Origin of the sequence: Streptomyces spinosisporus, from assembly GCF_022698145.1 — a bacterium.
In the GTDB taxonomy this organism is placed as follows: Bacteria; Actinomycetota; Actinomycetes; order Streptomycetales; family Streptomycetaceae; genus Streptomyces; species Streptomyces spinosisporus.
Map to the genome: position 1 here is coordinate 1 of NZ_JALDAX010000001.1, position 57,671 is coordinate 57,671.

Genomic DNA, 57,671 nt, shown 5'->3' on the forward strand with positions numbered 1-57,671 from the left:
CGCTGAAGGACAGTGGGGGCGTGGAGAAGGGGCGGGTGGGGCGGTGTTGAGGTGCGGTGCGGAGTGCGGGGATGGGGCGCGTGGAGAGGTGTTGAGGTGCCGTAGGGGGCGTGAGGAAGGGGGGAGTGGCTGAGTAGGTGCCGGGTGCTCCAGGGATCTTGAGGCGGCCCGTAACCCGTTCGCCCATGGGGGGTTGGTAGCGGTGGGGGGCCTGCTGTCCGTGCGCGGTCTCCTGAGTCCGTGTGGGCGGTGTGGGCGGTGTGGGTGGGAGGACGGGAAGCCGTGGCCGAGTCTGCTTGTGAGGGGAGTGCGTCGGAGGGAGCCCCCGGCGAATGCGCGACCGGTACGAGTAACCCCATCCGCGGGGCAGGTCAGGCTCCTATGCCGGCGCGCGTCGTGCAGGAGGGGATCCTGCGGCGTCAGGCGGCGCGCGAATCAGCGGCGCGCACCTATGCACGCGCCGCCCTACCGATCGTGCCCGTACGAGCCCGCGGGATGACCATCGAGGGCGCCGACGGCCGTCGCTACCTCGACTGCCAATCCGGTGCCGGAGCGCTGGCCCTCGGCCACAACCACCCCGTCGTACTGGAGGCGATCCGCAAGGTCCTGGACTCCGGCGCCCCCCTGCACGCCCTCGACCTGGCGACACCCGTCAAGGACGCTTTCATCACCGAGCTCTTCCGCACCCTCCCTCCGGGCCTCACCGATCACACGCGCGTGCAGTTCTGCGGCCCGGCAGAAGCCGACGCGGTGGAGGCGGCATGCAGGCTGGTACGGTCCGCGACCGGCCGCACCGGCATCCTGGCCTTCACCGGCGCCCACCACGGCACGACCACCGAAGCGCTGCCGGCATTCGATGCCTCCCGCGGTCCCGACGCCTCCCAGTCATCCGCCGCCAACGTCGCGCCGATCACCCGGCTGCCCTATCCGCAGGGTTACCGCTGCCCCGTCGGCGTCGGCGTCGGCGTCGGCGGTCGCCTGGGCGCCGAACTCGCCTCCCGTTGGGCCGAGTCCGCCCTCGACGCCCCCGGGCCGGATGTCGCACGTCCCGCCGGGATGATCCTCCAACCCGTCCAGGGCGAGGGCGGGGTGCTCCCTGCGCCCGACGCCTGGATGAGGCGTATGCGGGAGATCACCGCCGCCCGCTCCATCCCGCTCATCGTGCATGAGACCCAGACGGGCGTCGGACGCACGGGTGCCTTCTGGGCGGTGGAGCACAGCGGCATCACCCCCGACGTCATGGTGCTCTCAGGGGCCATCGGCGGCAGCCTCCCTCTCTCGCTACTGATCCACCGCGACGATCTCGACCTCGGGCAACCCGAGGCTCCCACTGGCGCGTTCCGCGGCAACCAACTCGCCATGGCCGCGGGCACGGCGACCCTGACCTACGTCCGCGAAAACCACCTCGCCGACCGGGCAGCCACCCTCGGAGCCCGCATGCTCGACCAACTCCGGTCGCTGAAACGGGATTTCCCGTGCGTGGGGGATGTGCGGGGGCGGGGACTGATGCTGGGCGTTGAGTTCGTGGAGGCGGACGCGGAAGCGGAGTTTGCGGAAGCGGAGTTTGTAGGGGCGGAGGTCGAGGCGGACGCGGAGGTGGATGGGGCAGCCAGGGTGAAGGGGGTGCCGGTCGAAGGCCGGGGCGGGGGGAGCACAGCCGACGTATCTCCGAGGGGCACAAGCGGCGGTACGGCCGACGAAGCCCTGGATCCGGCAGCGGGACCTCGACGACGTTGGACAGGCCGAGGCCAGACCTCGGCGAGCGCCCCCGCCGCCGCTCCACCGGCCGCTCCCGAACTCGCGGCCGCCGTCCAGCGCGAATGCCTGCGCCGCGGCTTGATCGTCGAACTCGGCGGACCCCACACCAGTGTCGTACGGCTGCTCCCACCGCTGACGATCAGCGACGAACAGGCAGCCGCCGTACTCGACCGTCTGGCCGACGCCGTACAAGCGGCAGCTGGCACCTGGACCCGCACCCGCACCCGCACCCGCACCAGCACCAGCGCTGGTGCATCCCGCGGACTTCGTCCGCCGCACGAAGCCGGCCCCTGGCAACGACGGCAGGAGGACCGCGCCGAGAGGGCCGGCCTGCCGGGCGGCTGACGCACGCGTACAGCGCTCGCCCAACTCGACAGTGAGGTCTGTGCGCAGCGGCTCCGGCCACGCGGGCTCGCCACCGTGCCCGACTCCGTACCTTCCTTGAGGACCCCCGTGAACACCACCCGCACCCCTGCATCTGGCACCCAGAACTCACCTTCCCTGGACGACCGGACGTCCAACGAGCCACGAGAGGGGCTGCCGGAGCAGGACGGGCTCTCCCCACAGGAACGCGTCCCCGAGCAGCGGCCCCCTGCAGCCGCCGAGCACTCCCACGCCACCGACCTCGATCTCCTCGCCCACCCCGACCCAGGCACCGCAGCCAACGCTGCGACCGTCGAGAACCTGCTGCGCTGCTGGGTACGGGAAGCCGGCGTCCCGGCCCCCGACGACGACACGCTCCGTATCCCCCTTCCTGCCAGCGCCACGGCTCTGCTCGTCCCGGTGCACCACTGGTCGCCGACGGGATGGCACCGCTTCGGACTCCCGCGCTTCGCCGACGCCCCCGAAAAGTCCCGACCGGCCGACGCGGTCACCATCGCAGCCCTCCTCGCCCGGGAAACGCCGAACACCGACACCGTGACCAGCACCGACACCGAGACCAGCACCGACACTGACACCGAGACCACTCCCGACCTGGTCTCCCGCGTCGCCGACTCCTTTCGCCGCACCGCCACCTTCATCCGTGAACGTCGCACGCATCTCTCCGAAGATCCCGATCTCTTCCTCTCCGCCGAGCAGGCGCTCGTGCTCGGACATCCCCTGCACCCCACACCGAAGAGCCGCGAAGGTCTCACCGACGCGCAAGCAGCCCTCTACTCACCGGAGTTGCGCGGCTCCTTCCCCCTGCACTGGCTTGCTGTGGCTCCCTCCCTACTCACCACCGACTCAGCTTGGACCGAACGAGGCCGCCTCGTCCCCGCACCACGGCTCACCGCCCGACTAGCCGAAACCCCACTGCCCCTCCCCGACGGCTACGCAGCCCTCCCCATGCACCCCTGGCAGTTGCGCGACATCCAGCAACGCCCAGAGACAGCGGCGCTGTTCGACGCAGGGCTCCTTCGAGCCCTCGGCGCGGCCGGCACGCCCTGGCACCCCACCTCCTCCGTACGCACCGTCCACCGAACCGGCGCTCCCGCCATGCTCAAGCTGTCGCTCGGCCTGCGAATCACCAACTCCCGCCGCGAGAACCTCCGCAAGGAACTCCATCGGGGCGTGGAGGTACACCGCCTGCTGCGCGGTGGGCTGGCTCGGCAGTGGCAGGCCGCGCACCCGGGGTTCGACATCGTGCGTGACCCGGCCTGGATCGCAGTCGACTCACCGGACGGCAACCCCGTGCCCGGCCTCGACGTGATGATCCGGCACAACCCCTTCAGCGTCTCGGACGACGTCTCCTGCCTCGCCGGGCTCGTCTCACCCCGACCGCAGGCCAAGCCAGGCGTCGCCCCGGTAGGCCCGGAGCTCCATCCGGAGGCTCAGCCGTGGATCCTGCAGTCACGGCTGGCCACGATCATCAACCGTCTCGCGGATCGCACGGGCCGGCCGCGTGGAGCCGTGGCCGCCGAGTGGTTCCTTCGCTACCTCGAGCAGGTCGTCCGCCCCGTGCTGTGGCTGGACGCGGAGGCGGGCATCGCCCTGGAGGCCCACCAGCAGAACACGCTTGTCCTGCTGGACACCGACGGCTGGCCGGTGGGAGGGCGCTACCGAGACAACCAGGGCTACTACTTCCGTGAGTCCCGGCGCACTGAACTCGACGCCCGGCTCCCCGGGATCGGTCAGCACAGCGACACCTTTGTCCCCGACGAGGTCACCGACGAGCGCTTCGTCTACTACCTCGCGATCAACAACGTGTTCGGCCTCATCGGTGCCTTCGGCTCCCAACGCCTCGCCGACGAAATCCTGTTGCTCGCTGCCTTCCGCCGCTTCCTCGACGGCGTCGCCTCAGGCCCCGCCCGACTGCGCACCTCGCTCCCGTCCCACCTGCTCGACTCACCCGTCCTGCGCTGCAAGGCCAATCTCCTGACCCGGCTGCACGGCCTGGACGAACTCGTCGGCCCGGTCGACACGCAGTCCGTCTACGTCACCATCGCCAATCCCCTCCTTGCCTGACCGACCTTGACCTGCACATCCCTCCCGTCCTGCCTTTCCTGCCCGTTGCGCCCGCAGATCCCCGACTCCAACAGATCCCTGACTCCATCAGGTCCCCGACCCCATCCGATCCCCAACTCCCTTTCGTCACCCACCTTTCGCCCTGAGGAACATGCCCCACCCCCACTTCTGAGAGGAGCGTCGCCGTGCCTCCCACCGACGCCACCGCCCATCCCGCCCCTACCGCTCACTCAGCGGCCGCCACCGGGCCCGACACGGGCGCTGATACGCACCCCAGCACGGCCGAGAGCAGTACCGGCGAAGGCACGGACAGCGAAGGCACGGACAGCGAAGACACACTGGACCTGCGTCTTCCCGACGAACTACTCGCGCTCTTCGCAGCAGAGACCGACACCGGCACGGCACCGAGCCGACGTATGGACATGACGTCGCCCGCTTCCATCTCCGCCGTCGGCGATGACCTCCTCGACCATGTCGCCAACTGGGGCCCGGTGGTCACCCCCGCGGGGGTGTTCCAGCTCGTCCCCGTGCACGTCGACCGCGACCTGCCCTTGATCAGCCGCTGGATGAACGACCCTGCCGTCGCGGAGTTCTGGGAACTGGCCGGACCCCAGGCCGTGACCGAGAGCCACCTGCGGACTCAGCTCTCCGGGGACGGGCGCAGCGTTCCGTGCCTCGGGGTGCTGGAAGGCGCACCGATGAGCTACTGGGAGATCTACCGGGCGGACCTCGACCCCTTGGCCCGCCACGTCCCTCTTCGACCTCATGACACCGGCATCCACCTCCTCATCGGCGAGGTCGCCGATCGTGGCCGAAAGCTCGGCAGCGCACTACTCAGAGCTGTCGCCGACCTCGCACTCGACAAGCGGCCTTCCTGTGCACGCGTCATCGCGGAACCGGACCTTCGCAACACCCCCTCCGTCGCTGCCTTTATGAGCGCCGGCTTCCGGTTCGCCGCCGAGGCCGACCTGCCCGCCAAGCGAGCCGCCCTCATGGTCCGGGACCGGTCCCTGCGCCATGTGATGTGACGCCATGCGGCGACATCATCACTCTTGGTACACCGCTCGCACCGATCCGGTTCCCATCGACAACAAACCCGTTTCCAACGCACTCACCACGCCCCCGCCCACGACCTCGTACCGTGGCCCAGCCAGCAGCCAGCAGCCAGCAGCCAGCAGCCAGCAGCCAGCAGCCAGCAGCCAGCCCTGCCGCCCCGTAGATCCACCCACGCGCCCCGTAGATCCACCCACCCCACACCCCAGGAGCCCCCGGCCTTGATCCCACCCTTCGCTCCCGCCTTGATCGCCCCTTTGTCAGTGCCGGGTCGTAGGGTGGTCGAGCTATGACGAAGCCCTCACTCCCCGAACTCCTGCACGCTGCCGTAACAGCCGTCGGCGGCACGGAGCGCCCCGGCCAGGTGACCATGGCCGAAGCCGTCGCGGAGGCGATCGACGACGGCTCCCATCTGCTCATCCAGGCCGGCACTGGCACCGGAAAGTCGCTGGGGTACCTCGTGCCCGCGCTGGCGCACGGTGAGCGCGTCGTCGTGGCGACGGCCACCCTCGCTCTGCAGCGCCAGCTGGTCGAGCGGGACCTGCCGCGTACGGTTGACGCCCTGCACCCTTTGCTGCGCCGGCGCCCGGAGTTCGCGATGCTGAAGGGCAGGTCGAACTACCTCTGTCTGCATCGCCTGCACGAGGGCGTCCCGCAGGACGAGGAGGAGGGGCTTTTCGACCAGTTCGAGGCGGCCGCGCCCACCAGCAAGCTGGGCCAGGACCTGCTGCGGCTGCGTGACTGGTCGGACGAGACCGAGACCGGTGACCGGGACAACCTCACGCCAGGCGTGTCCGACCGCGCCTGGGCGCAGGTGTCGGTCTCGTCCCGGGAGTGCCTGGGTGCCACGAAATGCGCGTACGGCGCGGAGTGCTTCGCCGAGATGGCACGTGAGCGAGCCAAGCTCGCCGATGTCGTCGTCACCAACCACGCGCTGCTTGCGATCGACGCCATCGAGGGCGCCCCGGTCCTCCCGCAGCACGAGGTGCTGATCGTCGACGAGGCACACGAACTGGTCTCCCGTGTCACCGGAGTCGCCACGGGCGAGCTCACGCCCGGCCAGGTCAACCGCGCGGTGCGCCGCGCGGCGAAACTCGTCAACGAGAAGGCGGCCGACCAGCTTCAGACCGCCGCCGAGGGCTTCGAGCGGCTGATGGAGCTGGCCCTTCCGGGTCGCCTGGAGGAGATCCCGGAAGACCTCGGATACGCACTCATGGCGCTGCGTGACGCCTGTCGCACGGTGATCTCCGGGATCGGCGCGACCCGCGACAAGTCCGTCCAGGACGAGGACGCGGTCCGCAAGCAGGCACTGGCGTCGGTGGAGTCGGTGCACGACGTGGCGGAGCGCGTCACCAACGGCTCCGAGTGGGACGTGGTCTGGTACGAGCGCCACGACCGCTTCGGCGCCTCCCTGCGCGTCGCCCCCATGTCCGTGTCGGGACTCCTCAGGGAGAAGCTCTTCGCGGACCGCTCCGTGGTCCTGACCTCCGCGACACTGAAGCTCGGCGGCGACTTCAACGGCGTCGGCGCCTCCCTCGGGCTCGCCCCGGAGGGCACGGAGGGTGAGGACCTCCCGCAGTGGAAGGGCGTCGACGTCGGCTCGCCCTTCGACTACCCGAGACAGGGCATCCTCTATGTCGCCAAGCATCTGTCGCGCCCCGCGCGGGACGGCGACCGCGCCGACATGATGGACGAGCTGACGGAGCTGATCCAGGCCGCAGGCGGCCGTACGCTCGGCCTCTTCTCCTCGATGCGAGGCGCCCAGCTCGCCGCCGAGGAACTGCGCTCCCGGATCCCGGAGTTCCCGATCCTCCTCCAAGGCGAGGAGACCCTCGGAGAGCTGATCAAGAACTTCGCCGCCGACCCGAAGACCTGTCTCTTCGGCACCCTGTCGCTCTGGCAGGGCGTCGATGTGCCCGGCCCCAGCTGCCAGCTGGTCGTCATGGACAAGATCCCGTTCCCGCGCCCGGACGATCCGCTGATGAGCGCACGCCAGAAGGCAGTGGAGGACGCGGGCGGCAACGGCTTCATGGCGGTCGCCGCCACACATGCCGCGCTGCTGATGGCCCAGGGCGCCGGCCGCCTCGTCAGGGCGTCCGGAGACCGTGGCGTCGTCGCCGTACTGGACCAGCGTTTGGCCACAGCGCGGTACGGCAGCTATCTCAAGGCGTCACTGCCGGACTTCTGGTACACCACGGACCGTAATCAGGTCCGGAGGTCGCTGGCGGCAATCGACGCAGCGGCGACACAGGCAGAAGCTGGATGACCTGGGGTTAGCCTGACGCGGCGCCGCGTCAGGCTAACCCCAGGTCCATATCCGTCAGTCACCGGGGTCCGGACAGCACAGGGCCCCGGAACCGGCGCAGGGGTCCCGGGGCCCGGTCACGGGGCGACTTCCGCGCAAGCCGCCCGCCGCAGCCGTCATACGCGGCGCAGCACTGCCACCACCTTGCCGAGGATGGTCGCGTCGTCGCCGGGGATCGGCTCGTACGCAGCATTGTGCGGGAGGAGCCAGACGTGGCCGTCCTCGCGCTTGAAGCGCTTGACGGTGGCCTCGCCGTCCAGCATGGCCGCGACGATGTCGCCGTTCTCGGCGACGGGCTGGCGGCGGACGGTGACCCAGTCGCCGTCGCAGATGGCGGCCTCGATCATCGAGTCACCGACGACCTTCAGCACGAACAGTTCGCCGTCACCGACCAGCTGGCGGGGGAGAGGGAAGACGTCCTCGACCGACTCCTCGGCGAGGATCGGGCCACCGGCGGCGATACGGCCGACCAGGGGGACGTACGACGCGGCGGGCTTGCCGGCGGTGTCGGTGGGCTGCACCGAGGCGCTCTGGTCGGAGCCGCGGACCTCGTAGGCGCGCGGCCGGTGCGGATCGCGCCGCAGGAACCCCTTGCGCTCCAGTGCCATCAGCTGGTGTGCGACCGAGGAGGTGCTCGACAGGCCCACCGCCTGACCGATCTCCCGCATCGACGGCGGGTAGCCCCTCCGCTGCACGGAGTCCCTGATGACCTCGATCACTCGGCGCTGCCGGTCGGTGAGCCCGGAGCTGTCCGCCCGGATGCCTGGAGGTCGGCCAGGCAGGGAGCGCTTGTGCCCCTCTGGGTTCACGGCTTCGTTCATGGCATGCACCGGCTCGAGTCGGCCCTGGGAGCGGTCCTGGGCAGTGATGGTGGCACTGTCTGCGGTGGTGGTCACGTCGGCCCCTCTCGATGGTCTCCCTGCTGGACAACGGTAGTTGCTTTCGAAAGGTTGCGCCAAACACACGTTCGAGTGAAAAACCGCGGATACCCTGTCCTGATCATGTGTCTGGGTGTATAGCTAACGCGGCACCTGGCGGACAAAGAGGCCCATTGTCGTACTCTTCACCACCGGGGTGCTGACCTCGTGGGTTCCTGCCCCAGTCTGCCATCCGGCATTCCGTCAACAGTGGAGAGACTCTCATCTCTGCGGGAGCCCCACGTCGCCTCCCTGTGGCGCTTACGGTATCTCCGCATGTGCCGTAACGGTACGCCCGTGCACATCCGGATCCGGAGAGTCGCCGCGGACACGTGGCACATGCCAATACGGGCGCGACACGCGCGCGTAGCGTGAATGTATGGGCCAATCCCCACATCTAGTGGTTGGATTTCAACAGCAGCCCAGAAGTTGTGGTCCCCCGGGTCTTCAGGCTCCAGGAGATCGCCTATGCTTGGGGCTGCTTCGAGGGGCCCGTGAGGCCCAACGAGGCTATTGAGTCTGCTGTGAGGAGGGTTGGAAGCCATGCACTGCCCCTTCTGCAGGCACCCCGACAGCCGTGTCGTCGACAGTCGTACGACCGACGACGGCACGTCGATCCGCAGGCGCCGCCAGTGTCCGGACTGCTCCCGTCGTTTCACGACCGTGGAGACGTGCTCGCTCATGGTGGTCAAGCGGTCCGGGGTCACCGAACCTTTCAGCCGTACCAAGGTCATCAATGGCGTGCGCAAGGCATGCCAGGGGCGGCCTGTCACAGAGGACGCACTCGCCCAGCTCGGCCAGCGGGTCGAAGAGGCGGTGCGGGCCACGGGGAGCGCCGAGCTGACCACCCACGACGTGGGGCTGGCCATACTCGGCCCGTTGCAGGAGCTCGACCTTGTCGCGTATCTGCGATTCGCCTCTGTCTACCGGGCGTTCGACTCGCTCGAGGACTTCGAGACGGCCATCGTGGAACTGAGGGAGGGGACGCGACCCGCCGCCGCGGACAACGACGACCGCGAAGACGCCGTCGCGGGGAGCCGGCAAGACAACTGCGGGAGCGCGAGGACCGTGGAGGTCCCCGAGCCCGCCCACGCCGCCGACTGACGACGGGCCGGAACCGGAGAAGATCCGGAACCGGCCGCCGGGCGGCGATCGAAGACCTGTTGCGGAGGGCAGCGCGAGTTGCCCGCAACACCAGACACAACACCGTGCCACGGGAACATCGGGGCACTTCAGGGCGTTTTAGCCCGTACAGGGAGGCGGCATGACAGAGACGGCGAGCGGTCCGGCACGGAGTTCCCGCGCCAAGGGCAGCAAGGCGACCAAGGGACTGCGTGTCGAGCGCATCCACACCACCCCCGGCGTGCATCCGTACGACGAGGTGGCTTGGGAGAGCCGTGACGTCGTCATGACCAACTGGCGTGACGGCTCGGTCAACTTCGAGCAGCGTGGCGTCGAGTTCCCCGACTTCTGGGCGGTGAACGCGGTCAACATCGTCACCAGCAAGTACTTCCGCGGTGCTGTCGGCACCCCACAGCGCGAGACCAGCCTCAAGCAGCTGATCGACCGCATCGTGAAGACGTACCGCAAGGCCGGCGAGGACAACAAGTACTTCGCCTCGCCCGCCGACGCCGAGATCTTCGAGCACGAGCTGGCGTACGCCCTCCTGCACCAGATCTTCAGCTTCAACAGCCCCGTCTGGTTCAACGTCGGCACGAAGCAGCCCCAGCAGGTCTCGGCCTGCTTCATCCTGTCCGTCGACGACTCCATGGAGTCGATCCTCGACTGGTACAAGGAAGAGGGCATGATCTTCAAGGGCGGCTCCGGCGCCGGCCTGAACCTCTCGCGCATCCGCTCCTCCAAGGAGCTGCTCTCCTCCGGAGGCAACGCTTCCGGCCCGGTCTCCTTCATGCGCGGCGCCGACGCCTCCGCCGGCACCATCAAGTCCGGTGGTGCCACCCGCCGTGCCGCCAAGATGGTCATCCTCGACGTCGACCACCCCGACATCGAGGGCTTCATCGAGACCAAGGTGAAGGAAGAGGAGAAGATCCGTGCCCTTCGCGACGCGGGTTTCGACATGGACCTGGGCGGCGAGGACATCACGTCCGTCCAGTACCAGAACGCCAACAACTCGGTCCGTGTGAACGACGAGTTCATGAAGGCGGTCGAGCAGGGCGGCAAGTTCGCCCTCCGCGCGCGGATGACCGGCGACGTCATCGAGGAGGTCGACGCCAAGGGCCTGTTCCGCAAGATGGCCGAGGCCGCCTGGGCCTGCGCCGACCCGGGCATCCAGTACGACAACGTCATCAACCACTGGCACACCTGCCCGGAGTCCGGCCGGATCAACGGCTCGAACCCCTGCAGCGAGTACATGCACCTGGACAACACGTCCTGCAACCTCGCCTCGCTGAACCTCATGAAGTTCCTCAAGGACGACGGCAAGGGCAACCAGTCCTTCGAGGCCGAGCGCTTCGCCAAGGTCGTCGAGCTCGTGATCACCGCGATGGACATCTCCATCTGCTTCGCGGACTTCCCGACCCAGAAGATCGGCGAGAACACGCGCGCGTTCCGCCAGCTCGGCATCGGCTACGCCAACCTCGGCGCCCTGCTGATGGCGACCGGCCACGCTTACGACTCGGACGGCGGCCGCGCCCTCGCCGGTGCCATCACCTCCCTGATGACCGGCACGGCGTACAGGCGCTCCTCCGAACTCGCCGCGGTCGTCGGCCCGTACGACGGGTACGCGCGCAATGCGAGCGCCCACAACCGCGTCATGAAGCAGCACGCCGACGCCAACACCGCGGCCACCCGCATGGACGACCTCGACACCCCGGTGTGGGCCGCCGCCACGGAGGCCTGGCAGGACGTGCTGCGTCTCGGCGAGAAGAACGGTTTCCGTAACTCCCAGGCGTCCGTCCTCGCCCCGACCGGCACCATCGGTCTGGCGATGTCCTGCGACACCACCGGCGTCGAGCCCGACCTCGCCCTGGTCAAGTTCAAGAAGCTGGTCGGCGGCGGCTCCATGCAGATCGTCAACGGCACGGTCCCGCAGGCGCTGCGCCGCCTGGGCTACCAGGAGGAGCAGATCGAGGCGATCGTCGCCCACATCGCCGACAACGGCAATGTGATCGACGCCCCCGGCCTCAAGCACGAGCACTACGAGGTCTTCGACTGCGCCATGGGTGAGCGCGCCATCTCCCCGATGGGCCACGTCCGTATGATGGCCGCGATCCAGCCGTGGATCTCCGGCGCCATCTCCAAGACGGTCAACATGCCGGAGTCGGCGTCCGTCGAGGAGGTCGAGGAGATCTACTTCGAGGCCTGGAAGCTGGGCATCAAGGCGCTCGCGATCTACCGCGACAACTGCAAGGTCGGCCAGCCCCTCTCCGCCAAGACCAAGGAGAAGGAGAAGGCCGCCGAGATCACGGAGAAGACCGAGGCGGCCATCCGCGAGACGGTCGAGAAGGTCATCGAGTACCGCCCGGTCCGCAAGCGCCTCCCGAAGGGCCGCCCCGGGATCACGACGTCCTTCACGGTCGGCGGCGCCGAGGGCTACATGACGGCCAACTCCTACCCGGACGACGGTCTCGGCGAGGTCTTCCTGAAGATGTCGAAGCAGGGCTCGACCCTCGCGGGCATGATGGACGCCTTCTCCATCGCCGTGTCCGTCGGCCTCCAGTACGGCGTGCCGCTGGAGACGTACGTCTCGAAGTTCACCAACATGCGCTTCGAGCCGGCCGGCATGACCGACGACCCGGACGTGCGGATGGCGCAGTCGATCGTCGACTACATCTTCCGCCGCCTGGCGCTGGACTTCCTGCCCTTCGAGACGCGCTCCGCGCTCGGCATCCACTCCGCCGACGAGCGCCAGCGTCACCTGGAGACCGGTTCGTACGAGCCGGCCGACGACGAGGTCGACGTCGAGGGACTGGCCCAGTCGGCTCCGCGCGCCCAGGAGTTGAAGGCGGTCGCCACGCCGCGTGCCGAGGTCGAGGCGGGCAAGCCCGCTCCGCAGCAGGCCCACACCAGCGCCGAGCTGGTGGAGATGCAGCTGGGCATCCAGGCCGACGCTCCGCTGTGCTTCTCCTGCGGTACGAAGATGCAGCGGGCCGGTTCCTGCTACATCTGCGAGGGCTGCGGCTCGACGAGCGGCTGCAGCTGATACCGGGCGGGGTCCGTCCCGCCTGACAGGCAGTCCCTGAAGAGGAGGGGGCGCCGACCACATGGTCGGCGCCCCCTCCTCGGCGTACGGCGGGCGTCAGGGCTGCTGAGCGCGTCCCATGACCCTGGTGAACGTGGCGGGGTCGTCGTGGAAGCCGTGAACGCCAGCGCGGAACTGCCAGCCACCAGTGTCGTCGCGCACGAACTCCCCGAGGGTGGCCGCCGTGGCCCCGAGAACCGTGCCGAAGTCGTCCTCGGCCAGGACGTTGTATCCCTCACGGATCCGCATACCCGGGTTGAGCACCCCGACGAAGGTCCGCTCAGCCGAGCGCTGCTGGATGACGACACCGACCACCACGCGCGCGTACCGGTTGTCCAGCCGGTCGAGTTCGAGGGTCATGACCTCGTCCCAGCCGAAGCCCTTGCCGTCCTTGCTGTCCCGGTTGAGGTAGATCGTGCCGTCGGGTGCACGGCTGTCGAAGTGCACCACATAGGCGGGCTCTCCGTGCGGATCGTTCGCCAGGTAGGTGGCGGCCACGATGTCCAGATCGGTGGGCGGCTGCCCCGGCGGACTCGGATCCCATTTCAGTGCGACTTCGGCCTTGCGGATCGTCTTGTTGACGCCGTTCACCAAACTTCCCTTTCCCCGTTCCCCGTACGCTGTCTCCGCCCCCGAACTGCCGGGCGGACAAGGCCGGTTGTCCATCCTGCCACGCGCGCGTGCCCGTGTGCCGTCGCACGGTAGGCCGGAGAGTGACCGACGCCACGCTCCGTGGCCTTACCATGGCGCGGTGCTGGTCAAGTGGATTCGCTGCACCGTGGTGGACCGCCGCGGCTTCGAGCGGGGGCAGCGAAAGTGGGCGGGGCTTCTGGGGGAGCCGGGGTTTCGGGGGCAGGGCGGTGGTTGGAGCAGGGGACGCGAGGGCGTGGCCCACATCTTCGCCTTCTGGGAAAGCCGTGCCTTCTACGACTCCTTCATGGCCCGTTCCCACGACCGGCTGGCAGCCGCCCAGGTGGGCACCTTCAAAGACGCCCAGGTCAAGCTGTTCGACTACCGCTTCGACGTGAAGACCGGTTTTGAACCACGCTTCACGGACGCCGACCTGGTGCGCGTCGCCCACTGCCGGGTCCACGAGGACCGCGCGGAACACTTCACGCTGATGCAGGAGAAGGTGTGGAACCCCGCCATGGCCGGCTCGCCGGGCATGATCCGCGGGCTGTTCGGCGAGGCCCCGGGACACGAGTTCATGGTGCTGTCGATGTGGCACTCCGCCGCCGAACACGGAAAGTACCGTGCCGAACGCGTGGAGCGACTCGCACTGCGGGCCCAGACCGAGGCGGACGTCGCGGCCCTCACGGGCGACATCGTCGACCTGGAACCCACCTGGACGGTCTGAGAACCGGGCGTTGCCGTGTGCCCCGGTGTGACCTGTGGTGCAGGAAATGTGTGACCTACGCCGTATGGAGCCCGTACGAGTGCTCGATCGGCCGTCACCCGATCTAGGGTTTTGGCATGGCAAGACCACGGCGCATCGTCCTTGTCCGGCACGGAGAGTCAACGGGCAATGTTGATGACACCGTGTACGAGCGTGAGCCCGACCATGCACTCGCGCTGACCGAGCGCGGCTGGCAGCAGGCGGAGGAGACCGGCAAGCGGTTGCGCGAGGTGTTCGGCAGCGAACCCGTCAGCGTGTACGTCTCCCCGTACCGCCGTACGCACGAGACGCTGCGCGCATTCCACCTGGACCCCGATCGCATACGGATCCGCGAGGAACCGCGGCTGCGCGAACAGGACTGGGGAAACTGGCAGGACCGCGACGACGTGCGCCTGCAGAAGGCCTACCGGGACGCGTACGGCCACTTCTTCTACCGCTTCGCCCAGGGGGAGTCCGGTGCCGACGTGTACGACCGGGTCGGCGGCTTCCTGGAGAGCCTGTTCCGCAGCTTCGAGGCCCCCGACCACCCGCCGAACGTACTGCTGGTGACGCATGGCCTGGCCATGCGCCTGTTCTGCATGCGCTGGTTCCACTGGACGGTCGCCGAATTCGAGTCGCTGTCCAACCCGGGGAACGCGGAGATGCGGATGCTCGTTCTCGGGGAGGACGACAAGTACACGCTGGACCGGCCATTCGAACGCTGGCGGGATCCGGAGCCGTACGGGATCACCGGATAGAGTGGCGGAGCGATGACCCCTGACTCCTCTCCCGACGACCGCCTGGGCCGCGCCCTGGCCAGCCTGCGCGGACTCGCGGTGGGGGACGCGCTGGGCTCGCAGTTCTTCGTTCCGGCGAACCTCCCGCTGCTGAAGCACCGCGAGGTGCCGTCCGGGCCCTGGCAGTGGACCGACGACACGGAGATGGCCTGCTCGGTGGTCGCCGTCCTCGCCGCCCACCACCGCATCGACCAGGACGCCCTGGCCCGTTCCTTCGCCGAGCACCACGACTTCGACCGGGGGTACGGCCCCGCCGTGAACCGTCTGCTGCGGCTCGTGCGGGAGGGCGGGGACTGGCGCGAGCTGGCATCGGCGCTCTTCAACGGACAGGGCTCGTGGGGCAACGGCGCGGCGATGCGGATCGCCCCGCTGGGGGCGTGGTACGCGGACGACCCGGAGCAGGCGACCCATCAGGCGGAGATCTCCGCCTATCCCACGCATCAGCACCGCGAGGCCGTCGTCGGCTCCATGGCGGTCGCCGCGGCCGCCGCACTGGCAGCGGCTCCGGGTGGCCCGCCCAGTCCTGAGGCACTCCTGGAGGACGTGGTCGCACTCATTCCGAAGAGCGCCGTCGGCGCGGGGCTACGGCGTGCACGGGACATGCTCGACTACGGCGACGCCGGCACCGTCGCGGCCGTGCTGGGCTGCGGTCGGCGTACGTCCGCGCACGACACCGTTCCCTTTGCGCTCTGGTCGGCCGCGCGGGCCCTCGGTGACTACGAGCGGGCGTTCTGGACGACCGCTCAGGTAGGCGGTGATGTGGACACGACCTGCGCCATCGTGGGCGGCGTGCTCGGTGCGACGAAGGCGGGAGGACCGCCGGCCGCGTGGCTGGAGCGGACCGAGGATCTGCCGGACTGGATGCGTGCGTCCGCCTGACGCCGGGCTGGGCTCGGCCGCCTCGGGCTTGCGCTGCGGAGAGGCCGACTCGAAAAACTCTCTGTGTCCAACGGGAACTCTGCGTGACTGCCCGACCGTTGTCCTGGCATCGACCGTGTGACTCACGCGTCGGTGCGTGCAGGTGTCACGGGAGAGTTTCCGGGGGTGGGTATGCAGTTCGAGGTGATGTGGGCAGCGTTGCTGGTTCTGGCTGCCCTGTGCCTTCAGGCGGGTGTGCGGATGGCCGGACCGGCGTCCTCGCCGTCGGTCCCCAGGACCCGGTCCGGCCATCCGCGGTGTGACGCGGGCGCGTCGGCCGGATCAGCCGACCGGCACACCCGTCGCGCCGGAGAGAGCCTCCAGATCGCTTTTGCGGACCCTGATCACGAACCACGCGGTGCCGAGTGCGAGTACGGCCATGGCCGCGGCGGCGACGAAGCCCATGGAGATGCCGTGGGCGAGCACCTCGTGCCCCCATGTGTCGGGCAGCTGGTGCGTCTTGGCGAACTCCGCCTTCTGCTCCGCCGAACCGTTGGCGAGGAACTTCGGCAGCTGCTTCTCCGCCTCGTCCTTGCTGGCCGACCCGAAGACCGTGGTCAGGATGGACAGGCCGAGCGATCCGCCCACCTGCTGCGTGGCATTGAGCAGGCCGGAGGCGGCACCCGCCTCATGCTGCGCGACACCGGAGACCGCCGTGACCGTCAGCGTCACGAAGTTCAGACCCATGCCGAAGCCGAACACCAGCATCGGGCCGAGCACCCCGCCGACGTACGTGCTGTCGGAACTGATGAGGGTCTGCCAGGCGAGACCGATCAGCGCGAGAGCCGAGCCGGTCAGCATGAACGGCTTGGGCCCGAGCACCGGCAGGAACCGCTGCGACAGACCCGCGCCGACCGCGATCACGACCGTCACCGGCAGGAATGCGAGGCCGGCCTGGATCGGGCTGTACCCCAGCACGTTCTGCACGAAGAGCACGATGTAGAAGAACATGCCGAACATGGCCGCGGCCAGGCTGAGCATGATCACGTACGTGCCCGAGCGGTTGCGGTCGGCGAACATCCGCAGCGGGGTGATCGGTTCCTTGGCCCGGGACTCGATGAGCGCGAAGGACACCAGCAGAACCACCGCGGCACCGAAGGAGCCGAGGGCCAGGCCGTCGCGCCAGCCCTCGTCCGCGGCGCGGATGAAGCCGTAGACGAGAGTCGCCATGCCCGCGGTCGAGGTCACCGCGCCCGCGATGTCGAAGCGCCCGGAGTGGCGTTCGGACTCGCTGATGTACATCGGCGCGAGCACGGCGATCAGCACACCGATCGGCACGTTGACGAAGAGCACCCAGCGCCAGTCCAGCCACTCGGTGAGCATGCCGCCCGCGAGCAGACCTATCGCACCGCCACCCGCGGAGACTGCGGCGAAGACCCCGAACGCCCGGTTCCGTTCCGGGCCTTCGGGGAATGTCGTGGTGATGAGTGCCAGGGAAGTGGGCGACGCGATCGCGCCACCCATGCCCTGCAGGACCCGCGCCGCGAGCAGCTGCCACGGTTCCTGCGCGAGACCGCCGAGCAGGGAGGCGAGCGTGAACAGAAGGATGCCGGTCATGAAGACGCGGCGGCGGCCGAGGATGTCACCGGCCCGGCCGCCCAGAAGCAGCAGGCCGCCGAAGGTGAGCGTGTAGGCGCTGACGACCCAGGTGAGGTCGGTGGTGCTGAAATCCAGCGCATTCTGAATGTGCGGGAGCGCGATGTTCACAATCGTCGCGTCGAGTACGACCATGAGTTGGCAGGCCGCGATGACTGCGAGCGCGATGCCGGGATGCCCTTCCCGGCGCGCCGCTCCTGGCTTCTGGTCCTTGATCAATTGAGAGGTTGTCACTATGGGTCCCCCACAAGTACGTTAGTGAACGCTCGCGTTCACTGTCTCGCCAACCGTAGTGAGTCCCCGATAGAGAACGCAAGCGTTCACTTAAATTGGTGCCGCGCGGCGAATCCCCCGATGCAGCCGCGAGGCGCCTCCGCACCCCCTGAAACCCCCGCTCCTCATGCCAGCTGGAGACGCTCAGATGGTTACCTCGCGCTGGACGGCCGCCCCCGCTCAGGCGGCCTCCCTCCGTCGGCGCGGCGTCGTGCTCGAACGCGCGATCCTCGAAGCCGCCCTGGAACAGCTCAGTACAGTCGGCTGGGCCGGCCTCACCATGGAGGGTGTCGCCGCCGGGGCCCAGACCGGCAAGGCCGCGGTGTACCGCCGCTGGCCGTCAAAGGAAGATCTGGTGGCGGACGCGCTGCAGGCCGGACTGCCGCGCTTCGAGCAGGCTCCCGACACGGGCAGCGTCCGTGAGGATCTGCTCGCCCTGTGCCGGGCCGCTCGGGACGCGATGTTCTCCCGCCCCGGTTCCGCGGTCCGCGCAGTGATTCACGAATGCGACTCGCTCCAGGCGGAGCGCTTCCACGCCGTGATCTTCGACGGGATCGTGGAGCCCATGATCAAGCTCGTGCGTGAGGTCATCACCCGTGGCATAGAGCGGAACGAGGTCCGTGCCGACGCGGCGAGCAGCTACGTCTTCGACGCCATCCCGGCCATCATGATGTACCGCAACAAGATGCACGGGAGTGAATGGGACGACCCCGATCTCGAAGCAATGATCGACCAGTTGATGATTCCGCTGCTGCGGCCGCACGTCGGCTGAGCGCGGTCGCGCGGGCCGGCGTCCGAGTCGGGGAGACGGGGGTGTCGGCGGGTGATCGACGGGGCGTAGGCTTGGAGCGCCATGCCGTACGTACCGCCTACTCACACCGTCGAGCGCTCCCTCCGCGCCACGACCGGAGCGAAGATCATTGCCGGTGTCGACGAGGTCGGGCGCGGCGCCTGGGCCGGGCCCGTCACCGTCTGCGCGGCGGTCACCGGACTGCGTCGTCCTCCCGAAGGTCTCACCGACTCCAAGCTGCTCACCATCAAGCGGCGCACAGAGCTTGCCGTGGTGCTGCGGAAGTGGGTGACCTCGTACGCGTTGGGTCATGCCTCTCCGGAGGAGATCGACGACCTGGGCATGACCGCAGCTCTGCGCCTGGCTGCGGTGCGCGCCCTGGAGGCTCTGCCGGTCCGTCCGGACGCGGTCATCCTCGACGGCAAGCACAACTATCTCGGCACGCCCTGGCAGGTCCGTACGGTGATCAAGGGCGACCAGTCATGCGTGGCCGTCGCGGCGGCCTCGGTGATCGCCAAGGTTCAGCGCGACAAAATGATGGCCGAGCTGGGCGTCGACCATGCAGACTTCGGTTTTGCGGACAACGCCGGGTATCCGTCACCCGTGCACAAGGCCGCACTGGCGGAGCGGGGCCCCACCCCGTACCACCGGTTGTCGTGGGCGTATCTTGATGCGCTGCCCCAGTGGCGGCATCTCAAGAAGGCCCGCAGTTGGGCGGACGGAAGCGTTCCGGAGATCGAGGGTCAGCTCGGCTTCGATTTCTGACGATTCCGCTCGCACTCATGTGCCACCCGCCGACGCGAGCCGCACCAACGTTTGATAAAAATCAGCTCATGCCTCTCATTCCCGAGGAGCCTCAGATTCACGAGAGTGCCCAGGGTCCCCGCGCCACGCCGGCCAGCGGCCGTACCGCGCCGACCCCTCGTCCTGTACCCGGCCCGCGCCCCGCGGCTCCGCCGCGTCCCGGCCGTCCCGGTCCGCACCGGCCCTCGCCGCCGGTGCAACGAACGTCGCCGGCCACGGCGAAGCCCGGACCCTCGGTCCCGGCTGCTCCGGCCACCCCGCAGATCCAGCTGATCCCTGCTCCCGAGAGCGGCGCGCTCGACGCCGCCGAGGAAGCCGTGGATCTGCTGCTGGACTCGGGGCGTGCCCCCGGCGACGTCCTGGTGATCACCACCGGCGAACAGCACCCGTGGGCCGCCCACGAGCTGTCCTTCGGTGAAACCTCCTACTGGGCGCAGCACGACGCGGGCGACGACGTCTTCTACGCGGACGCCGCTGCCGCCGGTCGCGCTGCCACCCGCCCCGTTGTCGTGGTCGCGGTCAACGGCGGTTCCGACACGGTCGCCACCGCGCTGCCTCTGGCCCTCTCCCGGGCCGGCACCCTGCTGATCGTCTGCGGTGACCCGCAGCAGATCAACTCGGTTCTGGGCGCGGGCGTCTGAGCCCTTTCCGTCGCACGAGTCGGGACGCCTGCGGGGCTTGAAGGCAGGCGCTCGACAGCCGCTGCGGTGCCGCCGGTACGGAGGACGTTCCGTCATGCGCGGACGAGGCTGGGAGCCCCTTGGACGTGTGCATCCCTGAGCGATTGCGCGGGGTTGCTCGCAGTACCGGCCGCCCCGACCTCGCAGGCGACTTGTCTCTTCCGGCGTCGACAGCGGCGGCTGCGAGGAAGGCGTGCCGGGCGGGCCGGTGGTCCTCTCAGCGGGCCGCCGCGCGGCGCAGCACCTCCGAGGCCGCACCGCCGGTCCGCGGCAGCGGAGGCGGTGCCTCGGACGTGCCGAAGGGCTCCCGTGCCGAACCCGCGTGAGGACGGCGTCCGGCGCGGCCCTCACCGAGGACCTGCCAGCCGTCCCGGGTCAGCGTGATGTACGCCCCGCAGCGCAGTCCGTGCAGCGTGCACGCGTCACGCAGGCCCCACATCCACGCGCCGTCCTCCTCGGTCCAACGGGCGTCACCGTCACGGCAGTAGAGCAGCACGGCGGTGCGCACCGGTGTGCGGCGGCGCAGGTCGTGCGGGATGACCCGACGCAGCTGCGCGAGCAGCGCATTGCGGAACATCCAGCCGTCCGCCGGCGCCGGGCGACGCGTGAACGAAGCACTCGCGCAAAGCCGTTCGTCGGGATCGAGGACGGCCACGACCGCGGTGGTCGGCCTGGGGTGGTGACGGGCGTGGAGTCCGCTGACGACCTCTCGGGGGTTGCGCAGCAGGGGGATACCGGCGGCGGCCCACTCCGAGGGTTCGAGCATGCGGGCGAGAGGGTTGGCGGATGCGGCGGACAGGTCGGCTGGCGCCGACGTGGACGCCGCCGAGGACGGAGCGAATCCGAAGGTCACGGTCCTCCCTTCGGCTACGCGCCCACACTGGGGGCGGGGTCTTGTTCGGGGGAGCGCACACCGCAGCAGGACCCTGCCGGACCACGGTCGAGCCGTGCGCGGGGAACGGACTTCAATTCTTCCTGGCGAACTGGGATGCGGCAACGAGCAATTGGGGCCGCTGACCGCTATCTGGCGGTGTGTGATTTATATCCCTACCCAGTGGGCTGCGCCACGACGCGTGTGGCCACCGTTCACCTGGAGTTCGTACACCGTTCGGCTGGGGCGGTCCAGCGGGGTGAGGCCGCCGCTGTGCCGTCAGGTGGTGCGTCGACCGGTCGCCGCCTGATCGTCACGTCGGTTGGAGTGGCTGATTGTCAGTGGCGTCGGGTTGCATGGGGGAATGAACGAAGTGGAGCTCCGCGCCGAAGCCGATGCCGTCCTCGCTCAGCTGGTCGGGGATCCGGGAGGCTCGGCGCGGCTGAGGGAGGACCAGTGGCAGGCGGTGGCGGCCCTGGTGAAGGAGCGCCGTCGCGCCCTGGTGGTGCAGCGCACCGGCTGGGGCAAGTCGGCCGTGTACTTCGTGGCGACCGCCCTGCTGCGCCGACGCGGAGCAGGCCCGACGGTGATCGTCTCGCCACTGCTGGCCCTGATGCGCAACCAGGTCGAGGCCGCGGAGCGGGCAGGCATCCGCGCGCGGACCATCAACTCGGCCAACCCGGAGGAGTGGAATGCCATCCACGAGGAGGTGGAGCGCGGAGAGACCGACGTGCTCCTCGTCAGTCCGGAGCGCCTCAATTCCGTGGATTTCCGGGACCAGTTGCTGCCCAAGCTGGCGGTCACGACCGGTCTGCTGGTGGTGGACGAGGCGCACTGCATCTCCGACTGGGGACATGACTTCCGGCCGGACTACCGCCGGCTGAGGGCGATGCTCGCCGACCTCGCCCCCGGAGTGCCGGTGCTGGCCACCACCGCGACCGCCAACGCGCGCGTGACCGCGGATGTGGCCGAGCAACTGGGCACCGGCTCCGGCGAGGCCCTGGTGCTGCGCGGCCCGCTGGACCGGGAGAGCCTGCGGCTCGGAGTGGTCCGGCTGCCGGACGCCGCCCATCGGCTGGCCTGGCTCGCCGAGCACCTGGACGAGCTGCCGGGTTCCGGAATCATCTACACGCTGACGGTGGCCGCCGCCGAGGAGGCGAGCGCCTATCTGCGTGGCCGCGGCTTCCCGGTCGCCTCCTACACCGGTCGCACGGAGAACGCCGACCGGCTGCAGGCCGAGGACGACCTCCTCGCCAACCGGGTCAAGGCGCTCGTGGCGACCTCGGCGCTGGGCATGGGCTTCGACAAGCCGGACCTCGGTTTCGTACTCCACCTCGGCTCGCCGTCCTCGCCGATCGCGTACTACCAACAGGTGGGTCGTGCGGGCCGCGGCGTCGAGCATGCCGACGTGCTGCTGCTGCCGGGCAAGGAGGACGAGGCCATCTGGCGCTACTTCGCCGATACGGCCTTCCCGCCCGAGGCACAGGTACGCCAGACGCTCTCGGCCCTCGCCGACGCGGGACGGCCGCTCTCCGTGCCCGCCCTGGAGGCGATGGTGGATCTGCGGCGCAGCCGCCTGGAGACCATGCTGAAGGTGCTGGACGTCGACGGTGCGGTCAAGCGCGTGAAGGGCGGCTGGACCGCTACGGGCGCCGAGTGGGTGTACGACGCCGAGCGCTACGCCTGGGTGGCACGACAGCGGTCGGCCGAGCAGCAGGCCATGCGTGACTACGTCGGCGCGTCCGGCTGCCGGATGGAGTTCCTGCGCCGGCAACTGGACGACGAGGGCGCGAGCCCGTGCGGCCGTTGCGACAACTGCGCGGGAGCATGGGCGGATTCTTCGGTTTCCACCACGTCGCTGAGCTCGGCGACGAAGGAACTGGACCGCCCCGGGGTGGAGGTCGAGCCCCGCAGGATGTGGCCGACGGGTATGCCCGCCCTGGGCGTCGAACTCAAGGGCCGTATCCCCGCGGGCGAACAGTGCTCCACTGGGCGCGCCCTGGGACGGCTCTCCGACATCGGCTGGGGGAACAGGCTGCGCCCCCTGCTGGCCGAGAACGCGCCCGACGGTCCGGTACCCGCCGATGTCCTCCAGGCGGCGGTGGCGGTTCTCGCCGACTGGGCGCGCTCTCCCGGGGGTTGGGCGCCGGACGTGCCGGACGCCGCACCCCGGCCGGTGGGAGTCGTCGCCGTGCCGTCCCTGACCCGACCGCAACTGGTGAGTTCGCTGGCCCAGGGCATCGCGACCGTGGGCCGCCTGCCGCTGCTCGGCGCCCTGACCTACACGGGATCGGACGGGGCGCATGCGGCACCCCGCAGCAATTCCGCCCAGCGCCTTCGGGCGTTGTCCGGCGCCTTCTCCGTGTCCGAGGAGTTGGCCGGTGCGCTCTCTGCGACGCCCGGGCCGGTTCTGCTCGTGGACGACTACACCGACTCCGGCTGGACCCTGGCCGTGGCCGCCCGGCTCCTTCGCCGGGCGGGCAGCGGCCAGGTTCTTCCGCTGGTGCTTGCCGCGACGGGGTGAGTTTGCGCGTGGCTGGGGCGATGACCTGGCGGTGACGGAGCGGGAGTCCACGTCGGCACCCGATTGACGTGTCCCTGGCCGGACTTATCCACAGGGCAAAGCGGAGTTTCGTGATCCGCGAGATCGTCTGCGTATGACGAATCACGGCGAAAGCACTGGATCTCCCGAAAACGGCAAGGCGGCGGGGCGTGACGGTCACGGGACCGATGGCGAGCGCTCGGCCTTCCCGGATGAATTCGCGCGCCCGGTCCGCCCGGGCGGTGTCGACTGCACTGCGTACGACAGCCACGGTGCCGACCATCAGGTGACGCTGCGCAGTCCGGCCGAACTGGCCGACGCGCTGCCGTATCTGCTCGGTTACCGCCCCGAGGACAGCATCGTGCTGGTCGCGCTGCACGACAGGGACGGACGCGGCCGGTTCGGTGGCCGAGCCCGGCTCGGCATTCCCGCGGGGCCGGACGACTGGGCGTCTGTGGCGGGGCAGTTGGCCCACGGACTGGTCACGGGCAGCGAGCGCAGAGGAGCCCGGCCCGAGCAGATGGTCGCGTATCTGTGCCAGGAGCCGGAGAAGGGCGAGTCGGGGCGGCAGGTCATGGAGCGGTTGCGCCCGTTGGCCCAGAAGCTGCGCATCGAGTGCGGTCTCCTCGACGTGCCGGTGATCGAGGCGCTGTGCATCTCGGACGGCCGCTTCTGGTCGTACTGCTGCAGCAACGAGGCGTGTTGCCCGCCGGAGGGCCTGCCCATGGGGCTGCCGGGCACCTCCGTGCTCGCCGCCGCTGCCACCTACGCCGGCCTGCAGGTCCGCGGCACCCTGCGCGAGCTGCGGGCCCGGTTGCAGCCCTGGGAGACCGCTGCAGCCCTGGAGCAGGAGAGCGCCCTGGACGCGGCGAGTGCGGCCCTGGTGCCCAGGATCCTCGAAGACGCCAGTCGCGTGGGCGTGGCCGAGGAGACACTGGAACTGGCTTCGCTGATCATGCGACGGCTGGCGGAGGCACCGCCGGTGTCCGGCCCGCTCGCGGCGGACCGCCGCGACGACGAACTGCTGGCCCATGACGAGGCCGCGACCTTGATTCTCGGCCTCCAGGACCGCGTGACCCGGGACCGCGCGGCCGAATGGATGGAGGGCGAGGAGGCGGCGTCCGCCCTCCGGCTGTGGCGTGCCCTTGCTCGCAGGTGCGTCGGGCCGTACCGCGAACACGCGGCGGCGCCGCTGACCCTGGCCGGTTGGGTCGCGTGGTCCACGGGCGACGACCTCGAGGCCCGCGAAGCCCTCGCCATGGCACTGGGCTCGGACCCCGACTACCTGTTCGCCCGTCTGTTGCACCAGGCCTGCAACGAGGGCCTGGACCCGGAGGCGATCCGCCGCTGTCTGCGAGCGGAGCGACAGGACCGTGGGCCGGCGGAAGTCCGACAGTTGGCCGGGGAAGAGGGAGCCGCGGAGCCGGTGCTGAACCCGGTGCCGGACTCGGTACCGACTCCGGTGCAGAACCCGGTTCAGAACGAGGCGAAGGAGCCGATGCCAGGCTCGCCCGCCCGCTCACGACGCCGCCCCCGCCAGGGCAGCACGCTTCGCAGCAACTCCCGCTCGGCGAAAGCAGAGGCGAGGGACAGTGGTCCGGGCGTGCCGCGTCAACGAAGGTCGCCCTCCAACGGCACTCGCCCCGGCCCCGCACGTACGGGGCACGGACGTCCGCGGACGTCCGGGAAGAGCCCGGCGAGCCGCCGCGACAGCCGGCCCGGGAGCCTGCATCCCGGAAGCGACGGAATCGGTGGCGAGACGTGAGGGCGTTCGGGGAGAGCGACAACCGGCGCGGCCGGACCGAGAGCGGTCATGGAGCGATCCGCGTCCAGCAATATGCGGCAGTCCAGGCAGTCCCCAGGCAGTCCATGGCAGTCCGTGGCAACGAGAAGTCGCCGGAGCCATCCGTGTGGCCGCCATTCGGTCGGGTCTGCATGGCGAGGGCGTGACCCGGGGGACCCCGGGTCCGTTCACCTGAGTGGCGGAACGCCTGGATGGTCGGGTCGCCACTCACCCCACGACAGTCCGAAACCCCCGCCTGGCGCCGCACACGCCCGAGGCGCATCGAGCGCGAAGAAGCCACTGCATGCACCAGCCGACTCCGCCCTCCGCCGCCGACGACCGTTTCGCGCCGCCTCCCGAGCAGGGTGCGGGTCCGCCGACACCCTCACACCGTTCCGGCCGGCCCGAGCCCTGGCTCGCGACCGACGCCCCGGGTGCGTTCTCGGCCACTCGCCAGGAGTGGTCTTCGATTTCCCCAGCAGGTCGACCCCGGGGTGCGCCGAACCCGGCCGACCAGAACTGCTCCACCCGTAGTCCGACCGAATACGGCCTCACCGCCGCTCGACCGCTTCAGGAGGGATGCTGTGTGACCGATCCACCAGAGCCGGGGCACCTTCCGATCGGTACGCCCGAGCCGCCGCAGCGCAACGCCGTCGAGGTGTCCGAGCCGGGGCGCCGTGCAGTCGACCCAGCCGTGCCCAGCCCTTCAGCCATGCCAAGCCCCCCGGTCGTGCCGAACCCACCTGTGCTACGCCCACTGCACCCGGACCACCCACCGATCCGGCCGACCAACTCAGTCCAGCACTCGGCGCCATCGCCAGGCCGATCCCCCTCACAACCGCCCCTCCCAGGCCAGGCCCCGACGCCGCCAACAACCCCGCCGCCAACCAAGAGGCCTACGGCATCCACCCCGCCCAAACCCACCTCCACCCCCACCCCGCCCCCACACCCCCGACGTCCCATCGAACTGCCACCCACTCACACCGCGCTGATCTGCGTCGGGCTCCCGGGACTCGCCATCTCGACGGAGCAAGGGCAGATGACCGGCCAGGGGCTGGAGGGCTTCTACCGCGCGGGCAGGCGGCTGCTCTCCCGTTGCCGGGTCCGCGTCTCCGGGCGCGAACCGCTGGCGGTGCAGGCTCGGATGACCGCGGCCGACCGGGCCCGGTTCGTGGGGACGTTGCGTGCCTCCCCGCACTCCGGTCCGGACCCGGACATCGTCGTCGAGCGCATTCGCCAGGCGGACGGCACGGAGCGCATCACGTTGCACAGCACGGCCCTTCGCCCCCTGCGCGTGCCGGTCGAGGTCGCGCTCGGTACGGACCTGGCCGAGCTGGGTGCCATCGCGTCCGGCGCGGCTCCGCCCGAACTGGCCGCCAGCGTCGGCGACTCGGGCCTGCGCTGGTCCGGTCCCACCGGGGGCTCCACGGTCACGGCGGATCCGCCGCCCGCGGATGCGCTGGCCTCCGCGGGGCTGCTGCGCTGGGAGTTCGAGTTGCCGCCGGGCGGCAGCAGAAGCGTGGAGCTGAGAGTACGGCCGGAGGGAGCGGGGCCCGTGCGGGCTGTGGGGCGTGCGGCCGCGAGCCCTCTCGCTCCTGCTCAGGCGTCCGGGGACGACCCCAGGGTCCAGCAGTTGCTGCTGACGAGCGTCGAGGACCTGAACGCACTCCTGCTTCGCGATCCGGCGCATCCATCGGACCTGCATCTCGCGGCCGGAGCCCCCTGGCGCTGTGGTCCGGCCCCGGCCGACGCACTCGCCGCGGCGCGGATGACGTTGCCCCTCGGCACCCGGCTCGCCGCGGGAACGCTGCGCACTCTCGCCCGCACCCAACTCCCGGGCACAGGGCCGCAGTCCGGCATGATCCCCGGGCCACGACGGGATGCGGGCACACACCTGCCGCCGGGCTGCACCGGTACCGAAGCCACCCTGCACTTCCCGGTTCTTCTCGCGGAAGCCCGCCGCTGGGGGCTTCCCGATACCGAGACGGAGGAGATGCTGCCGGCGGCCGAGCGCTGTCTGACCTGGCTGCGGACGATCGTCGGCGACGGCACGTACCTGTGCGATCCGCACCCCGGTGGTCCCGTCCGCTGCGAGACGCAGGCCCACGCCCACCGTGCGGCCCTCCTGGGCGCGGACCTGCTCGACGCCTGCGGCAGACCGGGCGGCACCGAGTTGCGGCAATGGGCTCAGGCACTGCGGACGGCCTTTCGGGAGGCCTTCTGGATCGACGACCTCGGCGGCGGCCGACCGGCAGCCGCCCGTGCCGCCGACGGTACCCCGGTCCCGCACCTGGGCGCGGGCGCCGCCCACCTCCTCGACACCGGACTGCTCGGCGGGGGTGAACTGGCTCCCGGCCTGCTCGACAAGGTGCAGACCGAACAGCTCGCGCGGTTGCTCGGCGGCCCGGCCATGGACTCCGGCTGGGGGCTGCGCGGGCTGGCTGCGAAGGAAGCCGGATACAACCCGTTCGGTCACCGCACCGGTGCCGTGCGGGTCCACGAGACCGCGATCGCCGTAGCCGGTCTCGCCGCGGCAGGCTACGAGAAGGAGGCGAGTGCACTGCTGAGAGGGGCACTGTCGGCCGCCGAAGCCTTCGACTACCGACTGCCCGAGATGTACGCGGGGGAGCAGCGCACCGACGGCAGTGCCCCTCTCCCGCACCCGGCGGCGTGCCGCCCCGCCGCCACCGCGGCTGCCGCCGGCGTCCTCCTGCCGGTCGCGCTCGCGGGAATCCGCCCCGACGCCCCTGCGGGGACGGTCACACTGCGTCCCGTGCAGTGCGCTCCTGTCGGGGAGATCGTGCTGACGGGACTCCGGATCGCCGGTGCCCCCTTCTCCGTACGGGTCAGCCGGCTCGGCCTTGCGATGGTCGAGGAGGCCGCCGACGGGCTGCAACTGGGGGTCTGACCCTGGACGGCGCACCACCGCACAACGACCCGGAACGCATGGTGAGGCGCATATCGGACCGAAGTGGATCAGCCATCGAAGCGACCGACGAAGGGAGTGTTTATCGTCAAGCAGACGACTATGATCGCCGCATGCCCTACGACCCGTCAGCCTTTCCGCCCTTCGCCGTCACCGTGGACCTGGTCGTGCTGACCGTGCGCCGCCATGCCCTGTGCGCGCTGGCGGTACGCAGGGGTGAACCGCCGTTCCAGGGGCGCTGGGCCCTCCCCGGCGGCTTCGTACGGGCCGACGAGGACCTGGCGCAGGCAGCCGCGCGGGAGCTGGCCGAGGAGACCGGGCTGCGAGCCCATGATCCGTCCGTCCCCGCGCAGGACAACGGCGCACACCTGGAGCAGCTCGCCACCTACGGCGACCCCAAGCGAGACCCGCGCATGCGTGTCGTCAGCGTCGCCCACCTGGCGCTCGCGCCCGACCTGCCCGCACCACGGGCGGGCGGTGACGCCAGCAACGCGCGCTGGGCGCCCGTGGAGGAGCTGCTGCAGCAGACCGGCTACGGCCGTGACGGCGAGCCGGTGGCACCGCTGGCCTTCGACCACGCGCAGATCGTGTCCGACGGCGTGGAACGCGCGCGATCCAAGATCGAGTACTCCTCCCTCGCCACGGCGTTCTGTCCTACCGAGTTCACGGTCGGCGAGTTGCGCCGGGTCTATGAGGCGGTGTGGGGGGTGGCCCTCGATCCGCGCAACTTCCATCGCAAGGTGACGGGTACGCCGGGGTTCCTCGTCCCCACCGGCGGAACCACCACACGTCAGGGCGGACGCCCGGCCCAGTTGTTCCGGGCGGGCGGCGCCACGCTGCTCAACCCCCCGATGCTGCGCCCCGAAGTGTGACGGCAGAGCCCGAACTCCGGGCAACGGCCATGCGCAGAGCGGCGCACAGGTGCGAACCGGCTCGTCACTGCCTGCGGAAAGGGCGCGCGATCCCCAATAAACCGGACATAGCACGCTATCTTGCTGCGGGTGATCCAGGTCTTCGGGTTGACCAGCATTCCCCGTAACGGGTTTCCGTGTGCCGTCGACGATGTCTCCTTCGACGCACACTCAGGCCGCCTCACCACGCTTCTCGGTACGCCGGGAGCGGGCAAGACGACGGCCCTCAGACTCATGCTCGAACTCCAACAGGGCCGCGGCATCACCCACTTCAGGGGGCGGCCCCTGCACCGCATCGCGCACCCGTCGCGTGAGGTCGGCGTGCTTCTGGGCGACGTACCGGGACATCCGGCCCGCACGGTCCGCGGCCATCTTCGTCTGCTGTGTGCCGCCGCGGGAGTGAGCACCCGCCGCGCCGACGAGGTCATGGAGGCCGTGGGTCTCGCCGGACTGCGCGACGAACGCCTCGGCACGCTCTCACGAGGCATGGACCGCCGTCTCGGCCTGGCCTGCGCGCTGCTGCCCGACCCGCACTCCCTCGTCCTCGACGACCCGGCCGACGGACTCTCCGCCCGCGAGACCCGCTGGCTGTACGGCATGCTGCGCGCGCACGCGGCCCGGGGTGGCACGGTGCTGCTCACCACCGCCGACCCCAAGGAGGCCGCGCGCGGCGCCGACCGGGTCGTGACCCTCGAACAGGGCAGAGTCGTCGCCGACCAGGACGCCGCGGACTTCGCACGCACCCGGCTCCGCCCCCGCGTCGCCGTCCGCAGTCCGCACGCCCCCCGTCTGGCCGCCCTGCTCACCAAGGAGGCCCGGAACGCACAGCGCTCCGTCGAGGTCGTACGCGATGGCGGCAACCGCCTTTCCGTATACGGCAGTAGCTGCGCCGACGTCGGCGAGACCGCCTTCCGGCACGGCATCCTCGTACACCAACTCGCAGACGAGGTTGGGGACATGGGGCCCGGAGCGACGGACGCTCCCGTCAAGGAGACCGCAACCGACACCGATCGACCGACGCGGGACCGGCTTAACCCGCCCAGCCAGCCCAGCCAGCACAACCGGCCCAACCAGCCCGACGCGTCGGACGCCGTACGCGATGGCATGGCCGCGCAGCACGTCACGATCCCGGTCGACGCGCCTCATCACGCGGGCACGGAACCGCCGTCAGCGCCTCTTGACGGCGCCTCCCACGAAGCGCACCCGGATGCGCACCGCCCTGCGCACTCCCTTGCGAACCCCGAACCGCCCTCCCCGGCCCGGGCCGACGACCTGTCGTCCCCCCTCCCCCCACCCATCTCCGTACGCTCCGCCCCCAGCCCCCTTCGCCCTCTCCGCTACGAAATCCGTCGTGCCGCCGGTATCAGCACAGGGTTCCTCACCGGCGCTGCGGTGCTCGTCGTGTCCGCCCTCGCCGCCCTCTTCCTGGCCCGGAGCGGGCACACTCCGCAGGAGCGGCTGCTCGTCGCGTGGCCGCAGGAACTGCCGCTGCCGCCCGCCGCGCTCGGAGCGGGGCTGCTCGGCGCGCTGGCCTTCGGCGACGAGTTCCGCCACCCCGCGCTGGCGGCGGATCGCGGCACAGTCCCCCGTCGGCTGGGGCTGCTCGTCGCGAAACTCCTCGTCGCCACCGCGACCGCGCTGATGCTGGCCTTCCTCACGGTCGGCTGCGACGCCGAGATGCTCTACATCGTCTACGGACGGGAGCTCACGCAAGTTCCCGCGGACTGGCTCTCGCTGAGCGCGAGTTGGTTCGGGCTGGTCGTCGGATGCGCGTGGGCAGGAGTGCTCGCAGCCGGCGTCTTCCGGTCGACCACCGCAGGACTTGCGGCGGTGGTGGCGGTGCCGGTCGTCGTTGTTCCCCTCGTACAAAAGGCCTTGGCGGGTTCGTCCGTGCGTACGGCAGCCGGTTTTCCGTTGCGGCTGCGGGAGGTGCTTCTGTCGCAGTGGCCCTTCGGTGGTGAGCGCTATCTGTCCGCTGTCGCGCGCGTGATCGCCCAACCCGTGGGCGGCGCCCTGACGTTGTCGCTCACGGCGCTGCTCTGCGCATATCTGCTCACCACGCTGCGCAGCAGGTTCCGATGACGACCGTCCGCACACTTTCGCCCTGCCCTGTGCGCAACTCCCAGGGGTAAGCCCATTTCTTTCCGATAAGGCGTCAATTGCGACGGGGTGAGCGATCACCCTTTCGTGTGCTTTTCACCAAAGCCCTCAAGGGAGTTGAGGAGGGCGCCGACAAAGGTTCCGTGAGTACCCTTGCGCACACCATGATGACCGCCGCCCGCTCCGCAGACTCCGGTCTGGCCGGCCCGGGCGAACTCGACCGCTACCCCTACGCGGAGACCCACGTGTCCGACCGCGTAGGAGCCCCCGCCTGGGAGGGCGCGGATCCCGAGCTGAGCCGCGTGGGCCGGCGTGCCGCAGGCAGTCGCGGACGCGGGCTCCACGGCCAACTCGTCCAGCAGCTGGGTCAGATGATCGTCTCCGGCGATCTGGGCGCCGACCGTCCGCTGGTTCCCGAGGAGATCGGCCAGCGTTTCGAGGTCTCACGCACCGTCGTCCGTGAGTCGCTCCGCGTCCTGGAGGCCAAGGGCCTGGTGAGCGCGCGCCCGAACGTCGGCACGCGCGTGCGCCCCGTCAGCGACTGGAATCTCCTCGATCCGGACATCATCGAATGGCGCGCGTTCGGTCCGCAGCGCGACGACCAGCGCCGTGAGCTGAGCGAACTGCGCTGGACCATCGAACCGCTCGCCGCCCGCCTCGCCGCGGGGCACGGACGCGAGGACGTCCAGCAGCGGCTCGGCGATATGGTGGAGATCATGGGGCACGCCATGGGGCAGGGCGACGCCATCACCTTCTCCCGCGCCGACAGCGAGTTCCACTCCCTGCTCATTCAGGTCGCGGGCAACCGGATGCTGGAGCACCTCTCCGGGATCGTCTCGGCCGCCCTGCAGGTCTCCGGCGGCCCGGTCACCGGCTGTGACCGGCCGAACGAGGCGTCCCTGGGCCACCACGGCCGGATCGTCGACGCCCTCGCCACCGGAGACGGCGTGGCGGCCGAGTCCGCCATGCGCCAACTGCTCACCGCCCACCCCGAGGTGGAGCGCGTGGTGCCCGCGCCGCGCGAACACTGACCACACCCGCGGGCGGCGCGGCCGGGAGGTGCCTCCCTCCTCCTGGGCATCGCTCGGCCGCCGAACCGCCTCCGTCGGACCCCGCAGGATCCCGGAGATCCTGCGGGGTCCGACGGCGTGACGGTCCGTGTGCATGACGGGCTGCGCGGAAGGCGGGCCGTGTGCGTGCGGATGGCGGGCCGTGTGCGTGACGGGCTGTGTGACACTGAAAACGGACCGCGAGATCCTGAAAGTGCCACGGTCTGAGTCGCAGGCAACCTCGTCTGCCCGTTTCTGTCCGTTTTTGGACGCTTACGGGCTGTGACTCGGGCCACGTAGATTGGGCGTAACACTCGTGGAAACAGCGCGATGACCTAAGAGGTGACAGCCGAGGAGGGAATACGGACGCCGCTTGCGGCGCTGTGCATCTTCCCGGCCCCCGCCCGCGCCGTCGGCCCAATCCCCAAGCCGGCGGTCGGCTCCTGTCCGCAGTGGACGGGGCCGGAAGCCGTTTTCCAACGTTCCGAGAGGTTGTTCGTGTCGGCCAGCACATCCCGTACGCTCCCGCCGGAGATCGCCGAGTCCGTCTCTGTCATGGCTCTCATTGAGCGGGGAAAGGCTGAGGGGCAGATCGCCGGCGACGATGTGCGTCGGGCCTTCGAAGCTGACCAGATTCCGGCCACTCAGTGGAAGAACGTACTGCGCAGCCTCAACCAGATCCTCGAGGAAGAGGGTGTGACGCTGATGGTCAGTGCCGCGGAGCCCAAGCGCACCCGAAAGAGCGTCGCAGCGAAGAGTCCGGCCAAGCGCACCGCCACCAAGACGGTCGCGGCGAAGACGGCGACGGCCAGGAAGGCCACCGCCACCGCCGCCCCGGAGGCACCGCCCGTCGCCGACACGCCGGTCGAGGACGACGCCCCGAAGGCCGCTGCGAAGAAGGCGGTCGCCGCGAAGAAGCCGGCGGCTGCGAAGAAGACGGTCGCCAAGAAGGCGGCGGCCAAGAAGACCAGCGCGAAGAAGGACGACGCCGAGGCCGTCGAGGAAGAGACGGTCGAGGAGACCCCCAAGGGCGACGAGCCCGAGGGTGCCGAGAGCGCCGGCTTTGTGCTTTCCGACGAGGACGAGGACGACGCGCCGGCCCAGCAGGTCGCCGCGGCGGGCGCCACCGCCGACCCGGTCAAGGACTACCTCAAGCAGATCGGCAAGGTCCCCCTGCTCAACGCCGAGCAGGAGGTCGAGCTCGCCAAGCGCATCGAGGCGGGCCTGTTCGCCGAGGACAAGCTCGCGAACGCCGACAAGCTCGCCCCGAAGCTCAAGCGCGAGCTGGAGATCATCGCGGAGGACGGCCGCCGCGCCAAGAACCACCTCCTGGAGGCCAACCTCCGTCTGGTGGTCTCCCTGGCCAAGCGCTACACCGGCCGCGGCATGCTCTTCCTGGACCTCATCCAGGAGGGCAACCTCGGTCTGATCCGCGCGGTCGAGAAGTTCGACTACACCAAGGGCTACAAGTTCTCCACGTACGCCACCTGGTGGATCCGTCAGGCGATCACCCGCGCCATGGCCGACCAGGCCCGCACCATCCGTATCCCGGTGCACATGGTCGAGGTCATCAACAAGCTCGCGCGCGTGCAGCGCCAGATGCTCCAGGACCTGGGCCGCGAGCCCACCCCGGAGGAGCTGGCCAAGGAACTCGACATGACCCCCGAGAAGGTCATCGAGGTCCAGAAGTACGGCCGCGAGCCCATCTCCCTGCACACCCCGCTGGGCGAGGACGGCGACAGCGAGTTCGGTGACCTCATCGAGGACTCCGAGGCCGTCGTGCCCGCCGACGCCGTCAGCTTCACGCTCCTGCAGGAGCAGCTGCACTCCGTGCTCGACACCCTGTCGGAGCGCGAGGCCGGCGTCGTGTCCATGCGCTTCGGTCTCACCGACGGTCAGCCGAAGACCCTCGACGAGATCGGCAAGGTCTACGGCGTCACGCGCGAGCGCATCCGCCAGATCGAGTCCAAGACCATGTCGAAGCTCCGCCACCCGTCGAGGTCGCAGGTGCTGCGGGATTACCTCGACTAGGTCGGTTTTTCGGCAGCGCCCCTGACCCTGGGATTTACGGGTCAGGGGCGCTGTGCTGTGCGCGCCGCCGGTGCATCAACGCCTGACTCGGGGGTGACGGGCCGTCCCCGGCGCCCGGTCGGAAGGTCGTCATCAGCGCGTCGAACCATCAGCCGTCAGTTCTCAATGCCCTTGAACTCCCGGCGGATCCGCGTGAGTTGCTTGGCCTCCGTGGACAGCAGGTCGTAGTCGACCTGCAGTCCGATCCCTTCGGCGGCGTGGACGTCGAGGAGGGCCGCTGATGAGAGCAACGGTCCGGTTCAGCGAGCCGTGACTCGCCTGTGTGCCCTCACACGCATGGCGCACCCGCCTCAGCTGGATGTACCGCCGGGCTGCGGGCGGGCCCGCAGCCCGGCGCTCACGCCGAGCGACGACCACCTCCACCGAACCGTGTCCTACGCCCCCGACGCCCACAGTGCGCCTCGCGGCCGAGCAGCCTGCCCAGCGAATGCGCCGCCCCCCGCGCTGGATGACTCTGGGTCTGCGAGGACCAACCCAGAGTGAGGAGTCTGCATGCGTCGATCCCTTGTCCGGGCGCTGGTGCGGCCGCTGGTGTTTGCGGCGGCGGCGACCGCAATACCGATGCTTTCCGCGCCGTCCCCTGCTTCTGCAGCCGCCGGCGGCGTCATCATAGGGAGCTTCCCGATCGATGTGTCCGAGAGTCCCTGGACGGTGGCGCTGTCCAGCCGTGACCGGTTCGGGGGTACGCGGGCGGGGCAGTTCTGCGGGGGTGTGGTCATCGGCCGTACGACCGTGCTCACCGCTGCTCACTGCATGGGGGAGGACGTCCTCGGCACGTCGGCGAAGAGCGTGCACGACCTGAAGGTCATCTCGAACCGTACGGACCTGCTCTCCAACCGCGGCCAGGAGATCCCGGTGCGTGCGGTCCGGGTGAATCCTGACTACGACAGCGGCAGCAACGCCGAGGACTTCGCACTGCTGACGCTCGCCGAGCCGCTGCCGCAGAGCTCGGTCATCGAGATGGCGGCCTCGGGTGACCCGGCGTACGAGCCGGGCACGAGTGCCATGGTCTCCGGGTGGGGAGATCTCACGGGCGGCGGAGACTATGCGCACAGTCTGCGCGCGACGCGCCTGCACGTGCTGTCCGACGCACGGTGCCAGGAGGCGTACCCGGGCAGTACCGAAGGCACCTACATCGCCAAGAGCATGCTGTGCGCCGGAGAGGCCGGAGGGGGCCACGACGCCTGTCAGGGGGACAGTGGCGGTCCCCTGGTGGCCCAGGGGAAGCTGATCGGGCTCGTGTCCTGGGGGAGCGGCTGCGGTCGCGCCGGCAGTCCCGGCGTCTATACGCGCGTCTCCGAGGTCGTACGGGCGCGGAATGCGGCTGCCTGGGCGAACGGGGCCCGCGGGGCTGCCGGAGGGGTCTGAGCGTCATCCTCTGCCGTTTATGAGCGCGGGCGGCGCGTCCCTGTGAGGAGGGAACGCGCCGCCCGTCGACCGGCCTGTGCCGGAACTGGCTCGTCGTGGATGCGAGGTCTCAGCGCTCTTCGTCTGGTGCGGTCTCCGGAACGGACGTGAGCCGCTCCGTCTCGTCCTGTATCTCAGCGGCGATCTTCTTGAGTTCCGGCTCGAACTTGCGCCCGTGGTGGGCGCAGAAGAGCAGCTCTCCGCCGCTGAGCAGGACCACACGTACGTAGGCCTGCGCGCCGCAGCGGTCGCACCGATCAGCGGCCGTCAGCGGGCTCGCGGGGGTCAGAACAGTAGTCACGTCGCCTCTTCTCTAGCTCGACGAGCTGTCGTACCAGGGTCAACATCCAACCAGCCCTAAAACGTTCCCGCCCCGGGCTTTTCCTCGAAAAAATCTTTCGAGGCCGGCTGTCTGCTGCCGGTTGGCGGCGAATGTGCCGTATTGCGTGTCAGTCGTGTCGTACGGGTTCGCGCGGTCTGTCAATGTCTGGTCCTCCCGGCTGGGTTGCCGGTTGTTCATGAGGACGTGCCCGGAGCCTAAATGGTTCATGCCTGGAAGGGAACGTGATATGTACTTCACCCCATCGAGGGATCGAACACGTATGCGACACTGGACTACGCTCAACTTCAGCAGAGGGTGGCGTTACAACGGCTCTACCAGGCCTCGGTACCCTCTTGACGGCAACCGAAGCCGGGCCCTTACCCACCAGGGGCTCACCTGAAATTCAGCGAGGAGCGAACCGCGTGACCGCCGAGACGTCCGTGCCGTCCACAGCGCTGCTGGCAGGAGCAGACCGGGACGGTTCCAACTACACCGCGCGGCACCTGCTCGTCCTCGAGGGGCTCGAGGCCGTGCGGAAGCGCCCTGGCATGTACATCGGGTCGACCGACAGCCGCGGCCTGATGCACTGCCTGTGGGAAATCATCGACAACTCCGTGGACGAGGCCCTCGGGGGCTACTGCGATCACATCGAGGTGATCCTCCACGACGACGGCTCGGTGGACGTACGGGACAACGGCCGGGGCATCCCGGTCGACGTCGAGCCCAAGACGGGCCTGTCCGGCGTCGAGGTCGTCATGACCAAGCTGCACGCGGGCGGCAAGTTCGGCGGCGGCTCGTACGCCGCCTCCGGCGGTCTGCACGGCGTCGGCGCCTCCGTGGTGAACGCCCTGTCGGCCCGCCTGGACGTCGAGGTGGACCGCGGCGGCCACACCCACGCGATCAGCTTCCGGCGCGGCGTGCCGGGCGCCTTCGCCACGAACGGCCCCGACGCCAAGTTCGAGGCAGGCAGCGGCCTGCGCAAGGCCAAGAAGATCCCCAAGACCCGCAGCGGCACGCGCGTGCGCTACTGGGCCGACCGCCAGATCTTCCTCAAGGACGCCAAGCTCTCCCTGGAGACGCTGCACCAGCGCGCCCGCCAGACCGCGTTCCTGGTGCCCGGCCTGACCATCGTCGTCCGCGACGAGCTCGGCCTCGGTGAAGGCGGCAGCAAGGGCGAGGAGTCGTTCCGCTTCGACGGCGGCATCAGCGAGTTCTGCGAGTACCTGGCGAGCGACAAGCCGGTCTGCGACGTGCTGCGCCTGTCCGGCCAGGGCACCTTCAGGGAGACGGTCCCCGTCCTGGACGAGCACGGGCAGATGACGCCGACCCAGGTCACCCGGGAGCTCGACGTCGATGTCGCGATGCGCTGGGGCACGGGCTACGACACGACCCTGAGGTCGTTCGTCAACATCATCGCCACCCCCAAGGGAGGCACCCACGTCGCGGGCTTCGAGACGGCCGTGACCAACACCGTCAACGAGGTGCTGCGCGCCAAGAAGCTGCTGCGCGTCGCCGAGGACGACATCGTCAAGGACGACGCCCTGGAGGGCCTCACCGCCGTCGTCACCGTACGCCTGGCCGAGCCCCAGTTCGAAGGCCAGACCAAGGAGGTCCTCGGCACCTCGGCAGCCCGGCGCATCGTGAACACAGTGGTCGCCAAGGAGCTCAAGGCGTTCCTGACCTCCACCAAGCGGGACGCCGCCGCCCAGGCGCGCGTGGTGCTGGAGAAGGCCGTCGCCGCCGCGCGTACGCGCATCGCGGCCCGCCAGCACAAGGACGCCCAGCGTCGGAAGACGGCTCTGGAGTCCTCGTCGCTGCCGGCCAAGCTCGCCGACTGCCGCAGCGACGACGTGGACCGCAGCGAGCTGTTCATCGTCGAGGGTGACTCCGCGCTCGGCACGGCCAAGCTCGCCCGGAACTCCGAGTTCCAGGCGCTGCTGCCGATCCGCGGCAAGATCCTCAACGTCCAGAAGTCGTCCGTGACCGACATGCTCAAGAACGCCGAGTGCGGCGCGATCATCCAGGTCATAGGAGCCGGCTCGGGCCGTACGTTCGACATCGACGCGGCCCGCTACGGCAAGATCATCATGATGACGGATGCCGATGTCGACGGCTCCCACATCCGGACCCTGCTGCTGACGCTCTTCCACCGCTACATGCGGCCCATGGTCGAGGCGGGCCGGGTCTTCGCCGCGGTGCCGCCGCTGCACCGCATCGAGATCGTTCAGCCGAAGAAGGGCCAGGACAAGTACGTCTACACGTACTCCGACCGGGAACTGCGCGACAAGCTGCTGGAGTTCGAGAGCAAGGGCATCCGGTACAAGGACTCCATCCAGCGCTACAAGGGTCTCGGTGAGATGGACGCCGACCAGCTGGCCGAGACGACGATGGACCCGCGCCACCGCACCCTGCGCCGGATCAACCTCTCCGACCTGGACTCCGCCGAGACCGTCTTCGATCTGCTGATGGGCAACGACGTGGCTCCGCGCAAGGAGTTCATCTCCAGCTCGGCGGCGACGCTGGACCGGTCCCGCATCGACGCGTAGCCGCCGCGCCCCGGCCTGAGCGGGGCGCCGGCTGCGCTCGGCTCCGGCGGGGTTCCCGCGGCGTTCGGCCTCGGCGGGGTTCCCGCAGCGCTCGGCCCGGCGTGGTTCCCGTTGCACTCGGCCGGAGCGGTTCGCCCGGTCACCAGCAGCGGTGTCGTACGTCGGCTCCACCCACGGGTGGAGCCGGCAGCCGTTTACGGCTCCACCCACGATCCACCCCAGCTCCGATCTGCTGACCTGCAGATTTCCGTAGCGTCGAAGGCGTCGGGCAGCAGTCGCTGTCGCGGCCCCCTTCTTCGCTCACGGAGGCATCGATGTCCGGGCTCGTCAACGCGTTGGTGATCGCGGCCGTGGTCGTCCTGGTGATCGTCCGGCAGTTCCGCGCACAGCAGATCGGCACCGGAAGGCGCTGGTGGCTCGTGCCCGCGATCATCGCCGTCGTCGCCCTGCGCGAACCCGGCATCGTGGACGCCCATCACCACACCGCATCGATCGCGCTGCTCGGTGCCGAGCTCCTCATAGGCCTCGCCACCGGAGCCGGCTGGGCCTGGACCACCCGAATATGGGCGCAGCCGGACGGCTCGGTGTGGAGCAAGAGCACCAAGGCGAGCGTGACCGTCTGGATCGTCGGCATCGCCCTGCGCGTCGGTCTCTACGCGCTCGGTGCCGCCATAGGCGTCCACCAGGACAGCGCCGCCCTGCTCGTCGCCCTCGCCGCCACCCTCCTGGTCCGCTCGGGAATCCTGATGTGGCGGGCACAATCCATCGCCCCGGCCGCGGGTCCCACCACGGCGTACGGTGACCCCATGGCCCGCCCCGCACGGAAGGAGCGTGTGTGACGGAGAACGTCTGGACGCGCTGGCCCTCGCGGGAGGCGCTCGGGCAAGCAGGCACATCACGGCCCCGGCGCATGATCGCCTGGGTCGTGAGGCTGGCCGCCCTCGGATTCCTGCTGTCGACCGCCTTCCACGGCAGCCGGGTCCACGGCTGGGTGGCGGTCGCCGGCGGTGCCGGAGTGGTGCTGGCCGCATTCCTCGCCTGGGCCTACTACCGCACCACGCTCCAGCACCGGTTGTGGCCCTCCCTGGCGTGCATGCTGCTGTTGCTGGGACTGGCCGCGGCGGGTCAGGCGGGGGGATTCCAGGGGCCCGCCTTCGTCCTGTGGTGCGGCTGCGCCGTCTCCGCTCTCGAGCGGCTGCCGCTGGCGGTCGCCCTGCCGACAGCCTCCGTCGCCCTGTCCTCGTACGCCGCGGTGAACAACGACGTATGGCTGACCACAGCGGCCACCACGGCAGGTCTCGCCCTGGCCGGCTATGTGCTGCGGCTCGACGCCGAGGCGCGTGGCAATGCGCAGAGACTGCTCGCCCAGGAGCGGGCCGCCCGGGTCGCCGAGGCGGAGTCGGCGGCGCTGGCGGAGCGCACCCGGATCGCGCGGGAGATCCACGACGTGCTCGCGCACAGCCTCTCCGCGCAGCTCGTGCACCTGGAGGCGGCCAGGCTGCTGATCGAGCGCGGTGCCGACCGCGAGCAGATCCTGGAGCGGGTGGTGGCGGCACGCGGCATGGCGCGCGACGGTCTCGACGAGACGCGGCAGGCACTCTCCGCACTGCGCGGCGAGATGACTCCGCTGGAGGACTTCCTTTCGCAGCTCGTCGGGACGACAGCGGGTGCCGAGGTCACCATTACGGGTGAGCGGAGACAGCTGCCGGCCGAGGCGTCGCAGGCGGTGCGCAGGGTCGCCCAGGAGGCCCTGACGAACGTCCGCAAGCATGCGCCGGGGGCGAAGGTGCAGGTGCGGCTGGACTACAGCGACCGGCAAGTGACGCTGGACGTGCGGGACTTCGGAGGTTCGCCGGGCGAGCTCACCAAGGCGGGCGGCGGGTACGGTCTGCTGGGCATGCGTGAGCGGGCCGAGCTGCTCGGCGGCTCGCTGGAGGCAGGGCGGGACGAGGAGGGTTTCGCGGTGACGTTGAAGGTGCCCGTATGACCGAAGGGGCCGAGGACAGGCCTGCGCGAGTGGTGGTCGCGGACGACCAGACGGTGGTGCGTGAGGGCATCGTGATGCTGCTGGGCCTGCTGCCCGGGATCGAGGTGGTCGGGGCCGCGGGGGACGGGTTCGAGGCGGTGCGGCTCGTCGCCGAACTCGCTCCGGACGTGGTGCTGATGGACCTGCGCATGCCGCGTTGCGACGGCGTGGAGGCGACCCGGCGGATCCGCGCCGAACACCCGGGCACTCAGGTCGTGGTGCTCACGACGTACGCGGACGACGACTCGCTGTTCCCGGCGCTGCGAGCGGGGGCGCGGGGCTATCTCACCAAGGACGCGGGCGGGGACGAGATCGTACGGGCCGTGCGGAGCGTGCTGTCCGGGGACGCGGGGCTGTCGCCGAGCATCCAACGGCGGCTGCTGGAGCGGCTGTCCGGTCCCGAGCCGCAGCCGGCTGTCGAGACCGAGGCGCCGGACGGGCTCACCACGCGTGAGACCGAGGTCCTGCTGCTGATCGCCGAGGGGCTCAGCAACCAGGAGATCGCCCGCAGACTGCATGTCTCCACGGCGACGGTGAAGACCCACATCAACAACCTCTTCGCCAAGACGGGGCTCAAGGACCGTGCGCAGGCGGTGCGTTACGCGTACGCGAAGGGGCTCGCGCGGCCACCGGTGGGATGAATCACCTGATGGGGTGAAGAGCGGGGGGAAGAAGAGTCAGGGATCTTCCCGTTCTGTCCATCCTTGGGCATGCAGTCAAGCAACGGCCGGTCCCGCGATGACGGGGGTGGCGCCGATGGTGCGGCCGAGCACCGTGAGGATCACGTTCCGTCCCCTGCCGAGGCGTCCGGGAGCGTGAGGTACGACGACCCGTGGTACGACGCTCTCGCCTCCGGGTGGGGCGAGTCGGACGGCCCCCATGGGCAGGTTCCGGGACCCGGGAGCACTGCCGCGCGCAGGGAGAGCGGCGACGACGCCGCGGTCGATGTCTATCTGGAGGTGCAGCGGAGCGCCGCGTTCCGGGAAGTGCGCAGTACCTACCGCAGGTTCGTGGTGCCGGGGGTCGTCGTCTTCCTCGGGTGGTACGTGGGGTACGTCGTGACGGCCACCACCGCACCGGGGCTGATGGCGCGGCCCGTGGCGGGCGCCGTGAACGTGGCGATGCTCGCGGGGCTCGGGCAGTTCCTCACGACGTTCCTGTTCGCCTGGGCCTACGCCCGGCATGCGCGGCTGCGCAGGGACCGGGCCGCCCTCGAACTGCGCTGGGACACGCAGGAGTTGACGCGCGGGGTGCGGGGCGGTGTGTCGTGACGGATGATCATCAGACGCTGGCGCTGCTTCTGTTCAGCGCGTTCATCGCCGTCACGCTGGCGATCACGACATGGGCGAGCCGCAACCGGCATGGGTCCGCGGAGGAGTTCTATGCGGGCGGGCGCCTCTTCTCCCCGATGGAGAATGGTTTTGCCATCGCGGGCGACTACATGTCGGCGGCCTCCTTCCTGGGCGTCACGGGGCTCATCGCGCTGTTCGGGTACGACGGGCTGCTGTATGTGGTCGGCTTCCTCGTGGCCTGGCTGGTGGTGCTGTTCCTCGTCGCCGAACTGGTGCGCAACTGCGGGCGGTTCACGCTGGCGGACGTCGTGGCGGCGCGGATGAGCGAGCGGCCCGTGCGGATCGCGGCGGGAACTTCCTCGGTCACCGTGTCCGTTCTGTATCTGGTGGCGCAGATGGTGGGGGCGGGAAGCCTGGTCGCGCTGCTGCTCGGCGGGACGAGTCCGGCCGCGCGAGCCTGGACCGTCATCGGCGTCGGCGCGCTCATGGTGATCTATGTGTCGCTGGGCGGGATGCGGGCCACCACCTGGATCCAGATCGTCAAGGCGGTCCTGCTGCTGGCCGGCACGGTCGCGCTGACCGTGCTCGTCCTCGTGCGGTTCCACGGCGACTTCGACCGGCTGCTGCTGACGGCGGCCGGGCGCAGCGGCCACGGGGACGCGTTCCTCGCGCCGGGGCTGGCGTACGGCGGGGACTGGACCGCCCGCTTCGACTTCATCAGTCTCGGCCTGGCCCTGGTGCTGGGCACCGCGGGGCTGCCGCACATCCTGTCCCGCTTCTACACCGTGCCCACCGCCCGGGCCGCGCGGCGCTCGGCGCTCTGGTCGATCGGGCTCATCGGCGGCTTCTATCTGATGACGATCGTCCTCGGGTTCGGCGCTGCAGCGATCGTGGGACCGGAGGCGATCAGAGGGTCGAACGCGGCAGGGAACACGGCGGTCCCGCTGCTCGCACTCGACCTGGGCGGCGGTGCGAACTCCACAGGTGGAACGATTCTTTTCGCCATTGTCGGCGCCGTCGCCTTCGCCACGATCCTCGCCGTGGTCGCCGGCATCACGCTCGCCTCCTCGGCGTCCGTGGCCCACGACCTGTATGCCTCCCTGCGGCGCGGTCGCGGGAAGCCGCGCAGCGAGGTGGCCGTGGCACGGGTCGCGTCCGTCGGTATCGGCGTGGTCGCGATCGGCCTCGGGCTGCTGGCCCGGGACCTCAACGTCGCCTTCCTGGTCGGCCTCGCCTTCGCGGTCGCCGCATCGGCGAACCTCCCGGTGCTGCTGTATTCGCTGTTCTGGCGCGGCTTCACCACCCGTGGCGCGGTGTGGGCCGTGTACGGCGGGCTGATCCCCGCACTGGTCCTCGTCGTCCTGTCGCCGGTGGTCTCGGGCAGCCCGGAATCGCTGTTCCCGGGCGTGGACTTCCAGTACTTCCCGCTCCAGAACCCCGGTCTCGTGTCGATCCCGCTGGGCTTCCTCGCGGGCTGGCTGGGCACGGTCACCTCCGATGAGGTCCCCGACGAGGCCAAGCACGCGGAGACGGAGGTGCGGTCGCTGACGGGGGCGGGAGCCGCGTAGAAGCGCCGCTTCACCGTCGTACGAGGAACTGGGGCGACTAGGGCGCCACCCACGAGTAGAGGTGCTCGGGTCTCCCTGTGTCGCCGTATTTCAGGGTGAGGCGGAGGCGGCCGGCTTGTTCGAGATTGCGCAGGTAGCGCTGGGCCGTGGAGCGGCTCAGGCCCGTCTCCGCCGCCACTTCGTGGGCCGAGAGCGGGTGGTCGGCCTGGTGCAGGACATGGCAGATGAGGTCGCTCGTCGGCTCCGAGTGGCCGCTGGGCAGACCCGGTGACGACGGCGTCGGAGCGGTGCGCAGCGCGCCGAAGATCCGGTCCACCTGGTCCTGGCCGGCGATGCCGCGGCCGCCGACCCGGTCGACGGTGCGGCGCAGGGCGGCGTAGGAGTCGAGGCGGGTGCGCAGCGCGGCGAAGGTGAACGGCTTGACCAGATAGTGCAGTGCGCCGAGGCGCATGGCCGCCTGTACGGTCCCCACGTCGCTCGCCGCGGTGATCATGATGACGTCCGTGCCGTGGCCCTGTTCGCGCATGCGGTGGACGAGTTCGAGGCCCGTCTGGTCGGGCAGGTAGTGGTCGAGCAGCACCAGATCGATGCCCCCGCGCTGCACGCTGCTCAGCGCCTGGGCAGCGTTGTGCGCCCGGTCGGCCACCCGGAAGCCGGGAACCTTACCCACGTACTTGGCGTTGATCTCAGCGACGCGGAAGTCGTCGTCCACGACCAGGACGTCAATCATCGGGCCTCTTTCTGTCAAGGCCTGGCGAAGGTTTCGCCGGTGTTTCGGCTCCGCAGTTCTAGCGTGAGCAAAACGAGCACAACAGGCTGTTGCAAGCAAAAGAACGGCATGTGCCCACAAGGCTGCTGCTGTGGCCCGGCCCACATCTACCGTCCCCGGCCATGAGCGCAGACACAAGCCCCGCCATCCAGCTACGGGGCGCGAGCAAGATCTTCAAGACCCCGTCCGGGGGTCTGCACACGGCCGTCAAGGAGCTGGACCTCACGGTCGGGCGCGGCGAGTTCGTGGCGGTCGTCGGGCCCACGGGCTGTGGGAAGTCGACGACGTTGACGCTGGTCAGCGGGTTGGAGGAGCCCACCGAGGGCGACGTCCTGGTCGCCGGGGAGCCGGTCAACGGCGTGGGCGACAAGGTCGGATTCGTCTTCCAGCAGGACGCCACCTTCCCCTGGCGGACGGTTCTGTCCAATGTCATGGCGGGCCCGCGTTTTCGCGGTGTGCCCAAGGCGGAGGCCAAGGAGAAGGCGCGCGAGTGGCTCGCCCGGGTCGGGCTCTCGGCCTTCGAGGATCGCTACCCGCACCAGCTCTCCGGCGGCCAGCGCAAGCGCGTGGCGCTCGCCGCGACCTTCGTCAACGACCCCGAGATCCTGTTGATGGACGAGCCCTTCTCGGCCCTCGACGTGCAGACCAGGGCGCTGATGTCGGACGAGCTGCTGGAGCTGTGGGCGGGCACGGGTGCCTCCGTCGTGTTCGTCACCCACGACCTGGAGGAGTCGATCGCGCTGGCCGACAAGGTCGTCGTGATGACCGCCGGTCCCGCCACCGTCAAGCACGTCTTCGACATCGACCTGCCGCGGCCGCGCAAGGTCGAGTCCGTGCGTCTCGAACCGCGCTTCATCGAGATCTACCGCGAGATCTGGGAGTCCCTGGGCGAAGAGGTCCGGATCACCCGCGAGAGGGGTGCCGTCAATGTCGCCTGAGGTGCTCAGTACGCCGGTCGTCGACACGGCCAAGGCGCCGGACCGCTCCCAGTCACGCGCGCGTGCCGCCCGTAGACGAAGAATCGGCATCACGGTGGCCCGGCTGCTGCTCCTGGTCGCGGTCCTCGGCCTGTGGGAGGTGCTCTCCCGCACCAAGGCCATCGATCCGTTCAACTTCTCGATGCCGTCGAAGATCTGGGACCAGATCTGGACCTGGGTGACGCACGGAACCGCCATCGGATCCCTGGGCGAGCAGATCTGGTACACGCTCTACGAGGCGCTGCTCGGCTGGGTCTTCGGTGTGATCGCCGGTGTCGTGGCCGGTATCGTCCTCGGCCGGATCACCTTTCTCGCCGATGTCCTTGGTCCATACATCAAGGTGCTCAACTCGATCCCCAGGATCGTCCTGGCCCCGATCTTCGTGATCTGGTTCGGGCTCGGCCCGGCCTCGAAGGTCGCGTCGGCCGTCGTCCTGGTCTTCTTCCCCGTCTTCTTCAACGCCTTCCAGGGCGCCCGCGAGGTCGACCGCAACCTGGTCGCCAACGCCCGGATCCTCGGGGCCAGCGACCGGCGGGTGACGCTCCAGGTGGTCATCCCCTCCGCAACCTCCTGGATCTTCACCAGCCTCCATGTCAGCTTCGGCTTCGCCCTCATCGGCGCCATCGTCGGCGAGTACATCGGCGCCACCAAGGGCGTCGGCCTGCTCATCGCGCAGTCACAGGGCACCTTCAACACAGCCGGCGTCTACGCGGCGATGGTCATCCTCGCCGTCGTGGCCCTCGCCGCAGAGGGGCTGCTGACCTTCGCCGAGCGCCGCATCTTCCGCTGGAAGCCGGCCGGTTCCGAAAGCTGAACTCCCCCAGGTCCCCCCTCACTTCTCCCCGCACCGCCCTCTCACAAGGACGTGAACGTCATGCGCAAGTCCGTCAGATACAGCACTCTGGCCGCCGCCGGTCTGCTCGCCGTCTCCTCCCTCACCGCCTGCGCCAACGACGCGGCGAGCACCGCCTCCAGCGGCTCGGGGAACAAGGGGGACGGCAAGGGGACCAAGGTCAAGATCATGGTGGGTGGCCTGGACAAGGTCATCTACATGCCCGCGATGCTCACGCAGCGGCTCGGCTACTTCGACGCGGAGGGCCTCGACGTCGAGATGCTGAGCGAGCCGGCCGGTGTGCAGGCCGAGACCGCTCTCGTCTCCGGGCAGGTCCAGGGGGCCGTCGGCTTCTACGACCACACGCTCGACCTGCAGACCAAGGGCAAGGCCGTGGAGTCGGTCGTGCAGTTCTCGCAGGCGCCCGGCGAGGTGGAGATCGTCTCCAAGAAGGCGGCGGGCGACATCAAGTCGCCCAAGGACTTCAAGGGCAAGAAGCTCGGCATCACCGGTCTCGGGTCCTCGACCGACTTCCTCACCAAGTACCTCGCCGTCAAGAACGGCGTGAACGTCAACGAGTTCTCCCCGGTCGCCGTCGGAGCGGGGCCGACGTTCATCTCGGCGCTGCAGAAGGGCTCCATCGACGCCGGAATGACGACCGACCCGACCGTCGCCACGATCCTGGACAAGAAGGAGGGCAAGGTCCTGCTCGACATGCGGACCCCTGAGGGGTCCCAGCAGGCGCTCGGCGGCCCGTACCCGTCGTCAAGCCTGTACATGCAGACGGACTGGGTCAACGGTCACAAGGACACCGTCCAGAAGCTGGTCAATGCATTCGTCAAGACGCTCAAGTGGATGTCCACCCACAGCGCCTCGCAGATCGCCGACAAGATGCCCGCCGACTACTCCCAGGGCAACAAGCTCCTCTACGCCGCCTCCATCGAGAGCACGCTGCCGATGTTCACGGACGACGGCGTGATGCCCAAGAACGGCCCCGAGACCGTCGAGAAGGTGCTCAAGGCGTTCAACCCCAACATCAAGAACGCCAAGGTGGACCTGAGCAAGACGTTCACTACGGAGTTCGTGGAGAAGGCCAAGGGCTGAATCCGTATGCATTTGGGGGTACGGCCCCTTCCCCCGCCCCCACGGGCCGTGCCCTCAGGCGCGGGTCGCCCACACGTAACGGTGTTCAGGGCGGCCCGCGTCGCCGTATTTCAGGGTGAGTCGGGCCCGGCCCGTGCGCTCCAGGAGCTTCAGATAGCGCTGGGCGGTCTGGCGGCTCACCCCGGTCCGCTCGGCGATCTCCTGGGCCGACAACGGGCCCTCGGCGTTGATCAGGGACCGGCGTACCAGCTCCGCGGTGGTGGGGGAGTGACCTTTGGGCAGCCCCGGGTCCGAGGAGGCGGACAGGGCGCCGAAGATGCGGTCCACCTCCGCCTGTTCCGCCTCGCCGCCGCCGTCGAGCGTGCGCCGTAGCTTCGCGTACGCCTCCAGCTTGGCGCGCAGGCCCGCGAAGGCGAACGGCTTGACCAGGTACTGCAACGCGCCGTGCCGCATCGCGGCCTGCACGGTCGCCACGTCCCGGGCCGCCGTCACCATGATCACATCGGTCTGGTGGCCGCGGCGGCGCATCTCCCGGACCACCGCCAGGCCCGTCTCGTCCGGCAGATAGTGATCCATCAGGACCAGGTCGAGATGGGGCAGCGACTCCAGCTGGCGCAGTGCCTCGGTGGCGCTGTGCGCCTCGCCGGCGACGTGGAAGCCCTCCACCTTCTCGACATAGGCGGCGTTGACGGCCGCGACCCTGGTGTCGTCGTCCACGACCAGGACCTCGATCATCGCGACTCCTCCTCGGCGGACGTCTCCACGGGTGCGGTCAGGGCGGGCTCCGGTTCCGGCTCGGTCAGCGCCTCCGGCAGGACGACGGTGAACTCCGCGCCGCCGCCGTGCGCCTCGCCCACCGAAGCGGTGCCGCCCTGCCGTTCGGCGAGCCGTCGCACCAGCGAGAGCCCGATGCCCCGCTTGCGGTGGGCCGGCTGCTTCTTGGTGGACCATCCGTCGGCGAAGACCAACTCGCGCTGCTCGGCGGGGATCCCGGGCCCCGTGTCGCGCACTCTGAGTACGGCCGTACGTCCTTCCGCGCGCAACTCGATCTCCACGCGCGCGTGGAGGGTGCCGGCGACCGCGTCGAGCGCGTTGTCCACCAGGTTCCCGACGATCGTCACGAGCCCGCGGGGATCGATCAGCCGGTTCGGGAGCTGTGTCCGGTCCGAGACCCACAGGGCGACGCCGCGCTCCGCCGCGACCGTCGCCTTGCCGACCAGCAGCGCGGCGAGCAGCGGATCCTGGATCTTCTCCGTGACCTGCTCCGCGGTGGCACGGTGGTCGCCGACCACCTCACCGACGAAGTCCACGGCGTCGTCGTACATCTCCAGTTCGAGCAACCCGAGGAGCGTGTGCATGCGGTTGGCGTGCTCGTGGTCCTGGGCGCGCAGGGCGTCGATCAGACCGCGCGTGGAGTCGAGTTCGCGGCCCAGCTGCTCCAGCTCGGTGCGGTCGCGCAGGGTGGCGACCGCACCGCCGTCGTCGGTGGGCATGCGGTTGGCGATCAGGACCCGCTGGCCGCGGACCGTGAGCAGGTCGGTGCCCGTCACCCGGCCGCCCAGGATGTCGGCCGTCCGCCCCTCGCCGAGCGCTTCCTCGGGAGACCGGCCGACGGCCTCGTCGTCGATGCTCAGCAGGCGGTGCGCCTCGTCGTTGAGGAGGCGGATACGGCCGGAGCGGTCCAGCGCGACGACACCCTCGCGGATGCCGTGCAGCATCGCCTCGCGCTCCGCGAGCAGCGCCGAGATGTCCGAGAAGGCCAGGTCGCGGGTCTGCCGCTGGACCCGTCGCGAGATCAGCCAGGCGGCCAGCGCACCGACCGCCAGGGCGCCGCCGGCGTAGGCGAGCAGCTCGGGGATCGCGCCGATGAGCTCGGCCCGCACGCTGTCGTACTTGATCCCGACCGACACCACGCCGATGATCCTGCCGTCGGAGTCCCTGAGGGGCACCTTGCCGCGCGCCGAGCGGCCGAGGGTGCCCTTGTCTATCTCCATGACCTGCTTGCCGGCCAGGGCGTCGCTGGGGTCCGTGGACACGATGTGCCCGACCTCCGACGTGGTCGGGTGCGACCAGCGCACCCAGTTGCGGTCCAGCACCACGATGTACTCGGCGCGCGTGGCCCGCCGGATCCGCTCGGCCTCCTTCTGCACCGGGCCGGTCTTCGTCGGCGGGGTGGTGAGCAGGCCCTCGGCGATCTGCGGGTCCGCGGCCGTGGTCTCGGCGATGGCCAGGGCGCGGCGCATCGCCTCCTGGTCCAGCTGCTTGCTCAGCGGGGCGAGGAACAGTCCCGTCGCGAGCACGGCGACCCCGGCGGCGATCACCACCTGCATCAGCAGTACCTGCGAGAACACCCGCTTCGGCAGACCGAGGCGCCGACGGCGTGCGGGGGGAGTGGGGCTCATACCCAAGACGGTACGTGGACGTGCCGGAACCGCCGTAGGGGGTGTGGCATGGATCTCTTGATCAATGCTGAGCCGTGCAGGTCAAGCCTTGATCGACCGCGTCAACCGGCGAGCGCGGTGGCCCTCAGCTCATGCACCGCCCGCACCTCCATGCGCGCGGGCGAACCCAGGATCGACGTCCCGCAGCTCTCCGGGCGGGGCGGCAGGGACGCGCCCTGGGCGACCTCGACGCTCCAGCGGCGCCCGTCCGCGTGGGCGACGGTGACCTGCCAGCGCGGCGCGGACCCGCTCGTCGCCTCGACCCGCAGCGCATCCGCCGCATACTCGCCGACCGTCGTCCGTACGGCCAGCTCGGCCGCCTGGCCGGGCCGCTCCCAGGCGGAACTCCCGCGGCAGCCCTCCACGACGACCCGTCCCTCCCGGACTCCGTGCAGGACCTCCTTGACGGCGTGGGCCTCGGCACGGCCGTACGCGTATCCGTACGGCAGGACGAGCAGGGTCGGCGAGAAGCGATGGCCACCCAGATGAGTGACCTCCCAGACGCCCTCCACCTCGGACGCGGCGAGCTCGGCCGCGAGCGGGCGGCCCAGCAGCGCGCAGCAGCGGTCCCGCTTGCCGTTGGTGCAGACGAGGGCGAGCGGTCCACCGGTGTGCGGCCGGGCTCCGAGAGCCGCGTCGAAGCTCTGGTGCTCGCCCCTGCCGAGCGCGGCGAAGTCGAGGTCGAGCAGCGCCCGGGGATCGTCGGCCGTCGCGGAGTGCAGCCAGGCGTTGCCGGGGTCGGTGTGGGCCGCGTAGACCTGCCGGGCGGCGGGCGTACCGCAGTCGGCGTGCCGTCCCGGGCGGCGGATCAGCGCGATGCGTACGCCGGTGCCCTTCGCGGCCGCCTCCAGCGCACGGCCCAGTGCAGGATTGAGGTGGCTCGACGTGAGCGCCCTGGCACCCCAGGGGCCCGGCTGCTCCAGCAGCAGCCAGGTCCGCGCGGTGGCGGCGGTGCCCGCGATCGGCTCGTCGAGCTCCTGGGAGACGGTTGAGCACGTACTCACAGAGGTGAGCCTAACCTGACTCGGCTCGAGGCGACTCCCCGGCCGCCCTCGTGTCCCGCTACGGCAGCGGCTCGGGTTCCGGCAGAGGCTGGGGCGGCCTCGGGCCGACGTAGTGTCCGCTCGGCCGCATGCGCAGCGGGCGCTCGCCGTACTCCTCCAGCGCATGGGCGATCCAGCCCGCCGTACGGGCCACGGCGAAGATCGTCTCGCCGGCCGTGGCGGGCATGCCGGCGGAGGCGGTGAACACGGCCAGGGCCAGGTCGACGTTGGCGTGCAGCGGGGTGTGGCGGGCCGTGGTGGCCACGATGTCGCGTGCCGCCGCGAGGGCGGGAGCGGCGCGGGGGATCTCCTCCAGGAGACCGAACAGGACACGCGCGCGTGGGTCCTCGCCGGGGTAGAGCCGGTGGCCCAGTCCCGGGATGCGGCGGCCCGCCCGCAGCTCCTCCGCGATCACGGGGGCCGCGTCGCCCTCGTCGAGCACGTCGAGCAGCAGCCGGTGGGCGAGCCCGCTGGCCGCGCCGTGCAGCGGTCCTTCCAGCACGCCGAGCCCGGCCGATACGGCCGCGTAGGCGTGCGCGCGGGCCGAGGCCGCGACGCGCACCGCGAGGGTCGAGGCCGCGAGGTCGTGGTCGACGAGGAGGGCGAGCGCGGTGTCCAGCACGCGCAGGGAGGCCTCGTCGGCGTCCCGGCCGCTCAGGCGTGCCCACAGGCGCTGTGCCAGCGGGCCCTCGTCGCGGCGGCGGCCGCCTCGGGTCGTCGGGAGGGCGGCGACCAGGGTGGGGATCAGGGTGCGTGCGGTGCCGAGGACGGCGTCCTCGGAGAGGTCGAAGCGCAACGGGTCCGCCACGGCGGCGGCGATCGCCGCGACGCGCAACCTGTCGGTGGGGCCCGTGTGTTCGGGCAGTGCGTCGACGGCCCGGCGAGCGGCGTCGACCGAAGCCTCCGGTGCGGTGAACGTGTTGCCGGGGCGCAGCCGGCCTGTCCACAGCCACTCGGCGACCTCTTCGTAGGTGTGGCGCGCGGCCAGTTCGGTGGCGTCGACTCCCCGGAAGTAGTACGTGTTCGGCTCGATGAGGGTGAGCCGGGTCCGAACGGACAACTCGCCTCCGGAGGCCGAACTCCCGCTGCTCTCGCGCCTGTTGCGCCTCGCCAGCGTCTCCACTTCCTGGGCGTCGAAGGTGCTGCCCCGGCCGCCGGGCACCCGTCGGCTGCTGAGCTGACCGCGGCTCACGTATGCGTACACGGTCTCGGGTTTCACGCCCAGCAGCTCGGCGGCTTCCCTGGTGGTCAGTCGCCGGTCGGTGTGAGGGGAGGGGGGCTCTTGATCGCGCATGGGGGTCACCGTAGCGGCATGCCGATGGATGGATTCGGCGTCTTGATTGAATGTTGATTCAATCAATATTGACAGAGAAATAGTCAAGCATGGACAGTCGAATCAAGTCCAGGGAGGAAACATGTCCGTCAACAGGTCAGCAGCGGGCACCATCGATGTGCCGCGTGGGCTCGCCGGCGTCGTGGTCACCGACACCGAGGTCGGGGACGTACGGGGGCTCGAGGGCTTCTATCACTACCGCCAGTACTCGGCCGTCGAACTCGCGCAGACCCGCGGGTTCGAGGACGTATGGCATCTCCTGGTCCATGGCGAACTGCCGGACGCGGCGCAGCGGGTGGAGTTCGCCGCTCGTACGGCGGCGCTGCGGAGGTTGCCGGAGGAGGTGCGGGTGGCGCTGCCCGCGATCGCGGAGGCAAGCGGGGGGTCGGGGCCGCTGGCCGGGATGCGGACCGCGTTGTCGTTGCTCGGTGCGGCGAAGGGGTTTCGCCCGGTGTACGACATCGATGCGGGCGCGCGCCTTTCGGACACGCTGGTGGCCGCCGCGGCCGTGCCGACGCTGCTCACCGCGCTGTACCGGCTGGGACGGGGGCTCGAACCCGTGGAGCCGCGGGACGATCTGTCCTATGCGGCCAACTACCTCTACATGCTGACGGGTTCGGAACCGGATGCCGCGCGGGTCCGGGCGATCGAGCAGTACTTGATCTCAACCATTGATCACGGCTTCAATGCATCAACCTTCACTGCACGGGTCATCGCGTCGACGGGGGCGGATGTAGCCGCGTGTCTCGTCGGGGCCGTGGGGGCGCTGTCGGGTCCGCTGCACGGCGGTGCGCCGAGTCGGGCGCTGGACACCCTGGATGCGATCGGCACCCCCGACCGCATCGACCCCTGGATCCGCGAACGCGTCCTCGCCGGGGACCGCATCATGGGCTTCGGGCATGCCGTCTACCGCACCGAGGACCCTCGCTCCCGCATGCTGCGCGAGGTGGCGCAGAGTTTCGGGGGGCCGCGTGTGGAGTTCGCCGTGGAGGTCGAGCGCCGGGTGGAGGCGATCCTGGCGGAGCTGAAGCCGGGGCGGGAACTGCACACGAACGTCGAGTTCTACGCGGGCGTGGTCATGGAACTCTGCGGCCTCCCCCGCGAGATGTTCACCCCCACCTTCGCGGCGGCCCGCGTGGTGGGCTGGAGCGCGAACATCCTGGAACAGGCGGAGGACCGCAAGATCATCCGCCCGGCGGCGCGGTATGTGGGGGTGGGGGCGCCGGTGGCGGTGCCGGAGTAACGACTCCGTGCGGACAGCCTGCGCGGCGTAGTGCTTTGTAGCGATGGGAGTGCCATGCGTGGAGGTGCACCGGTCGGGCCCTGCGCCCTGACTGGCGGCACCGGGCCCGAAAGGAGCAACACGGGAAGGCAGTTACGCGTCGGGGATGTCGGCCTTGGCCCGGACCAGCGTTTCACGGCTGATCACGACGATGCGCTCGTAGTCTGCGCGTGCCGCGTCGGACGGCAGCTCACTCTCGAGGGCGGCGGTGGCCTCGGTACCGATGACAGCGAAGTTTCCGTCGCTGAGCTCGAAGATGTCGGGGCAGGTCTGGCCGGTGGCGCTGCCGCGCTCCCGGGGCGAAGCGCCGATGCGACGCACGATCTTCAAGTCCGTTCCTAGGGGCGATCGATGAACGGGCCGACGCGTGCGCCGGACGCTGCTCGAGCTCATGGCCTCATCGTGCGTCCAGTGAAGCTCATGAGCAGGCCCACTGATACTCATGAAGGGCTGCTGCTCCCTGTGGGGAGCGGCAGCCCTACGCAGTACGGTGTTGCCACCCTGCAAGATGTTTCCGCTGGGACGGCTGGGGGCAGACTACAGCTTTGCGTGACTCAACGTCACGACTATCAGGGGCCCAGTTGCAAGATCACTCGTCCGGTGCCTGGCCCACCACCCACCACTCCTCGTTGTCGTCCTCGACATCGAGCGCGGTGTTCATGTCTGCGACCAGCGCATCCATCATCTCGCCGAGTGCGGCTTCCTCGGACGAGGCCGGCAGACTGTCCCGGTGGTGTCGGGTGGCCGCCCAGTACTCTCGAAAAATCTGATTCCGGCACATCACCCGCAAGTGGCCGTAGAGTTCCGCCAGGCTCAGCGCCCCGATGCGGTGAAAGTACAAGGCGTTGACGTACAGGGCATTGGCGAAGAGGTACTGGCGCTGCCGGTCTGCCGGTACGTCGCTCTCGTAGGTGTCCAGGACAGCTGCCAGGGCCGGGTCCACCATGGCTTTGCACAGCAGGTCGAAGTGAAGTCGATGCTGCTCGGCCAGTGCGGCTCGTTTGCGATACCGCAATCCCCGCTGCGTGATGGCATGGGTGGCGCTGGAGATCCGCGACCATGCCGCGGAGCCAAACTTCCACATTGCGAAGCCTTGTGTGGCCATGTCAACCCCCGAATCAGGCGGCCGTCCGCCGGTCGTCGGGGTGCGGGTCGACTGTTGGGGGACCGGCGAGCGGTGGGCGGCGCTTGCCGTCTCCCAGGATGCCGAGCGGCTCTGATCGGCAGGGAGGCGGAGAGGCGGCGCACGGAGGAAAGCGAGGGTCGCACACACCGGCGCCTTGCCCAACGTCTGCCCCGTATGTGCTGCTAACAATCGTTCACTTAGCGGCGAGTGTTCCGGCTCGTATCCTGGTCCGGCATTCACAGGTCGCACGTGCGCCGCACTCGCGATCCGGCGCACAAGGAAGCGTGGAAGAGGTCGCACGTTGAGCCAGCCGAGCCGTGGCAGCTCCCGGCAGATCCCCGTCGTCGTACTCACCGGATTCCTGGGCTCCGGCAAGACCACCCTGCTCAACCACCTCCTCCACCGCAGCGGTGGCAGCCGTATCGGTGCCGTCGTCAACGACTTCGGTGCCATCGAGATCGACGCCATGGCCGTCGCCGGCGCGCTCGGGGACTCCACCGTCTCCCTCGGCAACGGATGCCTGTGCTGCGCCGTCGACGCCAGTGAGCTCGACGCGTACCTGGAGCGTCTCGCCCGCCCCTCCGCCGGGATCGACGTCATCGTCATCGAGGCGAGCGGCCTCGCCGAACCGCAGGAACTCGTGCGCATGGTGCTCGCCAGCGAGCTTGCGGACATCGTCTACGGCGGGCTCGTCGAGGTCGTCGACGCCGCGGAGTTCGACGACACGCGAGCCAGGCACCCCGAGATCGACCGGCACCTCGGCCTGGCCGATCTCGTCGTCGTCAACAAGCTCGACAGAGCCGAGGACGGCGAGCGGGTCCTCCGGCTCGTCCGCTCCCTCGTCGACCGTGCCGCGGTCGTTCCCGCCTCCTACGGCCGTATCGACCCCGAGTTCCTCTTCGACTGCCGGCCGAGCGAGGAGCGCGTGGGGCAATTGTCCTTCGACGACCTCCATGAGCACGACCTCCATGAGCACGGCAGCGGCAACAGCAGCGGGCATCGCGGGCGCCATGCCGGTCATCTGCACACCACGTACGACAGCCTGGACTTCACCTCCGAAGTACCCATGGATCCGCGCCGGTTGATGGAGTTCCTCGACAGCCGGCCCGAGGGGCTGTACCGGATCAAGGGATACGTCGACTTCGGGGCGTACGACGTCCAAAACCGTTACGCCGTCCATGCCGTGGGGCGTTTTCTGCGGTTTCGTCCCGAGCGCTGGCCCGATGACGCGCGCCTCACTCAGCTCGTCCTCATCGGCTCCGGCATCGACGCGCCCGCCCTCACCAAGGGGCTTGAGGCCTGCAAGAGCGACGCCGACGCCCCACACACCGCCGACGAGGCCGGAATGTGGGGCGTCCTGCGCTTCGTACAAGATCCGGACGTACAGGATCCGCCGGACGTGCATGAACCGGACCTGCAGGATCCCGACGTACAGGATCCGGACGCCTAGACCGGCCCCGCCACCACCGACACCGTCTTCGCCAGCGACACCCCGGATCCGTCGCGTCGAGGGTCGATGTCCGGGAGTTCGGCCGGGGAGCCGTTCTTCTGGGCCGCCTTGGCCGGGGCCGCGCCCGCCCAGGCCAGGGAGAGGCAGTCCTCGCCCTTGAGGAAGCGCTGGCAGCGGACGCCGCCGGTGGCGCGGCCCTTGCGCGGGTACTGGTCGAACGGCGTCAGCTTGGCCGTCGTCTGGACGGAGTCGTCGAGGGTGCCGCGCGAGCCCGCGACCGTGAACACGACCGCGTCGGCCGCCGGGTCCACCGCCGTGAAGGAGATGACCTTCGCGCCCTCCGTGAGCTTGATGCCCGCCATGCCGCCCGCGGGACGGCCCTGGGGGCGGACCTGCGAGGCCTGGTAGCGCAGCAGTTGGGCGTCGTCGGTGATGAAGACCAGGTCCTCCTCGCCGGTGCGCAGCTCGACCGCGCCGACGATCCGGTCGCCCTCCTTGAGTGTGATGACCTCCAACTCCTCCTTGTTGGTGGGGTAGTCGGGGACCACACGCTTGACCACGCCCTGTTCGGTGCCCAGGGCGAGGCCGGGGGAGGATTCGTCGAGGGTGATCAGGCAGACCACCGTCTCGTCGCCCTCCAGGGAGACGAACTCCGACAGCGGCGCCCCGCCCGAGAGGTTCGGTGCGGAGGCCGTCTCGGGGAGCTGCGGCAGGTCGACGACGTTGATGCGCAGGAGGCGGCCGGCGGAGGTCACCGCGCCGATCTCGCCGCGTGCCGTGGCCGGGACCGCCGAGATGATCACGTCGTGCTTCACGCGCTTGGCTGCGGAGTCCTCCGGGAAGGGCTCGCCGTTGGCCGTGCGGGCCAGCAGGCCCGTGGAGGAGAGCAGGACCCGGCACGGGTCGTCCGCGACCTGCAGCGGCACGGTGGGGGCCGGGGCGCCGGACGCCTCCAGCAGGACCGTACGCCGCTCGGTGCCGAACTTCTTGGCCACCGCGGCCAGTTCGGTGGAGACCAGCTTGCGCAGCTCCGTGTCCGACTCCAGGATCCGGGTCAGCTCCGCGATCTCGGCGTTGAGCCGGTCCTTCTCCGACTCCAGCTCGATGCGGTCGTACTTGGTCAGACGGCGCAGCGGCGTGTCCAGGATGTACTGGGTCTGGATGTCCGACAGGGAGAAGCGCTCCATCAGGCGCTCCTTGGCCTGCGCGCTGTTCTCGCTGGAGCGGATCAGGCGGATGACCTCGTCGATGTCGACGAGAGCCGTCAGCAGGCCCTCCACCAGGTGCAGCCGGTCGCGCCGCTTGGTGCGGCGGAACTCGCTGCGGCGGCGCACGACCTCGAAGCGGTGGTCGAGGTAGACCTCAAGGAGCTCCTTGAGGCCGAGCGTCAGCGGCTGGCCGTCCACCAGCGCGACGTTGTTGATGCCGAAGGACTCCTCCATCGGCGTCAGTTTGTACAGCTGCTCCAGGACGGCCTCCGGCACGAAGCCGTTCTTGATCTCGATGACCAGGCGCAGGCCGTGCTCGCGGTCGGTGAGGTCCTTGACGTCGGCGATGCCCTGGATCTTCTTCGAGCCGACCAAGTCCTTGATCTTGGCGATGACCTTCTCCGGGCCGACCGTGAAGGGCAGTTCGGTGACGACCAGGCCCTTGCGGCGGGCGGTCACGGTCTCGATCTCGACCGTGGCGCGGATCTTGAAGGTGCCGCGGCCCGTCTCGTACGCGTCGCGGATGCCGGACAGGCCGACGATGCGGCCGCCGGTGGGCAGATCGGGGCCCGGGACGTGCTTCATCAGCGTGTCCAGGTCCGCGTTCGGGTGGCGGATGAGGTGGCGGGCCGCCGCGACGACCTCGGAGAGGTTGTGCGGCGGCATGTTGGTCGCCATGCCGACGGCGATGCCCGAGGAGCCGTTGACCAGCAGGTTCGGGAAGGCGGCGGGCAGGGCCACCGGCTCCTGCTCCTGA

Annotated in this window: 45 protein-coding genes (1 of these 45 running past the window's edge); 31 read left to right on the forward strand and 14 right to left on the reverse strand. The window is 69.8% G+C overall.

What is annotated here, in order from left to right:
• The first annotated feature begins 381 nt into the window (after window positions 1–381).
• From MQN93_RS00005 to MQN93_RS00020, 4 genes are all read left to right on the forward strand, one after another.
• Window positions 382–2,103: an aminotransferase class III-fold pyridoxal phosphate-dependent enzyme gene (locus tag MQN93_RS00005; protein ID WP_242707753.1), complete on the forward strand. Its 1,722-nt coding sequence runs from the start codon at window positions 382–384 to the stop codon at window positions 2,101–2,103.
• A gap of 108 nt (window positions 2,104–2,211) precedes the next feature.
• A complete protein-coding gene (locus MQN93_RS00010; protein ID WP_242707754.1) occupies window positions 2,212–4,206 on the forward strand; it encodes an IucA/IucC family protein in 1,995 nt (664 codons plus the stop codon).
• 185 nt (window positions 4,207–4,391) lie between these two features.
• The gene (locus MQN93_RS00015; RefSeq protein WP_242707755.1) at window positions 4,392–5,234 is read left to right on the forward strand and encodes a GNAT family N-acetyltransferase; all 843 of its coding nucleotides are present in this window, start codon (window positions 4,392–4,394) and stop codon (window positions 5,232–5,234) included.
• A 314-nt stretch (window positions 5,235–5,548) separates the two neighbouring features.
• Window positions 5,549–7,525, forward strand: a complete 1,977-nt coding sequence (locus MQN93_RS00020) for an ATP-dependent DNA helicase (RefSeq protein WP_242707756.1) — start codon at window positions 5,549–5,551, stop codon at window positions 7,523–7,525.
• Between the two features lie 155 nt (window positions 7,526–7,680).
• Here MQN93_RS00020 and lexA read toward each other — a convergent pair whose 3' ends face one another.
• On the reverse strand, window positions 7,681–8,460 hold the full coding sequence (gene lexA, locus MQN93_RS00025; RefSeq protein WP_016432241.1) for a transcriptional repressor LexA: 780 nt from the start codon (window positions 8,458–8,460) through the stop codon (window positions 7,681–7,683).
• 564 nt (window positions 8,461–9,024) lie between these two features.
• On the opposite strand from lexA, the gene nrdR reads away from it, so the two are divergent.
• Complete coding sequence (nrdR, locus tag MQN93_RS00030) at window positions 9,025–9,585, forward strand: transcriptional regulator NrdR (RefSeq protein WP_016432240.1); 561 nt, start codon at window positions 9,025–9,027, stop codon at window positions 9,583–9,585.
• Between the two features lie 160 nt (window positions 9,586–9,745).
• On the forward strand, window positions 9,746–12,643 hold the full coding sequence (locus tag MQN93_RS00035) for a vitamin B12-dependent ribonucleotide reductase (RefSeq protein ID WP_016432239.1): 2,898 nt from the start codon (window positions 9,746–9,748) through the stop codon (window positions 12,641–12,643).
• Window positions 12,644–12,739: 96 nt separating this feature from the next.
• On the opposite strand, the gene MQN93_RS00040 is transcribed toward MQN93_RS00035, so the two are convergent.
• A complete protein-coding gene (locus MQN93_RS00040; protein ID WP_242707757.1) occupies window positions 12,740–13,273 on the reverse strand; it encodes a TerD family protein in 534 nt (177 codons plus the stop codon).
• 160 nt (window positions 13,274–13,433) lie between these two features.
• Between MQN93_RS00040 and MQN93_RS00045 the strand changes: the two genes are divergently transcribed.
• The 3 genes from MQN93_RS00045 to MQN93_RS00055 all read left to right on the forward strand — a co-directional run bounded on the left by MQN93_RS00045 (window position 13,434) and on the right by MQN93_RS00055 (window position 15,733).
• Window positions 13,434–14,039, forward strand: a complete 606-nt coding sequence (locus MQN93_RS00045; protein ID WP_016432233.1) for a YdbC family protein — start codon at window positions 13,434–13,436, stop codon at window positions 14,037–14,039.
• 116 nt (window positions 14,040–14,155) lie between these two features.
• Entirely contained in the window at window positions 14,156–14,815 is a 660-nt protein-coding gene (locus tag MQN93_RS00050; RefSeq protein WP_016432232.1) for a histidine phosphatase family protein, read from the forward strand.
• A gap of 12 nt (window positions 14,816–14,827) precedes the next feature.
• A complete protein-coding gene (locus tag MQN93_RS00055) occupies window positions 14,828–15,733 on the forward strand; it encodes an ADP-ribosylglycohydrolase family protein (RefSeq protein ID WP_242707758.1) in 906 nt (301 codons plus the stop codon).
• A 321-nt stretch (window positions 15,734–16,054) separates the two neighbouring features.
• Here MQN93_RS00055 and MQN93_RS00060 read toward each other — a convergent pair whose 3' ends face one another.
• Window positions 16,055–17,602 carry an MFS transporter gene (locus MQN93_RS00060; protein ID WP_242707759.1) on the reverse strand — a complete coding sequence of 516 codons (1,548 nt, stop codon included), beginning with the start codon at window positions 17,600–17,602 and terminating at the stop codon, window positions 16,055–16,057.
• Window positions 17,603–17,789: 187 nt separating this feature from the next.
• Between MQN93_RS00060 and MQN93_RS00065 the strand changes: the two genes are divergently transcribed.
• The 3 genes from MQN93_RS00065 to MQN93_RS00075 all read left to right on the forward strand — a co-directional run bounded on the left by MQN93_RS00065 (window position 17,790) and on the right by MQN93_RS00075 (window position 19,876).
• Window positions 17,790–18,413, forward strand: a complete 624-nt coding sequence (locus tag MQN93_RS00065) for a TetR/AcrR family transcriptional regulator (RefSeq protein WP_016432229.1) — start codon at window positions 17,790–17,792, stop codon at window positions 18,411–18,413.
• A gap of 81 nt (window positions 18,414–18,494) precedes the next feature.
• Window positions 18,495–19,196, forward strand: coding sequence for a ribonuclease HII (gene rnhB, locus MQN93_RS00070; RefSeq protein WP_016432228.1), 702 nt, complete (start codon window positions 18,495–18,497; stop codon window positions 19,194–19,196).
• A gap of 68 nt (window positions 19,197–19,264) precedes the next feature.
• Window positions 19,265–19,876, forward strand: coding sequence for a hypothetical protein (locus MQN93_RS00075; protein ID WP_078516506.1), 612 nt, complete (start codon window positions 19,265–19,267; stop codon window positions 19,874–19,876).
• Between the two features lie 256 nt (window positions 19,877–20,132).
• On the opposite strand, the gene MQN93_RS00080 is transcribed toward MQN93_RS00075, so the two are convergent.
• Window positions 20,133–20,768, reverse strand: coding sequence for a hypothetical protein (locus tag MQN93_RS00080; RefSeq protein WP_242707760.1), 636 nt, complete (start codon window positions 20,766–20,768; stop codon window positions 20,133–20,135).
• Window positions 20,769–21,150: 382 nt separating this feature from the next.
• On the opposite strand from MQN93_RS00080, the gene MQN93_RS00085 reads away from it, so the two are divergent.
• From MQN93_RS00085 to MQN93_RS00115, 7 genes are all read left to right on the forward strand, one after another.
• On the forward strand, window positions 21,151–23,310 hold the full coding sequence (locus MQN93_RS00085; protein ID WP_242707761.1) for a RecQ family ATP-dependent DNA helicase: 2,160 nt from the start codon (window positions 21,151–21,153) through the stop codon (window positions 23,308–23,310).
• A gap of 133 nt (window positions 23,311–23,443) precedes the next feature.
• Window positions 23,444–25,093 carry a DUF4192 domain-containing protein gene (locus tag MQN93_RS00090; protein WP_242707762.1) on the forward strand — a complete coding sequence of 550 codons (1,650 nt, stop codon included), beginning with the start codon at window positions 23,444–23,446 and terminating at the stop codon, window positions 25,091–25,093.
• Window positions 25,094–26,150: 1,057 nt separating this feature from the next.
• Window positions 26,151–28,019 carry a glycogen debranching N-terminal domain-containing protein gene (locus MQN93_RS00095; RefSeq protein WP_242707763.1) on the forward strand — a complete coding sequence of 623 codons (1,869 nt, stop codon included), beginning with the start codon at window positions 26,151–26,153 and terminating at the stop codon, window positions 28,017–28,019.
• Window positions 28,020–28,150: 131 nt separating this feature from the next.
• On the forward strand, window positions 28,151–28,909 hold the full coding sequence (locus tag MQN93_RS00100; protein WP_016432222.1) for an NUDIX hydrolase: 759 nt from the start codon (window positions 28,151–28,153) through the stop codon (window positions 28,907–28,909).
• A 129-nt stretch (window positions 28,910–29,038) separates the two neighbouring features.
• A complete protein-coding gene (locus MQN93_RS00105; protein ID WP_242707764.1) occupies window positions 29,039–31,030 on the forward strand; it encodes an ABC transporter ATP-binding protein in 1,992 nt (663 codons plus the stop codon).
• Between the two features lie 161 nt (window positions 31,031–31,191).
• Window positions 31,192–32,079: a FadR/GntR family transcriptional regulator gene (locus MQN93_RS00110; RefSeq protein ID WP_051183502.1), complete on the forward strand. Its 888-nt coding sequence runs from the start codon at window positions 31,192–31,194 to the stop codon at window positions 32,077–32,079.
• 516 nt (window positions 32,080–32,595) lie between these two features.
• Complete coding sequence (locus MQN93_RS00115) at window positions 32,596–34,128, forward strand: RNA polymerase sigma factor (protein WP_037781070.1); 1,533 nt, start codon at window positions 32,596–32,598, stop codon at window positions 34,126–34,128.
• A 155-nt stretch (window positions 34,129–34,283) separates the two neighbouring features.
• Here MQN93_RS00115 and MQN93_RS43810 read toward each other — a convergent pair whose 3' ends face one another.
• Entirely contained in the window at window positions 34,284–34,418 is a 135-nt protein-coding gene (locus tag MQN93_RS43810; RefSeq protein WP_278190240.1) for a hypothetical protein, read from the reverse strand.
• 262 nt (window positions 34,419–34,680) lie between these two features.
• Between MQN93_RS43810 and MQN93_RS00120 the strand changes: the two genes are divergently transcribed.
• Window positions 34,681–35,556, forward strand: a complete 876-nt coding sequence (locus MQN93_RS00120; RefSeq protein ID WP_242707765.1) for a serine protease — start codon at window positions 34,681–34,683, stop codon at window positions 35,554–35,556.
• A 109-nt stretch (window positions 35,557–35,665) separates the two neighbouring features.
• On the opposite strand, the gene MQN93_RS00125 is transcribed toward MQN93_RS00120, so the two are convergent.
• Window positions 35,666–35,896, reverse strand: coding sequence for a DUF7455 domain-containing protein (locus tag MQN93_RS00125; protein WP_016432216.1), 231 nt, complete (start codon window positions 35,894–35,896; stop codon window positions 35,666–35,668).
• A gap of 443 nt (window positions 35,897–36,339) precedes the next feature.
• On the opposite strand from MQN93_RS00125, the gene MQN93_RS00130 reads away from it, so the two are divergent.
• From MQN93_RS00130 to MQN93_RS00155, 6 genes are all read left to right on the forward strand, one after another.
• Window positions 36,340–38,463 carry a DNA gyrase/topoisomerase IV subunit B gene (locus MQN93_RS00130; RefSeq protein ID WP_242707766.1) on the forward strand — a complete coding sequence of 708 codons (2,124 nt, stop codon included), beginning with the start codon at window positions 36,340–36,342 and terminating at the stop codon, window positions 38,461–38,463.
• A 314-nt stretch (window positions 38,464–38,777) separates the two neighbouring features.
• The gene (locus tag MQN93_RS00135) at window positions 38,778–39,302 is read left to right on the forward strand and encodes a CcdC protein domain-containing protein (RefSeq protein ID WP_242707767.1); all 525 of its coding nucleotides are present in this window, start codon (window positions 38,778–38,780) and stop codon (window positions 39,300–39,302) included.
• Window positions 39,299–40,450, forward strand: coding sequence for a sensor histidine kinase (locus MQN93_RS00140; RefSeq protein ID WP_242707768.1), 1,152 nt, complete (start codon window positions 39,299–39,301; stop codon window positions 40,448–40,450). Before MQN93_RS00135 ends, MQN93_RS00140 begins: the two co-directional genes overlap by 4 nt.
• The gene (locus tag MQN93_RS00145) at window positions 40,447–41,130 is read left to right on the forward strand and encodes a response regulator transcription factor (RefSeq protein WP_242707769.1); all 684 of its coding nucleotides are present in this window, start codon (window positions 40,447–40,449) and stop codon (window positions 41,128–41,130) included. The genes MQN93_RS00140 and MQN93_RS00145 overlap by 4 nt, the downstream gene beginning before the upstream one ends.
• Window positions 41,131–41,199: 69 nt before the next feature.
• On the forward strand, window positions 41,200–41,760 hold the full coding sequence (locus MQN93_RS00150) for a DUF485 domain-containing protein (protein WP_242707770.1): 561 nt from the start codon (window positions 41,200–41,202) through the stop codon (window positions 41,758–41,760).
• Complete coding sequence (locus tag MQN93_RS00155; protein WP_242707771.1) at window positions 41,757–43,349, forward strand: monocarboxylic acid transporter; 1,593 nt, start codon at window positions 41,757–41,759, stop codon at window positions 43,347–43,349. Before MQN93_RS00150 ends, MQN93_RS00155 begins: the two co-directional genes overlap by 4 nt.
• A gap of 37 nt (window positions 43,350–43,386) precedes the next feature.
• Here MQN93_RS00155 and MQN93_RS00160 read toward each other — a convergent pair whose 3' ends face one another.
• Window positions 43,387–44,079, reverse strand: a complete 693-nt coding sequence (locus tag MQN93_RS00160; protein ID WP_016432209.1) for a response regulator — start codon at window positions 44,077–44,079, stop codon at window positions 43,387–43,389.
• Between the two features lie 161 nt (window positions 44,080–44,240).
• Between MQN93_RS00160 and MQN93_RS00165 the strand changes: the two genes are divergently transcribed.
• The 3 genes from MQN93_RS00165 to MQN93_RS00175 are packed head-to-tail and all read left to right on the forward strand — an operon-like array spanning window position 44,241 to window position 47,031.
• Window positions 44,241–45,056, forward strand: a complete 816-nt coding sequence (locus MQN93_RS00165; protein ID WP_016432208.1) for an ABC transporter ATP-binding protein — start codon at window positions 44,241–44,243, stop codon at window positions 45,054–45,056.
• A complete protein-coding gene (locus MQN93_RS00170) occupies window positions 45,046–45,909 on the forward strand; it encodes an ABC transporter permease (RefSeq protein ID WP_016432207.1) in 864 nt (287 codons plus the stop codon). The genes MQN93_RS00165 and MQN93_RS00170 overlap by 11 nt, the downstream gene beginning before the upstream one ends.
• Window positions 45,910–45,969: 60 nt before the next feature.
• Entirely contained in the window at window positions 45,970–47,031 is a 1,062-nt protein-coding gene (locus MQN93_RS00175) for an ABC transporter substrate-binding protein (RefSeq protein WP_016432206.1), read from the forward strand.
• A gap of 54 nt (window positions 47,032–47,085) precedes the next feature.
• On the opposite strand, the gene MQN93_RS00180 is transcribed toward MQN93_RS00175, so the two are convergent.
• The 4 genes from MQN93_RS00180 to MQN93_RS00195 all read right to left on the reverse strand — a co-directional run bounded on the left by MQN93_RS00180 (window position 47,086) and on the right by MQN93_RS00195 (window position 51,809).
• The gene (locus MQN93_RS00180) at window positions 47,086–47,766 is read right to left on the reverse strand and encodes a response regulator (RefSeq protein ID WP_016432205.1); all 681 of its coding nucleotides are present in this window, start codon (window positions 47,764–47,766) and stop codon (window positions 47,086–47,088) included.
• The gene (locus MQN93_RS00185; RefSeq protein ID WP_242707772.1) at window positions 47,763–49,433 is read right to left on the reverse strand and encodes an ATP-binding protein; all 1,671 of its coding nucleotides are present in this window, start codon (window positions 49,431–49,433) and stop codon (window positions 47,763–47,765) included. Before MQN93_RS00185 ends, MQN93_RS00180 begins: the two co-directional genes overlap by 4 nt.
• 101 nt (window positions 49,434–49,534) lie before the next feature.
• Window positions 49,535–50,476 carry a ferredoxin family protein gene (locus tag MQN93_RS00190; protein WP_242707773.1) on the reverse strand — a complete coding sequence of 314 codons (942 nt, stop codon included), beginning with the start codon at window positions 50,474–50,476 and terminating at the stop codon, window positions 49,535–49,537.
• Window positions 50,477–50,534: 58 nt separating this feature from the next.
• Window positions 50,535–51,809: a citrate synthase gene (locus MQN93_RS00195; protein ID WP_242707774.1), complete on the reverse strand. Its 1,275-nt coding sequence runs from the start codon at window positions 51,807–51,809 to the stop codon at window positions 50,535–50,537.
• Window positions 51,810–51,930: 121 nt separating this feature from the next.
• On the opposite strand from MQN93_RS00195, the gene MQN93_RS00200 reads away from it, so the two are divergent.
• On the forward strand, window positions 51,931–53,091 hold the full coding sequence (locus MQN93_RS00200) for a citrate synthase/methylcitrate synthase (RefSeq protein WP_242707775.1): 1,161 nt from the start codon (window positions 51,931–51,933) through the stop codon (window positions 53,089–53,091).
• Between the two features lie 132 nt (window positions 53,092–53,223).
• Here MQN93_RS00200 and MQN93_RS00205 read toward each other — a convergent pair whose 3' ends face one another.
• Window positions 53,224–53,460, reverse strand: coding sequence for a hypothetical protein (locus tag MQN93_RS00205; protein ID WP_037780284.1), 237 nt, complete (start codon window positions 53,458–53,460; stop codon window positions 53,224–53,226).
• A 259-nt stretch (window positions 53,461–53,719) separates the two neighbouring features.
• Window positions 53,720–54,235 (reverse strand): DUF6082 family protein, encoded by a 516-nt coding sequence (locus MQN93_RS00210; RefSeq protein WP_016432199.1) that lies wholly within the window; start codon window positions 54,233–54,235, stop codon window positions 53,720–53,722.
• A 322-nt stretch (window positions 54,236–54,557) separates the two neighbouring features.
• Here MQN93_RS00210 and MQN93_RS00215 point away from each other — a divergent pair, with 322 nt between their 5' ends.
• Complete coding sequence (locus MQN93_RS00215) at window positions 54,558–55,706, forward strand: CobW family GTP-binding protein (RefSeq protein WP_242707776.1); 1,149 nt, start codon at window positions 54,558–54,560, stop codon at window positions 55,704–55,706.
• On the opposite strand, the gene MQN93_RS00220 is transcribed toward MQN93_RS00215, so the two are convergent.
• Window positions 55,703–57,671, reverse strand: partial view of a DNA gyrase/topoisomerase IV subunit A gene (locus MQN93_RS00220; protein ID WP_016432197.1) — the 3' portion only. The gene runs 488 nt beyond the window's last position; the window shows 1,969 of its 2,457 coding nt (coding positions 489–2,457); the start codon falls outside the window, past its right edge — the gene reads right to left on this strand; the stop codon is at window positions 55,703–55,705. The two genes, MQN93_RS00215 and MQN93_RS00220, sit on opposite strands and share 4 nt — an antisense overlap.

Excerpts from the sequence above, each read along its gene's own strand:
- MQN93_RS00005 (WP_242707753.1), top strand. The coding sequence starts at position 382 with ATGCCGGCGCGCGTCGTGCAGGAGGGGATCCTGCGGCGTCAGGCGGCG.
- MQN93_RS00020 (WP_242707756.1), top strand. The coding sequence starts at position 5,549 with ATGACGAAGCCCTCACTCCCCGAACTCCTGCACGCTGCCGTAACAGCC.
- nrdR (WP_016432240.1), top strand. The coding sequence starts at position 9,025 with ATGCACTGCCCCTTCTGCAGGCACCCCGACAGCCGTGTCGTCGACAGT.
- MQN93_RS00035 (WP_016432239.1), top strand. The coding sequence starts at position 9,746 with ATGACAGAGACGGCGAGCGGTCCGGCACGGAGTTCCCGCGCCAAGGGC.
- MQN93_RS00050 (WP_016432232.1), top strand. The coding sequence starts at position 14,156 with ATGGCAAGACCACGGCGCATCGTCCTTGTCCGGCACGGAGAGTCAACG.
- MQN93_RS00055 (WP_242707758.1), top strand. The coding sequence starts at position 14,828 with ATGACCCCTGACTCCTCTCCCGACGACCGCCTGGGCCGCGCCCTGGCC.
- MQN93_RS00065 (WP_016432229.1), top strand. The coding sequence starts at position 17,790 with ATGGTTACCTCGCGCTGGACGGCCGCCCCCGCTCAGGCGGCCTCCCTC.
- rnhB (WP_016432228.1), top strand. The coding sequence starts at position 18,495 with ATGCCGTACGTACCGCCTACTCACACCGTCGAGCGCTCCCTCCGCGCC.
- MQN93_RS00075 (WP_078516506.1), top strand. The coding sequence starts at position 19,265 with ATGCCTCTCATTCCCGAGGAGCCTCAGATTCACGAGAGTGCCCAGGGT.
- MQN93_RS00085 (WP_242707761.1), top strand. The coding sequence starts at position 21,151 with ATGAACGAAGTGGAGCTCCGCGCCGAAGCCGATGCCGTCCTCGCTCAG.
- MQN93_RS00090 (WP_242707762.1), top strand. The coding sequence starts at position 23,444 with ATGACGAATCACGGCGAAAGCACTGGATCTCCCGAAAACGGCAAGGCG.
- MQN93_RS00095 (WP_242707763.1), top strand. The coding sequence starts at position 26,151 with ATGACCGGCCAGGGGCTGGAGGGCTTCTACCGCGCGGGCAGGCGGCTG.
- MQN93_RS00100 (WP_016432222.1), top strand. The coding sequence starts at position 28,151 with ATGCCCTACGACCCGTCAGCCTTTCCGCCCTTCGCCGTCACCGTGGAC.
- MQN93_RS00120 (WP_242707765.1), top strand. The coding sequence starts at position 34,681 with ATGCGTCGATCCCTTGTCCGGGCGCTGGTGCGGCCGCTGGTGTTTGCG.
- MQN93_RS00135 (WP_242707767.1), top strand. The coding sequence starts at position 38,778 with ATGTCCGGGCTCGTCAACGCGTTGGTGATCGCGGCCGTGGTCGTCCTG.
- MQN93_RS00145 (WP_242707769.1), top strand. The coding sequence starts at position 40,447 with ATGACCGAAGGGGCCGAGGACAGGCCTGCGCGAGTGGTGGTCGCGGAC.
- MQN93_RS00150 (WP_242707770.1), top strand. The coding sequence starts at position 41,200 with ATGCAGTCAAGCAACGGCCGGTCCCGCGATGACGGGGGTGGCGCCGAT.
- MQN93_RS00160 (WP_016432209.1), bottom strand. The coding sequence starts at position 44,079 with ATGATTGACGTCCTGGTCGTGGACGACGACTTCCGCGTCGCTGAGATC.
- MQN93_RS00165 (WP_016432208.1), top strand. The coding sequence starts at position 44,241 with ATGAGCGCAGACACAAGCCCCGCCATCCAGCTACGGGGCGCGAGCAAG.
- MQN93_RS00170 (WP_016432207.1), top strand. The coding sequence starts at position 45,046 with ATGTCGCCTGAGGTGCTCAGTACGCCGGTCGTCGACACGGCCAAGGCG.
- MQN93_RS00175 (WP_016432206.1), top strand. The coding sequence starts at position 45,970 with ATGCGCAAGTCCGTCAGATACAGCACTCTGGCCGCCGCCGGTCTGCTC.
- MQN93_RS00180 (WP_016432205.1), bottom strand. The coding sequence starts at position 47,766 with ATGATCGAGGTCCTGGTCGTGGACGACGACACCAGGGTCGCGGCCGTC.
- MQN93_RS00185 (WP_242707772.1), bottom strand. The coding sequence starts at position 49,433 with ATGAGCCCCACTCCCCCCGCACGCCGTCGGCGCCTCGGTCTGCCGAAG.
- MQN93_RS00195 (WP_242707774.1), bottom strand. The coding sequence starts at position 51,809 with ATGCGCGATCAAGAGCCCCCCTCCCCTCACACCGACCGGCGACTGACC.
- MQN93_RS00200 (WP_242707775.1), top strand. The coding sequence starts at position 51,931 with ATGTCCGTCAACAGGTCAGCAGCGGGCACCATCGATGTGCCGCGTGGG.
- MQN93_RS00210 (WP_016432199.1), bottom strand. The coding sequence starts at position 54,235 with ATGGCCACACAAGGCTTCGCAATGTGGAAGTTTGGCTCCGCGGCATGG.